This is a genomic window from Paraburkholderia xenovorans (assembly GCF_046030735.1).
Taxonomy (GTDB): Bacteria; Pseudomonadota; Gammaproteobacteria; order Burkholderiales; family Burkholderiaceae; genus Paraburkholderia; species Paraburkholderia xenovorans_A.
Genome location: NZ_JAQQBV010000007.1, coordinates 55,870 through 111,446, shown reverse-complemented (window position 1 = coordinate 111,446; position 55,577 = coordinate 55,870). Strand labels below are relative to the sequence as shown.

Annotated in this window: 54 protein-coding genes and 2 pseudogenes (1 of these 56 running past the window's edge); 32 read left to right on the top strand and 24 right to left on the bottom strand. The window is 62.4% G+C overall.

What is annotated here, in order from left to right:
• Positions 1-20 precede the first annotated feature (20 nt).
• Positions 21-893, top strand: coding sequence for a proteasome-type protease (locus PQQ51_RS09140; protein WP_408496446.1), 873 nt, complete (start codon positions 21-23; stop codon positions 891-893).
• 129 nt (positions 894-1,022) lie between these two features.
• Here the strand turns inward: PQQ51_RS09140 and PQQ51_RS09135 are convergent, their stop codons facing one another.
• Positions 1,023-2,210 carry a porin gene (locus PQQ51_RS09135; protein WP_408496445.1) on the bottom strand — a complete coding sequence of 396 codons (1,188 nt, stop codon included), beginning with the start codon at positions 2,208-2,210 and terminating at the stop codon, positions 1,023-1,025.
• Positions 2,211-2,692: 482 nt separating this feature from the next.
• Complete coding sequence (locus PQQ51_RS09130; protein WP_408496552.1) at positions 2,693-4,015, bottom strand: YihY/virulence factor BrkB family protein; 1,323 nt, start codon at positions 4,013-4,015, stop codon at positions 2,693-2,695.
• 212 nt (positions 4,016-4,227) lie between these two features.
• Between PQQ51_RS09130 and PQQ51_RS09125 the strand changes: the two genes are divergently transcribed.
• Entirely contained in the window at positions 4,228-4,767 is a 540-nt protein-coding gene (locus PQQ51_RS09125; protein WP_408496444.1) for a YbaK/EbsC family protein, read from the top strand.
• Between the two features lie 145 nt (positions 4,768-4,912).
• Positions 4,913-6,472, top strand: a complete 1,560-nt coding sequence (locus tag PQQ51_RS09120; protein WP_408496443.1) for a methyl-accepting chemotaxis protein — start codon at positions 4,913-4,915, stop codon at positions 6,470-6,472.
• Positions 6,473-6,577: 105 nt separating this feature from the next.
• On the opposite strand, the gene PQQ51_RS09115 is transcribed toward PQQ51_RS09120, so the two are convergent.
• The 3 genes from PQQ51_RS09115 to PQQ51_RS09105 form a co-directional block, all read right to left on the bottom strand.
• Positions 6,578-7,168, bottom strand: a complete 591-nt coding sequence (locus PQQ51_RS09115) for a BPSL1445 family SYLF domain-containing lipoprotein (protein WP_408496442.1) — start codon at positions 7,166-7,168, stop codon at positions 6,578-6,580.
• Positions 7,169-7,330: 162 nt separating this feature from the next.
• Positions 7,331-8,416: a transporter gene (locus PQQ51_RS09110; protein WP_408496441.1), complete on the bottom strand. Its 1,086-nt coding sequence runs from the start codon at positions 8,414-8,416 to the stop codon at positions 7,331-7,333.
• 134 nt (positions 8,417-8,550) lie between these two features.
• Positions 8,551-9,942: an FAD-binding oxidoreductase gene (locus tag PQQ51_RS09105; RefSeq protein ID WP_408496440.1), complete on the bottom strand. Its 1,392-nt coding sequence runs from the start codon at positions 9,940-9,942 to the stop codon at positions 8,551-8,553.
• A 387-nt stretch (positions 9,943-10,329) separates the two neighbouring features.
• Here PQQ51_RS09105 and PQQ51_RS09100 point away from each other — a divergent pair, with 387 nt between their 5' ends.
• Positions 10,330-11,322 carry a zinc-dependent alcohol dehydrogenase family protein gene (locus PQQ51_RS09100; RefSeq protein ID WP_408496439.1) on the top strand — a complete coding sequence of 331 codons (993 nt, stop codon included), beginning with the start codon at positions 10,330-10,332 and terminating at the stop codon, positions 11,320-11,322.
• Between the two features lie 56 nt (positions 11,323-11,378).
• Here the strand turns inward: PQQ51_RS09100 and PQQ51_RS09095 are convergent, their stop codons facing one another.
• Positions 11,379-12,140: a 3-oxoacyl-ACP reductase gene (locus tag PQQ51_RS09095; RefSeq protein ID WP_408496438.1), complete on the bottom strand. Its 762-nt coding sequence runs from the start codon at positions 12,138-12,140 to the stop codon at positions 11,379-11,381.
• A gap of 1,244 nt (positions 12,141-13,384) precedes the next feature.
• Here PQQ51_RS09095 and PQQ51_RS09090 point away from each other — a divergent pair.
• On the top strand, positions 13,385-14,995 hold the full coding sequence (locus PQQ51_RS09090) for a hypothetical protein (RefSeq protein ID WP_408496437.1): 1,611 nt from the start codon (positions 13,385-13,387) through the stop codon (positions 14,993-14,995).
• Between the two features lie 36 nt (positions 14,996-15,031).
• Here PQQ51_RS09090 and pdeM read toward each other — a convergent pair whose 3' ends face one another.
• Together pdeM and PQQ51_RS09080 are read right to left on the bottom strand one after the other, a co-directional pair.
• On the bottom strand, positions 15,032-15,694 hold the full coding sequence (gene pdeM / locus PQQ51_RS09085) for a ligase-associated DNA damage response endonuclease PdeM (RefSeq protein WP_408496436.1): 663 nt from the start codon (positions 15,692-15,694) through the stop codon (positions 15,032-15,034).
• Complete coding sequence (locus PQQ51_RS09080) at positions 15,691-18,333, bottom strand: ligase-associated DNA damage response DEXH box helicase (protein WP_408496435.1); 2,643 nt, start codon at positions 18,331-18,333, stop codon at positions 15,691-15,693. The genes pdeM and PQQ51_RS09080 overlap by 4 nt, the downstream gene beginning before the upstream one ends.
• Positions 18,334-18,529: 196 nt before the next feature.
• On the opposite strand from PQQ51_RS09080, the gene PQQ51_RS09075 reads away from it, so the two are divergent.
• Entirely contained in the window at positions 18,530-19,387 is an 858-nt protein-coding gene (locus PQQ51_RS09075; RefSeq protein WP_408496434.1) for a carbon-nitrogen hydrolase family protein, read from the top strand.
• Positions 19,388-19,512: 125 nt separating this feature from the next.
• Positions 19,513-19,863: an FKBP-type peptidyl-prolyl cis-trans isomerase gene (locus tag PQQ51_RS09070; RefSeq protein WP_408496551.1), complete on the top strand. Its 351-nt coding sequence runs from the start codon at positions 19,513-19,515 to the stop codon at positions 19,861-19,863.
• Positions 19,864-19,953: 90 nt separating this feature from the next.
• Here the strand turns inward: PQQ51_RS09070 and PQQ51_RS09065 are convergent, their stop codons facing one another.
• Positions 19,954-20,184 (bottom strand): hypothetical protein, encoded by a 231-nt coding sequence (locus PQQ51_RS09065; RefSeq protein WP_408496433.1) that lies wholly within the window; start codon positions 20,182-20,184, stop codon positions 19,954-19,956.
• Between the two features lie 136 nt (positions 20,185-20,320).
• Here PQQ51_RS09065 and PQQ51_RS09060 point away from each other — a divergent pair, with 136 nt between their 5' ends.
• The 5 genes from PQQ51_RS09060 to cls all read left to right on the top strand — a co-directional run bounded on the left by PQQ51_RS09060 (position 20,321) and on the right by cls (position 23,994).
• Positions 20,321-20,512 carry a hypothetical protein gene (locus tag PQQ51_RS09060; protein ID WP_408496432.1) on the top strand — a complete coding sequence of 64 codons (192 nt, stop codon included), beginning with the start codon at positions 20,321-20,323 and terminating at the stop codon, positions 20,510-20,512.
• A gap of 193 nt (positions 20,513-20,705) precedes the next feature.
• A complete protein-coding gene (locus PQQ51_RS09055; protein WP_408496431.1) occupies positions 20,706-21,044 on the top strand; it encodes a hypothetical protein in 339 nt (112 codons plus the stop codon).
• Between the two features lie 218 nt (positions 21,045-21,262).
• Complete coding sequence (locus tag PQQ51_RS09050; RefSeq protein WP_408496430.1) at positions 21,263-22,066, top strand: H-NS histone family protein; 804 nt, start codon at positions 21,263-21,265, stop codon at positions 22,064-22,066.
• A 22-nt stretch (positions 22,067-22,088) separates the two neighbouring features.
• On the top strand, positions 22,089-22,574 hold the full coding sequence (locus PQQ51_RS09045; protein WP_408496429.1) for a hypothetical protein: 486 nt from the start codon (positions 22,089-22,091) through the stop codon (positions 22,572-22,574).
• 157 nt (positions 22,575-22,731) lie between these two features.
• The gene (gene cls / locus PQQ51_RS09040; RefSeq protein WP_408496428.1) at positions 22,732-23,994 is read left to right on the top strand and encodes a cardiolipin synthase; all 1,263 of its coding nucleotides are present in this window, start codon (positions 22,732-22,734) and stop codon (positions 23,992-23,994) included.
• A gap of 33 nt (positions 23,995-24,027) precedes the next feature.
• Here the strand turns inward: cls and PQQ51_RS09035 are convergent, their stop codons facing one another.
• The 3 genes from PQQ51_RS09035 to PQQ51_RS09025 form a co-directional block, all read right to left on the bottom strand.
• A complete protein-coding gene (locus PQQ51_RS09035) occupies positions 24,028-24,522 on the bottom strand; it encodes a hypothetical protein (protein WP_408496550.1) in 495 nt (164 codons plus the stop codon).
• A 104-nt stretch (positions 24,523-24,626) separates the two neighbouring features.
• Positions 24,627-25,274: a response regulator gene (locus PQQ51_RS09030; protein ID WP_408496427.1), complete on the bottom strand. Its 648-nt coding sequence runs from the start codon at positions 25,272-25,274 to the stop codon at positions 24,627-24,629.
• A 3-nt stretch (positions 25,275-25,277) separates the two neighbouring features.
• On the bottom strand, positions 25,278-26,687 hold the full coding sequence (locus tag PQQ51_RS09025) for a cache domain-containing protein (RefSeq protein WP_408496426.1): 1,410 nt from the start codon (positions 26,685-26,687) through the stop codon (positions 25,278-25,280).
• A gap of 473 nt (positions 26,688-27,160) precedes the next feature.
• Here PQQ51_RS09025 and PQQ51_RS09020 point away from each other — a divergent pair, with 473 nt between their 5' ends.
• From PQQ51_RS09020 to PQQ51_RS09005, 4 genes and pseudogenes are all read left to right on the top strand, one after another.
• Positions 27,161-27,358 (top strand): DUF3311 domain-containing protein, encoded by a 198-nt coding sequence (locus PQQ51_RS09020; protein WP_006049469.1) that lies wholly within the window; start codon positions 27,161-27,163, stop codon positions 27,356-27,358.
• Positions 27,355-28,836 (top strand): monocarboxylate uptake permease MctP, encoded by a 1,482-nt coding sequence (gene mctP / locus PQQ51_RS09015; protein WP_408496425.1) that lies wholly within the window; start codon positions 27,355-27,357, stop codon positions 28,834-28,836. The genes PQQ51_RS09020 and mctP overlap by 4 nt, the downstream gene beginning before the upstream one ends.
• A 133-nt stretch (positions 28,837-28,969) precedes the next feature.
• Positions 28,970-29,188: a hypothetical protein gene (locus PQQ51_RS09010; protein ID WP_408496424.1), complete on the top strand. Its 219-nt coding sequence runs from the start codon at positions 28,970-28,972 to the stop codon at positions 29,186-29,188.
• A gap of 81 nt (positions 29,189-29,269) precedes the next feature.
• Positions 29,270-29,368, top strand: a pseudogene (locus tag PQQ51_RS09005) (exodeoxyribonuclease III); the annotation flags it as partial.
• Positions 29,369-29,452: 84 nt separating this feature from the next.
• On the opposite strand, the gene PQQ51_RS09000 reads toward PQQ51_RS09005, so the two are convergent.
• From PQQ51_RS09000 to motA, 4 genes are all read right to left on the bottom strand, one after another.
• Positions 29,453-29,728, bottom strand: a complete 276-nt coding sequence (locus PQQ51_RS09000; RefSeq protein ID WP_408496423.1) for a CsbD family protein — start codon at positions 29,726-29,728, stop codon at positions 29,453-29,455.
• 143 nt (positions 29,729-29,871) lie between these two features.
• Positions 29,872-30,555 (bottom strand): Pr6Pr family membrane protein, encoded by a 684-nt coding sequence (locus PQQ51_RS08995; protein ID WP_408496422.1) that lies wholly within the window; start codon positions 30,553-30,555, stop codon positions 29,872-29,874.
• 57 nt (positions 30,556-30,612) lie between these two features.
• Positions 30,613-31,620 (bottom strand): flagellar motor protein MotB, encoded by a 1,008-nt coding sequence (gene motB, locus PQQ51_RS08990; RefSeq protein WP_408496421.1) that lies wholly within the window; start codon positions 31,618-31,620, stop codon positions 30,613-30,615.
• 14 nt (positions 31,621-31,634) lie between these two features.
• Complete coding sequence (gene motA, locus PQQ51_RS08985; RefSeq protein ID WP_408496420.1) at positions 31,635-32,504, bottom strand: flagellar motor stator protein MotA; 870 nt, start codon at positions 32,502-32,504, stop codon at positions 31,635-31,637.
• A gap of 442 nt (positions 32,505-32,946) precedes the next feature.
• Here motA and PQQ51_RS08980 point away from each other — a divergent pair, with 442 nt between their 5' ends.
• From PQQ51_RS08980 to PQQ51_RS08940, 9 genes and pseudogenes are all read left to right on the top strand, one after another.
• Positions 32,947-33,960: a hypothetical protein gene (locus PQQ51_RS08980; protein WP_408496419.1), complete on the top strand. Its 1,014-nt coding sequence runs from the start codon at positions 32,947-32,949 to the stop codon at positions 33,958-33,960.
• Between the two features lie 20 nt (positions 33,961-33,980).
• Positions 33,981-35,393 (top strand): DUF2252 domain-containing protein, encoded by a 1,413-nt coding sequence (locus PQQ51_RS08975; protein ID WP_408496418.1) that lies wholly within the window; start codon positions 33,981-33,983, stop codon positions 35,391-35,393.
• A 122-nt stretch (positions 35,394-35,515) separates the two neighbouring features.
• A pseudogene (locus PQQ51_RS08970) lies at positions 35,516-35,782 on the top strand (3-oxoacyl-ACP reductase); the annotation flags it as partial.
• A 110-nt stretch (positions 35,783-35,892) separates the two neighbouring features.
• Positions 35,893-36,096: an oxidoreductase-like domain-containing protein gene (locus tag PQQ51_RS08965; protein ID WP_408496417.1), complete on the top strand. Its 204-nt coding sequence runs from the start codon at positions 35,893-35,895 to the stop codon at positions 36,094-36,096.
• Between the two features lie 45 nt (positions 36,097-36,141).
• Entirely contained in the window at positions 36,142-37,011 is an 870-nt protein-coding gene (locus PQQ51_RS08960) for an NAD-dependent protein deacetylase (RefSeq protein WP_408496416.1), read from the top strand.
• Between the two features lie 62 nt (positions 37,012-37,073).
• Positions 37,074-37,679: a pyridoxamine 5'-phosphate oxidase family protein gene (locus PQQ51_RS08955; RefSeq protein ID WP_408496415.1), complete on the top strand. Its 606-nt coding sequence runs from the start codon at positions 37,074-37,076 to the stop codon at positions 37,677-37,679.
• Positions 37,680-37,706: 27 nt separating this feature from the next.
• Positions 37,707-38,360 (top strand): DUF938 domain-containing protein, encoded by a 654-nt coding sequence (locus tag PQQ51_RS08950; RefSeq protein ID WP_408496414.1) that lies wholly within the window; start codon positions 37,707-37,709, stop codon positions 38,358-38,360.
• Positions 38,361-38,577: 217 nt separating this feature from the next.
• A complete protein-coding gene (gnd, locus tag PQQ51_RS08945) occupies positions 38,578-39,987 on the top strand; it encodes an NADP-dependent phosphogluconate dehydrogenase (protein ID WP_408496413.1) in 1,410 nt (469 codons plus the stop codon).
• Between the two features lie 262 nt (positions 39,988-40,249).
• Positions 40,250-40,567: a DUF4148 domain-containing protein gene (locus PQQ51_RS08940; RefSeq protein WP_408496412.1), complete on the top strand. Its 318-nt coding sequence runs from the start codon at positions 40,250-40,252 to the stop codon at positions 40,565-40,567.
• A 123-nt stretch (positions 40,568-40,690) separates the two neighbouring features.
• Here the strand turns inward: PQQ51_RS08940 and PQQ51_RS08935 are convergent, their stop codons facing one another.
• Positions 40,691-41,011 carry a hypothetical protein gene (locus PQQ51_RS08935; RefSeq protein WP_201075734.1) on the bottom strand — a complete coding sequence of 107 codons (321 nt, stop codon included), beginning with the start codon at positions 41,009-41,011 and terminating at the stop codon, positions 40,691-40,693.
• 288 nt (positions 41,012-41,299) lie between these two features.
• Between PQQ51_RS08935 and PQQ51_RS08930 the strand changes: the two genes are divergently transcribed.
• The 3 genes from PQQ51_RS08930 (at position 41,300) to ltaE (ending at position 43,753) form a co-directional block, all read left to right on the top strand.
• Positions 41,300-41,611 (top strand): cupin domain-containing protein, encoded by a 312-nt coding sequence (locus tag PQQ51_RS08930; RefSeq protein ID WP_408496411.1) that lies wholly within the window; start codon positions 41,300-41,302, stop codon positions 41,609-41,611.
• Positions 41,612-41,703: 92 nt separating this feature from the next.
• Complete coding sequence (locus PQQ51_RS08925; RefSeq protein ID WP_408496410.1) at positions 41,704-42,471, top strand: peptidoglycan DD-metalloendopeptidase family protein; 768 nt, start codon at positions 41,704-41,706, stop codon at positions 42,469-42,471.
• A 274-nt stretch (positions 42,472-42,745) separates the two neighbouring features.
• A complete protein-coding gene (gene ltaE / locus PQQ51_RS08920; protein WP_408496409.1) occupies positions 42,746-43,753 on the top strand; it encodes a low-specificity L-threonine aldolase in 1,008 nt (335 codons plus the stop codon).
• A 135-nt stretch (positions 43,754-43,888) separates the two neighbouring features.
• On the opposite strand, the gene PQQ51_RS08915 is transcribed toward ltaE, so the two are convergent.
• Positions 43,889-45,256 carry an MFS transporter gene (locus PQQ51_RS08915; protein ID WP_408496549.1) on the bottom strand — a complete coding sequence of 456 codons (1,368 nt, stop codon included), beginning with the start codon at positions 45,254-45,256 and terminating at the stop codon, positions 43,889-43,891.
• A gap of 734 nt (positions 45,257-45,990) precedes the next feature.
• Here PQQ51_RS08915 and PQQ51_RS08910 point away from each other — a divergent pair.
• Positions 45,991-48,444: a glycogen/starch/alpha-glucan phosphorylase gene (locus PQQ51_RS08910; RefSeq protein WP_408496408.1), complete on the top strand. Its 2,454-nt coding sequence runs from the start codon at positions 45,991-45,993 to the stop codon at positions 48,442-48,444.
• A gap of 82 nt (positions 48,445-48,526) precedes the next feature.
• Here the strand turns inward: PQQ51_RS08910 and PQQ51_RS08905 are convergent, their stop codons facing one another.
• From PQQ51_RS08905 to PQQ51_RS08895, 3 genes are all read right to left on the bottom strand, one after another.
• Positions 48,527-49,618 carry a hypothetical protein gene (locus PQQ51_RS08905; RefSeq protein ID WP_408496407.1) on the bottom strand — a complete coding sequence of 364 codons (1,092 nt, stop codon included), beginning with the start codon at positions 49,616-49,618 and terminating at the stop codon, positions 48,527-48,529.
• A gap of 234 nt (positions 49,619-49,852) precedes the next feature.
• A complete protein-coding gene (locus tag PQQ51_RS08900; protein ID WP_408496406.1) occupies positions 49,853-50,185 on the bottom strand; it encodes a hypothetical protein in 333 nt (110 codons plus the stop codon).
• A 145-nt stretch (positions 50,186-50,330) separates the two neighbouring features.
• Positions 50,331-50,723 (bottom strand): DUF6232 family protein, encoded by a 393-nt coding sequence (locus tag PQQ51_RS08895; RefSeq protein WP_408496405.1) that lies wholly within the window; start codon positions 50,721-50,723, stop codon positions 50,331-50,333.
• Between the two features lie 157 nt (positions 50,724-50,880).
• Between PQQ51_RS08895 and PQQ51_RS08890 the strand changes: the two genes are divergently transcribed.
• Together PQQ51_RS08890 and PQQ51_RS08885 are read left to right on the top strand one after the other, a co-directional pair.
• Positions 50,881-51,132 carry a toxin HicA gene (locus PQQ51_RS08890; protein WP_408496404.1) on the top strand — a complete coding sequence of 84 codons (252 nt, stop codon included), beginning with the start codon at positions 50,881-50,883 and terminating at the stop codon, positions 51,130-51,132.
• Complete coding sequence (locus PQQ51_RS08885; RefSeq protein ID WP_408496403.1) at positions 51,122-51,445, top strand: type II toxin-antitoxin system HicB family antitoxin; 324 nt, start codon at positions 51,122-51,124, stop codon at positions 51,443-51,445. The genes PQQ51_RS08890 and PQQ51_RS08885 overlap by 11 nt, the downstream gene beginning before the upstream one ends.
• Positions 51,446-51,529: 84 nt before the next feature.
• Here the strand turns inward: PQQ51_RS08885 and PQQ51_RS08880 are convergent, their stop codons facing one another.
• Entirely contained in the window at positions 51,530-52,708 is a 1,179-nt protein-coding gene (locus PQQ51_RS08880; RefSeq protein ID WP_408496402.1) for a porin, read from the bottom strand.
• Between the two features lie 291 nt (positions 52,709-52,999).
• Between PQQ51_RS08880 and PQQ51_RS08875 the strand changes: the two genes are divergently transcribed.
• Complete coding sequence (locus PQQ51_RS08875) at positions 53,000-53,806, top strand: MetQ/NlpA family ABC transporter substrate-binding protein (RefSeq protein ID WP_408496401.1); 807 nt, start codon at positions 53,000-53,002, stop codon at positions 53,804-53,806.
• Positions 53,807-53,907: 101 nt separating this feature from the next.
• Here PQQ51_RS08875 and PQQ51_RS08870 read toward each other — a convergent pair whose 3' ends face one another.
• Complete coding sequence (locus PQQ51_RS08870; protein ID WP_408496400.1) at positions 53,908-55,023, bottom strand: succinylglutamate desuccinylase/aspartoacylase family protein; 1,116 nt, start codon at positions 55,021-55,023, stop codon at positions 53,908-53,910.
• A 267-nt stretch (positions 55,024-55,290) separates the two neighbouring features.
• Positions 55,291-55,577, bottom strand: partial view of an ABC transporter substrate-binding protein gene (locus PQQ51_RS08865; RefSeq protein ID WP_408496399.1) — the end only. Its footprint extends 496 nt past the window's final position; the window shows 287 of its 783 coding nt (coding positions 497-783); the start codon falls outside the window, past its right edge; the stop codon is at positions 55,291-55,293.

Here is a 55,577-nt window from a genome sequence, read left to right as displayed (position 1 = left end):
TTTTTGCGGGTACTTTTCTTATGACCTACTGCGTCGCAATGTCCGTCGACGAGGGCCTCGTGTTTCTTTCGGACACGCGTACGAATGCGGGCGTCGATCACATCAGCACCGCGCGCAAGATGTCGGTGTTCGAGCAGCCGGGCGAGCGCATGCTCGTGCTGCTGGGCGCGGGCAATCTGTCGCTCACGCAAGCGGTACTGCACGAACTCTCCGAGCCGACCGATCCCGCGCTGCCCACGTTGTGGAGCGCGCCGACCATGGCCGACGCCGCGCGTGTGATCGGCCGTGCAGTGCGGTGCGTGCATCAGCGCGAGGCCGAGGCGTTGCAGGAATTCGGCGTCGACTTCAACTGCAGCTTCATTCTTGGCGGGCAGATCGCGGGCAACCGGCCGCGCCTGTTCATGATCTACGCTGCGGGCAATTTCATCGAAGCGTCGGCCGTGAATCCGTATTTTCAGATCGGCGAAGCCAAGTACGGCAAACCGATCATCGATCGCGTGCTGACGCCGTCCACGCCGCTCGACGAAGCCGCCAAATGCGCGCTGATCTCGATGGATTCGACGCTGCGCTCGAACCTGTCGGTCGGTTTGCCGCTCGATTTGCTGGTCTATGAGAAGGATTCGTTGCGCGTCACGCGCTTCGTTTCGATCGACCACGACAACGCGTACTTCGAGATGATTCACCGCACGTGGGGAGAGCGGCTGCGTCAGGTGTTCGGCGAGATTCCGGATCCGGACTGGCAGGATTCGCCCAACGTGCCGTTGTTGCAACGCGAACGGGCGCTGGTGCTGCATCGCGCGCCGGTGGGTTCCGATGGCGTCGAGCATGAACTCGATGCGAAGCCGGCGCAGACGCTGGCCCAGGCGGAGAGGGGCAAAGCGCAGCGGCGCTGAGGTATCCGCTCCCGCCACGCAAAGCCGCACACACACTCTCAAACCACGGGACGCAAAAAAACCAGCCACAGGCTTTCGCCCGTGGCTGGTTTTCAACTGCGCGTTGCTTCAGCAGTCCGTCAAGTTCGATTAGAACTTGTGGCGGATGCCCAGGCTGACCATCTCTTGCGAGCTGGAAGCCGAGTTGTAGCTGTACGAACCGATTGCTGCGCTTGCGTCGACCAGTGCGCCGTTCGAAGCGCGTTGGTTGCCGCTTGCGTGCTGATAGGCGCCGACCAGGTAGATGTCCGTGCGCTTCGACAGGTTGTAGTCGCCGCCCAGGGAAACCTGGTGATACGTTGCGCTCGAATCGCCGCTGGACTTCGTGTAGATGTAGCCCACACCGACCAGCATTGCCGGCGTTGCCTGGTAACCCAGGTATGCGCCGCCGAGGTTGTACTTCTCGGTCGAACCGAAGCCCGAGTTCGCGTCCGGCTTGTACTGTGCGTTGCTGTAGCGCAGGTTAGCCGTGAACGGGCCTGTTACGTATTGCACAGCGACCGAAGCGATGCCGATCGACTTGGCAGCGGCGTAAGCGCCGTTGACCTGGTTGTCGAACGTGCCGTCCGACGTGCTGCCGTTCCAGCCTGCTGTCGGCGGCGTGCCAGCCGTGCGGCTAGCCAGCGTGTTGCCGTTGTCGGCGCGGAAGTAGCCTGCAGCCACGCTGAACGGACCCGTTGCGTACGTTGCTGCGCCCGACCACGTTTGACCCGAACCCGTCTGGCCGGCTACGCCGCCCAGAGCATACATGCCTTCGAACTGGAAGCCGCCCCACACCGGCGAGGTGTACTTGATGGCGTTGTTCGTGCGCGAGGAGTTGTCGTTGTTGTCGACGTCGCCCGGCGTGGTGAAGGTCGAACCGAAGTAGTTGTCAGCCGTCAGCGGCTGCACCAGGTCGACCAGCGGGTCGTATTGACGACCCAGCGTGACCGTACCCCACTGATCGCCCGTCAGGCCGACGTAGGCTTGACGACCGAACATCTTGCCACCCTGACCCAGCTTGCCGCTGTTGACGTCAAAACCGTTTTCCAACTGGAAGATTGCCTTCAGGCCGCCGCCGAGGTCTTCCGTGCCCTTCAGGCCGAAACGATCACCTTGCAGATTGCCGCCGTACAGGGCAACCAGGTTCTTGTTCGCGCCGGCAGCGTTCTGAGTGTTATGAACGTACTGGATCGATTCGTCGATCAAACCGTAAAGGGTAACGCTGCTTTGAGCATGTGCCACGCCGGTGACGCCCAGAAGCGCCAGCGAGAGGGTAGACAGTGCGATTCGTTTCATCCATTTCTCCACGCAGATGATTAGTTTCGTTGTTGCGGAAAGGAGAATAGCTCAGTGCTCCAAGCGGTACGAACTGGAAAAAAAAGACTGTCTCCAAAAACTGACAAACGTTGCAAAGCCTTGTATTTAAAGCCTGTTCTTAATTATTTCTGTTTCAGCAATATTGATTCGTGTATTGGACATTATTGTTGTTTTGTTGATAGTTACGCTCCAACTGACCGCATTTTAGTCACTTGGATGAAGGCAATTTGTAATTTAGTCGTCTAGATGTCTGGCGGATGTATGGAGCGTCCATGGAAAAATGGAGCGCTGCCTCGCTTGACGGACGCCTCAGATGGAAATCACGGCTTGCGGACGCTCGGGATGTGTGTGCCGCCAAGCTCCGTGGCCGGTGCAGGCGTGCCACCGGCTGCCGTGATGATTTTCGCCGGGACGGGTTGCACCTCGCGACGATCTTTGTCGCTACCGGTTGCGCCTATTAATTATTCACGGCCACTGCCGCCGCCGTTGCGACGCGCGACGGTCACAGCCGCCAGCCCCGCGGCGGCGGCTACCAGCACCGATGTCCACGGATACCGCCGCACATAGCGGTCGGCTACCGCGGCTTGTCGGCCTGCCTCGACGAGCGTGACGGCGGCGACTCGCGTTGCCTGAGCTTCGGCGAGCACGACTGCACGGCCTATCTTGAGCGCCGCCGCCCGGGCGGATACGTTCTTCCGCGCCTCGCGTGGCGGCGGGAAGGCGGGAACAAAAGCCGGCGTGGCCGGTGCTGCGGCGCGCGATGCCGCCGCGGCCGCAACCGTTGCGCTCTCCGAAGCAGCATCACGCGCGGCCGCCTGCGCATCCGCGGCCACGGTCGACGCCGCCAGCACCGACGCGAGCTTCGCGCGGCTGCCGGGCGGCGAATTGTCCTGCATCCCCCATTCGCCGCGCGGGTCGTGCAGACGGCCGCGAGCCGCGGAGAACTCGGCGCCGAGCAGCAGCACCGCGGCCGAGAAGTACAGCCACATCAACAGCACCGCGAGCGAGCCGGCCGCGCCGAACGAGCTGGCCATCCCGGCGTGCGCAATATAAAGCGCGAACAGTTTCTTGCCTGCCGAGAACAGCACGGCCGCGACGATCCCGCCGACCAGCGCATCGCGCCAGCGCACCTTCGCGTCCGGCAGGAACTTCAGCAGACCGGCAAACGCGAACGCCAACACCAGCAAACCCACGACGATCTGCAACAGGTCGCCGATGATCACATACGGCGAGTTGCCCCAAAGCCATTTGCCGATGAACGTGATGGCGGTGTCCAGCACCAGCGAAACGATCAGCAGGAACGCGACGCCGAGCACGAGGCCGAACGAAATCAACCGCACGCGCACCAGCGCGATCACGCTCGACGAGCGCGGCCCGGTGTCCGGCCAGACGATATTGAGTGCGCTATTGAGCGACGAAAAGGTCGCCGACGCACCGATCGCGAGCGCCGCGAACGAGATGATGGCCGCGACGCCGCCGGCGCTGCCGCTGTGATGCGCGTTCTCGACGATCGTCTGCACGCCCGCCGCAGCCTGGTCGCCGAGCAGGCCGTGAATATGAGTGAACAGTTCGCCGCGCGCGGCTTCGGCGCCGAAAAACCAGCCGGCCACGGCGATCACCATCACGAGCGTCGGCGCGAGCGAGAACGCCGCGTAGAACGCAATGCTGGCGGCCATTGCCGCGCAGCGGTCTTCGGCGAACTGTTTGAAGGCGCCGATCGCCCAGTTGGCTTGTTGGCGGGCCACGTGTTGGAGGTTTTCGGCGGAAAGCGTGTCGATGTCCATGGTCATATCTCGAAGGATCCTGGCGACGGAGGCGGCGCTGCGCACCGTTGAGGGGGCACCGACGCAGGCTTCGCACCGGTTCCTTTCGCAAAGCTTGTGCCTGTCACTATAACAAGGCCGCTTGCATACGCCGGTGCGCGCGCTGCGCCGACGAAGCACGCTTCATGTGCCGTTAGAATGCCGCTCTGGACCCACACACTTTTCCTGTCGCCATGCACTCTCACGAATCTCTACAGCCGCTGGACGTGATTCCGGCAGACCAGTTGGACGCGCACTTGCCCGCGCATGTCGTCGCTCAACTGCCGCAGCAGAGTGTGACGGTTTTCGCGGTCAGCGACGACGCGTCCGACACCGCCGCATTCAGCGCGCGCTATGGCTTCGGTCTCGAAGACTGCGCGAATACGATCGTGGTGCGCTACAAGAAGGAAGGCGCCGAGCATTACGCGGCGCTGGTCTCACTCGGTTCGCTGCGCCTCGACATCAACGGCGCGGTGAAGGCGGCGCTCGGCGCGCAGCGGCTGTCCTTCGCCAAACGCGAGGCGGCGGTCGAACATAGCCAGATGGAATTCGGCGGTATCACCGCGTTCGGTTTGCCGGACGACTGGCGGATTCTGGTCGACGCCGCCGTGATGGAGCGCACGCAGATCGTGATGGGCGCCGGCGTGCGGGCGGCCAAGTTGCTGCTGGCGCCCGCGGTGCTGAACGCGTGGCCGCGTTGCGAAGTCGCCGCGTTGACGCTGCCGGCGGAGTAGGTCTGCCGTCTCGTGCGGCGCTCGTTCGCATGCACACCTGAAGTTTCTCCGTGTCTGGCCGTTAATCCAGAGATTGGCCCTGGCCGTCGCGATGCTCGCTCGCGCGGTGTGCCGACCAGACAGATAAAACATAAAGGACACGGAGATGGAACGCTTTCGCCTGAAGGTGCGGCTTTGGCTCGCGCTAGCAGTAATGTGCATGGGAATTCTGGCGATCGGCCTGTGGGGCGCGTTCAAAGCGCGCGACACGATGATCGCCGATCGTCAGGCTGAGCTGAAAAGCGTCGTCAGCGTCGCGTATAGCGTGCTGGATCGCTACAACGGCCTAGTCGCGGCGGGCACGATGTCGCTCGCCGACGCGCAGCGCACCGCCATGTCGGATCTGCGCGCGATGCGCTACGGCGGCGCGGGCGGTTATCTCGTGCTCGAGGACGCCCACGCGAAAGTGCTGATGCACGGTGTGCGTCGCGACCTCGAGGGCAAGGACATGAGCACCTTCAAGGACCCGCAGGGCCGCTTCGTCTTTAAAGACGGCTCGGACCTCGCGCAGCGCGACGGCGAAGGTTTCATCCATCTGCAATTCCTGAAGCCGGGTTCCAACGAGATGGCGCCGAAAATCAACTATGTGCGCCTCTACAAGCCGTGGGACTGGACCATCGTGACCGGCGTCTTCACCGACGACATCGACGCCGCGTTCTACTCGACCCTGATGCAGTACATCGGCGCGGCGTTGATTCTGAGCGTGCTGGTGTCGGTGGTGATCGGCGTGATCCTGCGCAGCATCTTGCGGCAACTCGGCGGCGAACCGGCGTACGCGGCGCAGATCGCCTCGCGTATCGCGGACGGCGATCTCGACGTCGTAGTGGAAACCCGCGCCGGCGACGAGACGAGCCTGCTCGCCGCGATGCGGCGCATGCAGCACCGTCTTGCGCAGGCGATTCTGCAGATTCGCAGCGGCGCGACGCTGATCTCGACGGTCTCTCACGAAATTGCCGCCGGCAACGCCGATCTGTCGCGGCGCACCGAGCAGCAGGCCACCGCGCTCGGCGAAACGGCATCGAGCATGGAGCAGATCACCGCGACCGTGAAGCAGAACGCCGACAACGCGAAGCAGGCGAGTCAACTGGCGCACAACGCGTCGGAGACGGCGGCGCGCGGCGGCGACGTGGTCGGTCAGGTGGTGGAGACGATGCGCGGGATTTCGCAGTCGTCGCATCGGATCGGCGACATCATCGGCGTGATCGAGGGCATTGCGTTCCAGACGAATATTCTCGCGTTGAATGCGGCCGTCGAAGCGGCGCGTGCCGGCGAGGAAGGGCGCGGCTTCGCGGTAGTGGCGGGCGAAGTTCGCACCCTCGCGCAGCGCAGCGCGGCGGCGGCCAAGGAGATCAAGGCGCTGATCGAGGAGTCGGCGGCGCAGATCGAAGGCGGCTCGCAATACGTGGGTCGCGCGGGCGACACGATGCAGGAAGTGGTGATCGCGGTGCGCCGCGTGACCGACATCATGGGCGAGATCAGCGCGGCGTCCGTCGAGCAGAGTTCGGGAATCGAGCAGGTGAACATCGCGGTCGCGAGCATGGATCAGACGACCCAGCAGAACGCCGCGCTGGTGGAAGAAGCGAGCGCCTCCGCCGATGTGTTGAAGGTGCAGACCGACCAGCTCGCCGCGGCGATCGCGGTGTTCACGTTGCCGGAAATGCGCTGAGCGGGAGGTGCGCTGGCGTCGTGGCTTCATTGAAAGCGAAAACGCCACGCAACCCGCGATAGGGTTGCATGGCGTTGAGCATGTCGGCCCGAATCGCCTGATTCGTCAGATCATCAGACGGGACACCTTGGTGCCTTCGAGCGATACGCCGGCCATCAAGCCGCCGTTGGTCAGCACAAATGCTTCGACGGGGCTGGTGGCGGTCGAGGTATCGACCGCGCCGTTCGCGCCGACCTTCAGCACGGCGACGGTGGCGTCCGCGCCTGCCGCCCAGCCCTGGCTGCTGGTGAATTTGTCGAGCGCTTCCTGCGTCATGAACAGGAACACGAGCGCTTTCGACTGCGCGCCGATCTGCAAACCGAACGAACCTGCGACCGTGCTGTAATAGCCCGCCGTGCGGCCGCCGACCCGCAGCGCGCCTTCGCCGTACTGGCCGCCGATCCAGAAGCCCGCCGAAATCACCGACGGGAACACCAGCACGCCGCGCGCTTTGCCCACCAGCTCTCGCGAGCCGCTGACGTTTGCATAGAGGCGCGACAGCGTGGAATCGACACCGGCGTTGATGGTGTCGCGCTTGCCTGCGTTCGCCGACGAGCCCGCGCTTGAAGACGGCGACGTGGTCGTGCAACCGGCGAGGCTGAGGCCAGCGGTGGCCAAAGCAGCGCTGCCGGTCATGATGAATTGTCGTCTGCGCATGATGGTTTCCCTTCTTTATCTGTGTGCGTTACTGGAAGTTGGTTTTTTTGCTATTCCGTCGTAGTCCGGCGCCGGGCTGAGAGATCTGCCGGCGTCCGACATGTGACGCACCTTCTAACCAGCAGTTCCCGTGCCTGCCCCTATATCGGCTGCGCGAATCCCTTACCGCCCGGCGCGCCGACGAAAGCCCCACCATCCGGCGAGCGCGGTGAAGCTGACCACCATCAGCACCATCACCCAGAAGCCGTGGCGATTTTCCGCGAGCGGAATGCCGCCGACGTTCATCCCGAACAGGCCCGCGATGATGTTGATCGGCAACGCGAGCACGGTGACGAGCGTCAGCGTGAAGAGCGTGCGGTTGCTTTGCTCGGTGAGGCGCGCGGCGATCTCTTCCTGCAGCAGCTTGATTCGTTCGGCGAGACCGGAGAGGTCGCCGAGCACCAATGAAAATTCTTCTGTCGAGTCGCGCAGACTTTGCACGTCGTGTGCCGAAAGCCATCGCGGCGGCCGCACTAACAGCCGGAAAATCGAGCCGGGTTCGGGCGCCAGCAGCCGTTGCAGACGGACCAGAACGCGGCGCATCGCGCCGAGATCGCGGCGGCTGTCGAAGTGGCGGCGCGACAGGAACTGGTCTTCGATACGGTCGACTTCGGTACTGCTTCTGCGCACGATCGTGACCAGCAGGTCGGCCTGGTCGCGCAACAGATGGATCAGCAGTTCGGCGGGTGTGTCGAAGATTTCGCCTTCACGTACCGACGCGCGCAGCCGGTCGACGGAACGCAACTGTTTCAGGCGCGCGGTGATCATGATGCGCTGATGGGTGTACACCCACAGCGTGGCGATATCGGATGGCGTCTGCTCGAAATCGAACATCACGTCGTTGACGACAGCGAGCAGCGCGCCATGCTGATGTTCGATGCGGGTCGAGTGCGAGCCTTCGCGCAGCGCTTCGAAAAAACTCTCGGGCAGGTCCAGATGCGCGCGCATCCATTTTTCGCTGGACACGTGCGCGAGATTGAAATGCAGCCAGAGAAATTCGCCGTTGTCCGCAGGCGAGCGTTGCGGCGGCGCAGCGTGGCTCGCGGCGCCGGTTTCCGTCTGCGCAGGCCAATGCGAATTGCCGGCGAGCCAGCGAGCGGCATTGTCCGTGTCGATCGGCACACCGGGTTGCCCCGCTGAGAAACGAAAGCCGCACACGAGGCCCGAGCGGTCGGCGCCATAAGTGACGGGCGCAACATTCAGAGTCATAAGCCGTTCAGGATGAGCGTTCCAAGCCGCGCATTCTGACACATCAATTACGGCCGGTGGCCGCCGTATAAGACCGCTCAAGGTCATGACGGCGGACACACGAACGTCATCGATTGCGTGTACGGCGCAGGCCCCTATTGCGCGGCGGGCCGGATGTTCTGGTTACAGCGGAACAGGTTGCCGGCATCGTAGCGGCTCTTCACCGCGACGAGGCGCGCATAGTTCGGACCATACGCGTCCGCCACCCGGCCACCTTCCTCTTCGGTCATGAAGTTGACGTACACGCTGCCGAGCGCGAACGGCGCGGCTGCGTCGAAGAACGCGCGAGCCCAGCCGATGCAACGCTCGTCGTCGGCGGGGTCGTCCCAGCGGCCATGTACGTTCATCGCGTACTGGGTGTCGCGACTCGAATAAGCGGTGGCCTCGACCGGTACGCGACTGGTTTGCGCGCCGATCTGTCCGAAGAAAATCTCGCACTGCGGCGACGGCAGCGTGTCGATGGCGTCGAGCAACGCGTCGATCAGGCCGTCCTGGATTTCGCCGATATTGTGCGATTTCCAGTAGTTGCGCGCACCGGGCGTGAGCAACGGATCGAAGGCCTGTTGCCACATCGCGTACGGCATCGGCCCGAGATGTTCGCCGACCGGCGTGCCGAAGTTGCGCACGGGCGCGCTCACGGCAGGGCCGTTGTCCACGGGGCCGCTGTAGCAGATCGCGAAGACGATCACCGGTGTGCCGTGGACCTCCGGCGGCAGGAACGGCAGCGGCGGCGCGAGTCTCGACACGACCCATACGCTCAGATCTTCGGGCATGTCCGGAGCCGCCGCGCGGTATTTGATCAGTGCGTCTTTTGCCTGCGCGAACGGCAGCACCACGAGGCCGCCGTAGATCAGCGGGCCGACCGGATGCAGCGCAAATTCGAACCGCGTGACGACGCCGAAGTTGCCGCCGCCGCCGCGAATTGCCCAGAACAGATCTTCGTGCGAGCCGGCGCTCGCGTGCAGCAACTCGCCGTCGGCGGTGACGACGTCCGCGGCAATCAGGTTGTCCACCGTCATTCCGTATTTGCGGCTCAGCCAGCCGAAGCCGCCGCCGAGCGTCAGTCCCGCCACGCCGGTCGTCGAGTTGATGCCGAGCGGCGTGGCGAGCCCGAACGCCTGCGCTTCGTGATCGAAATCGGCGAGCGTCGCCCCGGGTTCGACATACGCGCGCCGGCCGGTGGGATCGATGCGAACCGATTTCATCGACGACAGGTCGAGCACGAGGCCGTCGTCGCAGAGCGCGCTTCCGGCGATGTTATGGCCGCCGCCGCGCACCGCGAGCGGCACTCCGTGCTCGCGCGCGAACGCCACGCCACGGCGGACGTCGGCGACGCCCGCGCAACGCAGGATCATGGCCGGGCGGCGATCGATCATGCCATTCCAGATGCTGCGCGCCTCGTCGAAACCGGCAGTGTCCGGCAGCAGAAGCGGGCCCCGGCTGGCGGCTTTGAATTCGTCGATTGCGCTGTTCGACACGGTAACCATGGGACACCTCCAGACATCGTGAATGAGGAACGCTCGTCGAACGCTATTAAGCTAAGCAAACTAAATTAAAGCGTTGGGAGAGGCTCGATGTGCGTCCAGTAAACGGGCTTGTTTCTGTAAGTCAAACGAAGGTAAACCCGCGTTGCCCGGCGAAGCCGTGCGAAGGCGCGTGGGATAAGCGTGTGCGAAGCGTCGCGCGTTCACGATGCTTCGCGTGGGTCGCGATGGTGGAAATGCTTCGGGAAAAGTGCGCGCGCAGAAGTGTTGGGCGCGCGCGCGGGTGGTGGTTGCACCGCGACACTATGTGGCCGTTGTGCGGAAGTGTTGATTTACATGCAGTTTCGCACGGCAGATCATGTACGTACCACTTGTTCACAGGATTTCGTCATGTCGCTCTCCATGCAAGCTCTTGTCCTCTCGCAGTACAACGGTCCGCTCGAACTGACGGAATTGCCGCGGCCGCAGCCGAGGCGCGGCGAAGTGCTGGTGCGTATTGCCGCGAGCGGGCTGAATCCGCTCGACACGAAAATTCGCGCCGGCGCTGCTGCGCACGCGAAGCATCCATTGCCGCTGGTGTTGGGCATCGATATGGCCGGGACTGTCGAGGCGGTGGGCGAGGGCGTCGTCGCTTTCAAGGCCGGCGATCAGGTGTATGGGATGACGGGCGGCGTGGGCGGAATGCAAGGCTCGCTCGCGCAATTCGCGGCCGTGGATGCGGATCTGCTGGCGTTGAAGCCGCCGAGTCTGTCGATGCGCGACGCGGCTGTATTGCCGCTTGCATTTATCACGGCGTACTCGGGGATCGTCGACCGCGCGCATTTGCAGGCCGGTCAAACGGTGCTCGTGCATGGCGGCGCGGGCGGCGTCGGCTATCTCGCGGTGCAATTGGCGCTCGCGCTCGGCGCGCGGGTGTTCGCGACCGTTAGCGAACGCGATCGCACCGTGGTCGAAGCACTTGGGGCAACGCCGATCGATTACCGCACACAAGCGGTCGAGCAATATGTCGCCGCGATGACGCAAGGCAAGGGCTTCGATCTGGTCGTCGATACGGTGGGCGGGGCGACGCTGGATGCGTCGTTCGCGGCCGTTAAGCATTTCGGCCATGTGGTCAGCGCGCTTGGTTGGGGCACGCATGCGCTCGCGCCGTTGTCGTTTCGCGAAGCGACTTACTCGGGCGTGTTTACGTTGCACGCGCTGCTTTCCGGCGAAGGCCGTGCGCATCACGGCGAGATGCTGCGTGTCGCGGCGCAGCTTGCGGAGCAACACAAACTCGCGCCGCGCGTCGACGAACGCCGCTTCGATCTGGCTTCAACCGAAGCGGCTTATCAGGCACTGACCGATGGCACTGCGCGCGGCAAGATCGTCGTCGAGGTGGTGTGAGCCGACGCGGTTGAAGCGCGGTCGTCGTATTTTTTGGCGGCGCTTACTGGTCGTTGTCAGCCCTTGACGAGGCCGCCGTCGACGATCAGGTTCTGGCCGGTCACCGCGCGGGCCCACGGCGACAGGAAGAACAGCACGGCGTCGGCGAACTCTTCGGGTGTGGTGACGCGCCGCAACGGTGTGGAACTCGCGATCAGGTCGAACACGAACTCGGGGGTGGCCGCGCTCGCGTCGGTGACGCGCAGCAGACCGCCCGACACCATGTTCGCGGTGATGCCGTCGGGGCCGAGGTCGTGAGCCGCGGTGCGCGTCAAAGACAATAGCGCCGCCTTGGCCGCCGTGTAGTCGTGATAAGGCACTACCGGATTCTGGAACAGGTTGGTCCCCACGTTGACGATCCGGCCAAAGCCACGCGAACGCATGCCGGCGACCGCCGCCTGCATCGTATTGAGCGCGCCTTGCAGAGAACCGTCGAGTTGTTGCTGGAAGCGCGTCCAGTCGATTGTGTCGATCTTCGGGCGCGCGTCGCCGTCGAACTGGAAGTCGGCCAATGCATTGTTCACCACCGATACGATCGGCTGGCCGATTTGCGCCTGTGCTGTTTCGAATAGACGCGCGACGGCGGCCTTATCCGTCACGTCCGCCTGGAGAGGCAGAACGCGGTCGCCGAGTTCTTCTTTCAGCGCGTTGGCCAGAGAATCGCTCTTGCGGTAATTCACCACCACGCCCGCACCTTCGCGCACCAGCGCGCGCGTGATCGCCGCGCCGAGTCCGCGTGCGCCGCCCGTGACCAGCACCCATTGTTCAGATAAAAGCATCGTTCTTCCCGTCTTCGATGGAGGTTGTACTCCGCGCATTGTCGCCTGAATCGTCGCTGGAATGCGTTCGAGCGGGCCTGCTTCTCGCGATGACGGGAAGATGTTTTCGACGGGTGGCGTCGCGAAGCCAGTTTTAATGGGCGGAATGGGTTTGTCTGTGTGAGTCCGCTCATTGACGGCAATGTCATTGCGCGTGATGGGTTCGGATAAATACCTATGCCGCGAGATGGGACGGATTTAGGTTTTAAATAAAAATAATAGTTTGTACTGCGTATCTGATTCGCTGAATATCCTGTGCCGTGAAAAAAGCGGCAATTAACGATATTTGACAGTGTCTTTGAAGATAAATCGGAAAAACACGGCGCTCATACGGCATTGCGTGGGGTAGCGCACGGTCTGCCGATGACGCTGCGCATAACTTCCGCATGTACCAGACCCTGCTGTGCTCTTCTAAAAACTTTGTTCGCGCACAGCTCGTCGCTTCTTTCGCAACGCGTCAGATCGGACCGGGATTTATCCGCGAGAGAAATGCCGAACGGGTTTTGAGGTTTCGTTTTTATCTGCGAACGGAGATCGGCTCGATATATGGGATCTGCCTTCTGAATGTAGTTAGGAGAATGAAATGAAAAAGCAAAACGGGGACACGCGGACGTTGGGGACTCGCAAAGCGGTATTGGCGATTGCGGTGAGTCTTTATGCAGCAATGGCGGGCGCGGAAACGAATTCGACGATATCCGCCGCACCGGCGGGGAATTCCACGAGTTTCATGCTGGCGCAGGCGTTGCCGGTGGACTGTCCGTCGTTCGATACGCTCGGCTGCAAGCCGGAGGACGTGAGTGCGCCGGCTGCGGTCGGGTTCGGCGTGGCGACGGCCGCGGGGCTCGGGTCGGCGGCAGGGTTCGGTTCGCAGAGTGGCGACGGCGGTGGGACGTCGTCGACGGGCGCTGGTGCTGGTGCCAGTGGCGGGAGAGGTGGCGGCGGTGGATCGACGTCGGGTGTGGCGGGGGCGGGGGGGAGTAGTGGTGGTGGTAAGGGTGGGGCGGGGAGTGGTGGGAGTGGAAATGGTGGGTCGGGGAGTGGTGGGACCGGCAGTGGTGGGTCGGGGAGTGGTGGGACGGGTAGTGGTGGGACAGGCGGTGGTGGGACGGGTAGTGGTGGGACGGGTAGTGGTGGGACGGGCAGTGGCGGGACGGGCAGTGGTGGGACGGGTAGTGGTGGGTCGGGCAGTGGCGGGACAGGCGGTGGTGGGACAGGTAGTGGTGGTGCCGGCGATGGCGGGACTGGCGGTGGTGGAACCGGCAGCGGTGGGACCGGCGGTGGCGGAACTGGCTCGGGTGGGACGGGCGGGGACGGCGGCAGTGGAGGTGGAGACGGCGGCCATGGTGGTGGTCACGGCGACGGCGGTCATGGCGATGGCGGTCATGGCGATGGAGGTCATGGCGACGGCGGTCATGGCGACGGCGGTCATGGCGATGGAGGTCATGGCGACGGCGGTCATGGCGACGGCGGTCATGGCGATGGAGGTCATGGCGACGGCGGTCATGGCGACGGTGGTCATGGCGATGGAGGTCATGGCGACGGCGGTCATGGCGATGGAGGTCATGGCGACGGTGGCCACGGCGATGGTGGTCATGGCGACGGAGGTCACGGCGACGGCGGTCACGGTGGCGGTGGTCACAGCGACGGAGGTCACGGCGACGGCGGTCATGGCGACGGTGGTCATGGCGATGGAGGTCATGGCGACGGTGGCCACGGCGATGGTGGTCATGGCGACGGAGGTCACGGCGACGGAGGTCACGGCGACGGAGGTCACGGCGACGGCGGTCATGGCGACGGCGGTCATGGCGACGGTGGCCATGGCGATGGAGGTCATGGCGACGGTGGCCACGGCGATGGCGGTCATGGTGACGGTGGTCATGGCGACGGAGGTCACGGCGACGGAGGTCACGGCGACGGCGGTCACGGCGACGGCGGTCATGGCGATAGTGGCCATGGCGATGGCGGTCATGGTGACGGTGGTCATGGCGGTGGCGGCCATGGCGACGGCGGTCATGGCGATGGTGGCCATGGCGATGGCGGTCATGGTGACGGTGGTCATGGCGGTGGCGGCCATGGCGACGGCGGTCACGGTGGCGGTGGTCATGGCGATGGAGGCCATGGCGACGGCGGTCACGGCGATGGCGGCCAAGGCAACGGTGGTCAGGGCGGCGGAGGCCATGGCAACGGCGGCCAAGGTGGTGGCGGCCAGGGCAACGGTGGTCAGGGCGGCGGAGGCCATGGCAACGGTGGTCAAGGCGGCGGAGGCCAAGGCAACGGTGGTCAAGGCGGTGGAGGCCATGGCAACGGTGGTCAGGGCGGCGGCGGCCAGGGCAACGGAGGCCAAGGCGGCGGAGGCCAGGGCAACGGTGGTCAAGGCGGCGGGGGCCAGGGCAACGGAGGCCACGGTGGCGGCGGCCAGGGCAACGGAGGCCACGGTGGCGGCGGTCATGGCAACGGAGGCCAAGGTGGTGGCGGCCAGGGCAACGGAGGCCAAGGTGGCGGCGGTCATGGCAGCGGAAGCCAAGGTGGTGGCGGTCAGGGCAACGGTGGTCAAGGCGGCGGAGGTCAGGGCAACGGAGGCCAAGGTGGCGGCGGTTATGGCAACGGAGGCCAAGGCAACGGCGGCTTCGGTGGCGGCCATGGCGGCGGCTACGGCGGCGGCTACGGCGGCGGCGGTGGCCACGGCGGCGGCAACCACTGACCTCGTCCATCTCCTGAAGCGCCTGACGGTCGTCAAAACGACCGTCAGGCGCACACGCAAAGCAAAAAAACAAACCGGCGAATGGACAACTCAACGTCCGCTCGCCGGCAAATAAATCGCTCAACGCTCGAGAACAAAACTCAGAACCACCTCAACCAGCGACTTCGATCACGCGCTCCTGCGCGACCAGAAAAACCTTCTCCCCGGCGACCTTGCCATCCTCGCGCGCCCCACCCGTAAAACTCCCGAACGCCGGCAACACACCACACGCCGCGCCAAACCGGAAACACGGCACGCGCACCGAATCGTTACGCGTCGAAATCCGATACACCGGATGAACATGTCCCGCGAGCACATACGCGCCGTCGATTTCCTGCGGGTAATGACACAGCGCCCACGGCCCGACAAACCACGGCTCACGCACAACCTCGACACCCAGCGAAACGGGCAACGCCCCCGCCTGCCGATCGTGATTACCCTCGACAAGCACGGCACGCAGTCCCGCATGCCGCGCGCGCCAGATCTGCAACGCGTTGAGCGTCTCGCTCGAATGCGCCTCGCGCGCGTGCAGCAGATCGCCGAGGAACACCAGCATCGTCGGCTCGAATGCGGCGATCAGAATATCGAGGCGCATCAGATTGTCGGCGGTCGAACCGACCGGCACCGGAATGCCGCGCGCGCGAAATACCGCGTCCTTGCCGAAATGCGCGTCGGCGACAAACAGACAACGCAGCGCCGGATCGAACATCGCACGCAAGTTCGACAACACGACGGAATGCCCGGCGATTCCAGTCGTCAACAAAGCTGGCTTCATGTGCGTGCCGCCTTTTCGAGTTCGGCGAGCATCCTCTCGATACGATCCGCGAGTTTCTCCGTGCTCACTTTCTCGCGCAATCTGCCGACGATCAACGGAAACGCAAACGGCGTCGGCTTCTTCGGCCGCGTGACGATCACGCGGCTCGCGTTCATCCGTTCGAGTGCGATACGAATGCGGTGCGCGTCGAGTTCCTGCAGCAGCACTTCGGCATCGGCCTGATCGAGCAACAGATTGCCGCTATCGTGATTGCGAAAGATTTCATAGAAGAGACCGCTCGACGCCTGTAGTTGCCGCGCGCTTTTCTGCTGTCCGGGATGGCCCTGAAACACGAGACCGGACACGCGCGCGATCTCGCGAAAACGCCGCATCGAAAGTTCTGACGAATTGAGACTAGCGAGAATGTCGTGATCGAGTTCTTCGGGCGATAGCAATCCGCTTTCCAGTTGCGCGGCCCAATCGAATGGTTGCGCGGACAACAGCTCGAAGCCGTAGTCGTTCATCGAAATGGAGAAAGTGCCGGGTTGCTCGCGCGCCACGCGCCACGCAAGCAATGCACCCAGGCCGATATGCGCGGTGCGCCCCGCGAACGGATAACAAAAGAAGTGATGCCCTTCGCGCGATTTCACGAGTTCCACTACCAGCACACCGGGTTCAGGCAACGCCGACCATTTCTGCTGCAATTCCAGCAGAGGCCGCACCGCGCGCATTTCGGGTTCGTCGTAAATGCCGTGGGCGGCGCGCGCGAGCATCGTCAGCGTTGCGTCGGCCAGTTCAGAAGAAAGCGGCATACGGCTGCCCGCCCATTGCGGCATCGCGCCGCGTGACGAGGTAGCGCGTCGCACCCAGGCGGTCATGTCCTGCACGCGGATCAATTCGAGCGCGCGTCCGCCGAAGGTGAAGATATCGCCCGGTTTCAGCCGCGAAATGAACGATTCCTCGATCGCGCCGATTCGTCCGCCCGACAGATACGCGACATGCAAAGTCCCGTTCGCGACGATCGTGCCGATGTTGTTGCGATGCCGGCGCACCAGATCCTCGCGCGGCACGCGATACAGCCCATCGCTTTCGCGCACCACGCGATGGTAGTCGGGGTAAGCACGCAAAGCCGTGCCGCCGCCCTCTACAAAACCGAGCGCCCACGTGAATTCTTCGTGAGTCAGCAATCGGTACGCATAGGTGCTGCGAATTTCATCGTATAGCGCTTCAGCGTCGAAGCCGCCGCCGATCGCCACCGTGACCAGATGCTGAACCAGCACGTCGAACGGTTTCTCCGGCGTGTCGCGTCCTTCTATCTGACGCTTCTCGACCGCCTCACGGGCGGCCGCGGCTTCGACGAGTTCGAGCGCATGCGTCGGCACGATCGTCACGCGGGAAGGACGTCCTGGCGCATGACCCGAACGTCCCGCACGTTGCATCAAACGCGCGACACCTTTAGGCGAGCCGATCTGAAACACGCGCTCCACGGGCAGAAAATCGACACCGAGGTCGAGACTCGATGTACACACCACCACTTTCAGCAAGCCGCTTTTCAGACCGCGTTCGACCCACTCCCGCACTTCCTGATCGAGCGAGCCATGGTGCAATGCGATCAGACCGGCCCATTCTGGCCGCGCCTCGAGCAGAGCCTGATACCAGACCTCGCATTGCAAACGCGTGTTGGTGAAAACAAGCGAGGTGCGGGCTTCGCCGATCGCATCCGCAACAGCGCCGACCTGGCGCATTCCGACATGACCGCCCCACGGAAACCGTTCGATGGTTTCGGGGATCACCGTGTCGACAATCAGCGCTTTCGGCAGTGCTCCGTGCACGCTGACGCGCGGCGTTTTCACCGGCGCAAGCAGGACTTGCGCGGCGAAGGGCAGATTGCCGAGTGTCGCCGACAAGCCCCACACCTGCAATCGAGGCTGCCAATGCGCGAGGCGTGCAATGGCGAGTTGTGTCTGCGTGCCACGCTTATTGCCGAGCAACTCATGCCATTCGTCGACGACCACCAGACGCGCATGCGCGAGAACTTCGCGCGCATCGGGACGCGTCAGGATCAGCGTGAGACTCTCGGGTGTCGTGACCAGCGCGGACGGCATGCGGCGGTTCTGCCGTGCGCGCTCGGCCGACGACGTATCGCCGGTACGCAAGCCGACGCTCCACGGCATCGCAAGTTCGGCGGCCGAGCTTTGCAGCGCGCGGGCGGTGTCGGCGGCGAGCGCGCGCATCGGCGTGATCCACAGCACAGTGAGCGGCGCGGGTTGCTTGGGCGGTGCGTTTTTACGGGCTGAAGCCGAAGTCGCGAAAGCGGCGAGGGCGCCGAACCACACGGCCCAGGTTTTGCCGGCGCCGGTGGTCGCGTGCAGCAGGCCGCTTGCACCGCGAGCGATTTCGCGCCACACGTCGCGCTGGAAATCGAACGGCTGCCAGCGCCGCGCTTCGAACCACGCGTCGAGTTTGTCCGCGAACGGAAGGCGCGCGGCGGCTTCGTCGATGGAAAACGGGAGCGGTTCGAACGCCGGTTCGCGCGCGGCCAAGCGTTCTTCCTGCGCACGGCTGCGTGGAATCCGGCGCGGCCTCGGTGCGCGTCTGCGCGCGGAAGATGCGTCTTGCGCCGCGCTGGCGGGGTCGTCGGAATCGGCCGGCTCGGTCATCGGGGGCGTCTCTTTGGCATCGGTTCGTTCCGTCGTTGGAAAGCGCGCGACAATGGTTTACGTCGTTCTTTTTGCAGTAGCACGCGCAATGCCGGGTCGGTTCAGTCTGTTTACAATGCCGAGGCTTGCTGCGCCGGGAATGGTGATCGGGCGTCGGCCGGCATACCGTCATGCTTTATTCTTCAAGGGCTCGCGATTGAACACCGAACCGGCGTCGTTACCGCAAACATCGCTGCGAATCGCAGCGGCTCAGGCGCAGCCGGTTTCCGGCAATGTACCGGCAAACATTGCCAAAACTGTCGAATTGACCGCTCGCGCCGCGGACCGTGGCGCAAAACTGGTGGTATTCCCCGAGAAATTCCTGAGCGGCTATGAGCCCGATCTGATCGCCGGCGATCCGGCTCGCTATGCATTCGACGAACACGACGCGCGGCTCGAGCCGATCCGTGAAATCTGCCGGCAACGCGACATCGCGGTGATCGTCGGCGCGGCGACGCGTAGCGGGCAGGGCCTGCATATTTCTTCACTGATCTTCAGCCGGACCGGCGAGATGTTCACGCCGTATCACAAGCAATATCTTTACAGCAGCGAAACACGTATTTATCGGCCGGGCACGCAGGGTTGCATGGTGCAGATCGACGGATGGCGCCTCGCGCTCGGCGTCTGCTACGACTCTGGTTTTCCCGAGCATGCGCGGCATGCGGCGGTGAACGGCGCGCATGCGTATCTGGTGAGTGCGCTCTTTAGCGTGAAGACCGGCTATCACCAGTCGCGCATCTGGTTTCCCGCGCGTGCTTTCGACAATACGCTCTATGTACTGCTGTCGAATCACGTCGGTACGACGGGTGGCTGGGCAACCTGCGGCGCGAGCGCGGTGTGGGGGCCATACGGCGACGTGGTGGCGCAAGCGAGCTGCGATCACGAAGAAGTCATTACCGCGTTGCTCGATCCCGAGACATTGGCCGATGTCCGCGAGCGCGAAACGGTACTCGCGGATTTCAACGCGCGCGGCGACGAAGTTGCGTCGGACTATGTGGTACACCGATTGGGTTGATGTAACAGACGGTCGAACGAACCGTCATATTCCATCCGCTACAATGGGGCGCACCACTCACTTGGAGACTTGCTTTGAAATCTATCGTTGCTCTGGTCGCTGCGGCTGTTCTTTCTTCGACGGCAATGGCTGCCGCGCCGGCTACCGAAAAGCTGCCTTCGGGCGTAGTCGTTCAGCATCTGAAAGACGGTACGGGCGCGAAGCCGACTGCCGACAATGTCGTTAAAGTCAACTATCGCGGCACGCTCGCGGACGGCACCGAATTCGACAGTTCCGCCAAGCACGGCGGCCCGGCAACCTTTCCGCTGAACCGCGTGATTCCGTGCTGGACGCAAGGCGTGCAGACAATGAAAGTCGGCGGTAAAGCCAAGCTGACCTGCCCGGCGGCGACGGCTTACGGCGAGCGCGGCGTTGGCGTGATTCCGCCGAATAGCGACCTGACGTTCGAAGTCGAACTCGTCGATATCGTCAAATGAAGTAATGCCTCGCGCATTAAAGACAAACCCCGCTGCGGATATCGCAGCGGGGTTTTTTTCTGGGCGCCTGCTTATTGTGGCCGGGCCGGTTTATTCGGTGGACGCAAAAAGCATCGACACGTAGACGATCGTGGACACCACGATAATGCCGATACCGACGAATACCTTGGTGCGATTGAACTCCAGACCGCCATTGATGACGACGCCGATCCCCGCCACCGACGACAAAGTCCCGATCGTGGCCAGCAACACGTGCACTTTGCTGCGGATCAGCTTGCGCCTTTCCGGGTCAATGTTTTTCCTCAGGCTGCCAGGTGCCATTGAAGTATCCTTTATAAGAGTGCGCTCTTGTTAGAGGCGGGTTCCAACAGACAGTATGAACAGAGTTCAATTGAAGTCGATGAAATAATGCTTCCGTTTTGCATTGCGAATGATTTGACAACTGTAGGAAGCATATATGAGTCAAGAAGCCGCGCAAGCCATCAGGCAGAAAATTCGGCCATTGTTTGTCGTAGCGCTAATTGACCGTGCCGCGCAAAGCGTCTGGGCCGCCGCGATGGACTTGCCGAACTCGCTGCCTAATATGATAGGCGGCGGCATCGGCTTCACGACTGACTACGCCGTGGCAACGACCGCATCGGCGGCGTGACCGGTTTCCAGTGGGGTCCGGCTATTCGGCTGGCGGTCAGGTTCACCCTGATAGGGAGGCGCAAGGGACGCGTGTGCGTAATAAAAAGTACTGCCGCCCTTTGAATCTGCAAATGCTTGCCTATAGTAGAAGCGGCTCTTGCGCATTGGCAGGATAGCCGGCTTCTCTCGATACTGGCGACGGGGAAACGGATATGACGTCTACGAACGCTGCAATCTATCGGACCCAGGCGTCCACACCGGAGTCGTTACGTACGCTTGCCGCTTATCTGGAAGAGGCGCTGGATCAGGGCGAAAGTGTCGTATTGATGCGTATCGGTACTCTGGTGCGCGGTGTCTATATCGGCAATCCGTCCGCAGCTTTCGAGGATCTGACCGAGCGTGGCGCCGTGGCCGCTTTTCTGGCCGACGAGATGCTGGTGCTCACGCACCTGGGACTCAACCGGATTACCGCCGACGACCAGCAATACCGTTTCATGCGCAGCGTGCGGTATATCGCCGATCGCCAGGTCGTGGTTTTCACTCCCAGGTAAGACACGGAAATGAGCGCCCGGAATGCGCGACGGAAATGAGCACCCGGCCGCCAATTAGAAAGGCAATCCAGCGGTAGAGCATTGGATATGAAAGCTTCGTACTCCGGTGAATGCACAATCGGTAACACATATTCGTTCATATAAAGCAACGCAGGATCTGCCTTTCTGCCGACATTCGTGGCATAGTTCGATCGCATACCACATTAAGGAGGATCACAATGCCCACTCTAGAACAAATCCAGGCAAAGCTTAAAAAGCTTCAGGCGCAGGCCGACGTTATTATTGCCAGAAAGGCGCAAGTCGCGGTCGACCAGATTCGCGACCTGATGCTCAAGCACGGCTTGACTACCGCAGATATCGAAGCGAAGGCAAAAGCGCGCCGCGCGGCGCAAGGTTTGAATGGCCATGCTGCGAGTGGTAAGACAAAAGCTCTCTCGGCGGGCGGCGCCAAAGTGGCGAAGTACCGCGATGCCAAAACCGGCGCGACATGGACTGGCCACGGGCGTGCACCGGGCTGGATCGCCGCGGTAAAAGACCGTACGCAGTTTCTGGTCGACGGCGCGAGCGAAGTAAAGTCCGTAACCAAAGCGGAACTCAAGTCCGCGAAAGCCGGCAAGAAAGGCCAGCCCAAAGGCGCACAACCGCCGAAGTATCGCGACCCGAAGAGCGGCGCGACATGGAGTGGCCGGGGTCCGGCGCCGGCATGGCTCGCTTCGGTCAAAGACCGCACCAAATTCCTGATCGACGGCGCGGCCGCCGCTGCGAGCAGCGTTGCGCCGAAGGCGGCTTCTAAAGCCTCGGCCAAATCGGCCAAAGCGAAAGTAGCGGTCAAGAAAGTCGCTGCGAAAAAATCGGCTGCGTCTAAAACGGCCGCGAAGAAAGCGGTTGTGGCAACCCGAAAGACCGCGGCAAAGAAAGCTGCGGTAAAGAAAGTGGCCACCCGTAAAACGGCGCCTAAAGCGAAAGCCGCTGTGACGAACGCCGCCGCCTCGCAATCGTCGGCCGCCGAAACCGCCGCGTAAGCGCAACGGAGTCGTGAAGTAGATGACTAGCACGCTAGCAGCATCCCAGCAGGAGGACCACGTCGTCCTGCTGGACTCCGTGCCTTTTCCTGCATCGGACGCGGCAGAGCCTTTTATTGTCGCCAGCGCCGGGCGGGTGATTCTGTCGTATCCGATATCGGAAGCCAATTTCGAAACCTTCGGCCCGTTCGATTCCGACGACGATCCGTTCTGCGCCGTACTGTTTCCGGACACGGTGTTCTATCGGCTCGGGCCACCCGGCCGCGCCGATCTCGAGATTCATCCGTTGGCATTACAAGGTCTGGCCGCGGACTCGGTTCATGAAGTGATGAACTCGTCGCTCGCCGGCGAACTGGCATCGGTCACCAGGTCTGAACCGGCACGGCGCCATTTCATCATTACGTTTCAGGACGCTACGTTCGAATGCGTGGCGTCGGATTACACGGTAGTCGGCGTGTACGGCGCCGGCGAGATTGCCAGCCGTGAGGCGTTTTCGCTGGTCCGGTAGTGCGGCTCTATATATAGGCCTTAGCAAAACGTGATCCTGACGACAGGCACGCGCAATGCGTGCCGTCCGATGCTAAAACCCTGGGCCAAGGTTCCCGGCTCCATCACATCGCGGAACGCCGAGGCGGCGCTTTCGCCGATTAGCATCGAGGCCGCGTATGCTGACGATTCCAATTACCGCGTTTATCACGCTCATCATCGTGCTGGCGATCGCCAATCTGTCGAGCGGCGAGAAGAAGATCGAGCACAAGATCGAACGGCTCTACGCGAGTGACGATCCTCAATTCCTGCGATCAATGGGGCTTTTACTCGGGCCGCCCGTCATTTCCGGCAATCGTTTCGACATGTTGCTCAATGGCGATCGTATTTTCCCGTCAATGCTGGAAGGCATCCGTTCGGCACGCAAAACCATCACGTTTGAAACCTTCATTTACTGGTCGGGTGAAATCGGTGAGCAGATTGCACAAGCGCTGGCCGATAAAGCGCGTGAAGGCATTGCCGTGCATGTACTACTCGATTGGGTCGGCTCGTCGAAAATGGACAAGCGCTACCTGAACCTGTTGCGCGAAGCCGGGGCCGAGGTGATTCAATATCACAAGCCACACTGGACCGGACTCGGCCGCATGAACGACCGAACCCATCGCAAGCTCTTGGTGATCGACGGGAGGATCGGCTTTACCGGCGGAGTCGGCATTGCACCGGAATGGACCGGCCACGCGGAAAACGAAAAGCATTGGCGCGACACGCATTTCCGCGTCGCGGGTCCGGTGGTGGGACACATGCAGGCCGTATTCATGGACAACTGGGTGAAGGCGACCGGTAACGTGCTGCACGGGGTGGATTACTTTCCGGATGTCGAGCCGGTCGGCGACGGCCTCGCGCATATGTTCAGCAGTTCGCCGTCGGGCGGCAGCGACGACATGCAGTTGATGTACCTGATGGCGATCACCGCGGCTACGCACAGCATTCATCTCGCGAGTGCTTACTTCGTACCGGACAAACTGACGATCAATGCGATTGTGGAGGCCGCGAGGCGCGGTGTGAAAGTCCAGATCATTACGCCCGGCAAACGGATCGATACCCACACCGTGCGCGAAGCATCGCGGGCGTGCTGGGGCGATTTGCTGAAGGCCGGGGTGGAGATGTACGAATATCAGCCGACCATGTTCCACTGCAAATTGCTGGTAGTGGACGAGTACCTCGTGTCGGTGGGTTCCACCAATTTCGATAGCCGCTCGTTCAAACTCAATGACGAAGCGAATCTGAACATCTACGATCGCGACTTCGCGAAACAGCAGACCGCAACCTTCGCGGACGACATCAAAAAGTCACAGAAAATCACACTCGAAGCATGGATGCACCGGCCGCTTTCCGAGAGACTGATCGAGAAAGTCGTGCCGCTGCTGGATACGCAACTGTGAAACAGCAATGAGCCTGTGCCGATTCGCGCGGCTTCAATTGCCAGGATCGCTGACCGGCTTGTCCGGGTCCGCGAGCGTTGTGTAGGGTAACGAACTCGCGTGCGGATTCGTCGTCGTATCGTCGATTACCCGGTCGACGTCCGCGGTTTTCGCCAGTTCGGAGAGGAACGTTGCCTTGTCGAAACCGGGTGCAACACAACCTTGTACATAGATAAAGCGACGTTGCAGCATCAGCCATAGCGACGTTTGCTCGCGCCAGTGCGTCGCGTAATTGATATTGGTGAGACGACGCTGCACCGCTTCGGCGATTTCGGTGTCGTACAGGTATGCATTCGAAAGACGGCAACGGCCTTCCACCCAACAGCTATTGCCGCGTTCGATCCGGTAATGGCTGTCGTCGAGCCATTCCTGATTGGTTTCGAGCGGACCGAGCGGAGCGGGGCATCCGCTGATTGCACTGGATATCTGAAAGAAAGGATCGTGGCCGCGATTGATGCGAAGTTCTTCCGCCTGTACAGGCGTTTGCATGGTCGCAATGAGAGTCAGCACGCACGTAAGCCGCGAAAGAATCCTGTGATTCATCCTCATCGTCTCCGGTTCGTTCTGGCGAGATTATGCAGCGATATCTCCTATCACTGACGCTTGCGACGATTCTCGACAGCAAACTTGATCAACTCGGCTTGACCTTCGATATCGAGCTTGCGCTTGAGATTCAGCCGATGCGTCTCCACCGTGCGCACCGACAAATCGTTGCGTTGCGCGATCTGCTTGCTCGATAGTCCTTCGGCGAGCGCGTCGAGAATGTCGCGTTCGCGCGGCGTCAGCCGTTCGACCGGTGCTTGCGTTGCTGAAGCCTGGATCAGCCGCGCGCCCAATCCTGCACTGAAGAACGTCTTGCCTTCGAGTACCGCGCCGATGGCCTGGATGATCTCGGTGGCCGGTGAATCTTTGAGTACGTAGCCGCTCGCGCCCGCACGCACGGCTTGAGTCACGTATTCGAGGTTGTCGTGCATCGACAGCATCAGCACGCGAATCGCGGGGAAGCGTTCATGAAACATGCCGGCGAGCGCAATGCCGTTCATCCCGTTCATGCCGACATCCATCAGCACCAGATGCGGTTCGCGACTTTCCGCAAGCGCGAGCGCTTCATGCGCGTTGCCCGCTTCGCCTACGATTTCGATGTTGCGCACCGCTTCGAGCCGCGCGCGCAAGCCGTCGCGTACGAGCGGATGATCGTCGATCAGAATCAGGCGGGCAGTGGCGTGGGACAAATCGTTCATTTTTCAGGTTTCCTGCAAGGCAGGCGTTTGAGTCGCGAGTGCGCCGAGCGGCACGCGTGCGGTCACGATCGTATGGCCGGCCTGCGAACTGAGCGACAGCCTGGCGCCGAGTGCTTCCAGCCGCTCGCGCATGTTGCGCAGACCCACCCCCGCGCGCGGATTGACGAACGCGTGCGCCACGTCGAAACCGCGGCCGTTGTCGGAGATGGTCAGCGTGACTGCTTCGTTCGATACTTCCAGTGAGAGCGCCGCATTCGATGCTTGCGCGTGCCGCACGATGTTCGTCAGTGCTTCCTGAGCGATCCGGAACAGGACCGTGTTGACCGCATCCGGCAGTTGCGCCGCGTTCGTGTGAGTAATCTGCGTGAAGCCGATCACGATGCCCGATTCTTCGCTCAGTTCGCGCGTCAGTTGTTCGAGCGCCGCGGCTACGCCGAGATCGTCGAGCATCGACGGGCGCAACGCATGCGAAATGCGCCGAACCTCACGCAAGGTGTCGCCGAGACGCGTGAGGCTGGTGGACAGCGCCGTCTCGGCGGCGGGTACGCGTACGTCGCTGCGCTCAAAGCGCGCAAGCGCGGATTCGAGCAACAGCTTCACGGAGACCATCATCTGGCTGATGCCGTCGTGCAATTCGCGCGACAGTCGCGCGCGTTCGTTTTCCTGCGACTCGACCACCTGCTGCGCGAGCCGTTTCAGTTTCGCGTCGGCACTGCGGTATTCGGTGACGTTAAGCACCAGCGCGCACAGCGCGATCACTGCGAGGCCGGCCAGCGCGATCGCGTCGATCCACTGCATCGTGCGATCGATGTTGGCCGCCGCGCCCTGGTCGATGTGCGCGAGTGTCGTGTCGATATCGTCGAGATAGATGCCTGTACCGATCATCCAGCCCCAGCGTTCGAGCGGCACGACGTAGCCGAGTTTCGACGCCACCTTACCCGTCGACGGCCGGTGCCACAGGTAACGTACATAACCGCCGCCGTGCGATGCGGCAGCCAGCAGTTGCTGAATGGTCGGTGCACCCTGCGAATCGCGCAGCGACCACAGATCGCGGCCTACCAGATCCGGCTCGCGCGGATGCATCAGCGTGCGGCCATGCATGTCGTAGACGAAGAAATAGCCGTCCCGTCCGAAATCCATTTTCTCCAGAATCGCCAGCGCGCGGGTGCGCAATAGCGCGTCGTCGCGGGCGTTCTCGCCGGTCTCGTTGTAGAGCGGCGCGATCGCCGTCGTGGCGAGTTCGACGTAATGCTTGAGCTCGATCTCCTTGCTCGCCAGGTAAGCGGCCTGGGTGGTTGCGTGCTGCGTTTCGGCAAGCGATGTGGCTTCCGCGCGCACGCCGATTTCGATGCTGGCAATGGCGGCCAGAAAGGGCACGATCGCAAGCAGAATGATCTTGGCTTTGAGTTTCATCGATGAAAAGACAGCCGACGGGCTACGTGGTATTACGTAGCCGGCTTACGTAGTTGCGCGCTTGTAACGGCGCACACGAAGGCGAATACTACATCCCCACGGCGTACCGCGCCTTCGGGCTGCCGCGCAATCGCGTACAACCCGGGCGGCCCGGCATTTTTATAAACAGGCAGGAGACGCATGATCCCTCACTAAACGTGCTTTCACGTGCATCCGCGTGCTGTCGCAGGCATCACGGGACACGCGTCGCGCGGTCACGAACGGCTCAAGCAGCTTTCAAACATGCATCGTTTATTGCCCATTTGTATGAATGTTCGAACACCGCCGCCGAACGGATGCAGTGCGCCGGTTCGATCTCGTGCAAGGCAAAAAGCAGATTCCGGTTTCTCCGGCTAATATCACCTGGCCGTTTTTCATCGCGCGTGGCCACGAGCCATCGCGCGCGGTTTCAATAATAGACTTAGGAGAAGTTCGTGGAGACCTCCCCATCCGCCGGCCGTTCATGGCTATGGCTCATTCTGCTGCTCCCGTACATCGCGTTGTTGTGGCTGCCGTTTTATAACGACACGCGTCCGTCGTTCGCGGGCTTTCCGTTCTTTTACTGGTATCAGTTCTTGTGGGTGCCGTTGACCTCGCTACTGATTTACGTCGTGTACCGAGGTGTCAAATGAACGAACTGAATCCTGTGAACCCGGTCGCGATGACCGTCTTTATCGCCTTCTTCGTGCTCGTGACCGTGATCGGCTTTTTCGCCGCGCGCTGGAAGCGGGGCGACATGACGCAATTGCACGAGTGGGGTCTCGGCGGCCGGCAATTCGGCACCGTCATTTCGTGGTTCCTCGTAGGCGGCGACTTCTATACCGCCTATACCGTGATCGCCGTGCCCGCCCTGGTGTATTCGGTAGGTGCGTATGGTTTCTTCGCGCTGCCGTACACGATCATCGTTTACCCGTTCGTGTTCGCGGTCATGCCGAAGCTGTGGAAAGTCGCGCATGCGAAAAACCACATTACCGCGGCGGATTACGTGCAGGGTGAGTACGGCGGCAAGTGGTTCCCGGCAGCGGTCGCGATCACCGGCATTGTCGCGACCATGCCGTACATCGCGCTGCAGCTCGTGGGCATGCAGGTCGTGATCAAAGGGCTGGGCGTGAGCGGCGAAATGCCGTTGATCGTCGCCTTCGTGATTCTCGCGCTGTACACGTACGCCAGCGGCCTGCGGGCGCCGGCGATGATCGCGTTCGTCAAGGACATCATGATCTACATCGTCGTGATCGCGGCCGTGTGGCTGATTCCGGCGAAGCTCGGCGGCTACGCGCACGTGTTCGACGCGGCCGATACGTATTTCAAGGCCAAGGGCGGCGCAACCGGAATCATTCTGAAGCCGACGCAGTTCACCGCGTATGCATCGCTCGCGCTCGGTTCGGCGCTGGCCGCGTTCATGTATCCGCATACGATGACGGCGGTGTTGTCGTCTTCGTCGGCGAATACGGTGCGCAAGAACGCGATTTTCCTGCCGGCGTACACGCTGCTGCTGGGTCTGATCGCGCTGCTCGGTTACATGGCGATCGCGGCCGGCGTGCATGTGAAGTCGGCTTCCGACATGGTGCCGGCGCTGTTCAACACGTTGTTCCCGTCGTGGTTCGTCGGTTTTGCGGCGGCAGCGATCGCGATCAGCGCGCTGGTACCCGCTGCGATCATGTCGATCGGCGCGGCCAATCTGTTCACGCGTAATTTGTGGCGCCCGCTCGTTTCGCCGAATATCACGCCGGCGGCCGAGGCATCGACGGCGAAGATCGTTTCGCTGGTCGTGAAGTTCGGCGCGCTGCTGTTCATCGTGTTCCTGCCGACGCAGTACGCGATCGACCTGCAACTGCTCGGCGGCGTGTGGATTCTGCAGATTTTCCCGGCCATCGTGTTCTCGCTGTACACGCGTCGTCTGAATACGCCGGGTTTGTTCCTCGGCTGGCTGGTGGGGATCGTGATCGGCACGGGGCTGGCTATTTCGCAAGGATTGAAGCCGGTGTTCGCGTTGCATCTCGGCGATGCGGTTTATCCGCTGTATATCGGCTTGATCGCGCTGGCGGCGAATATCGTCGTGAGCTTTGTCGTGTCGGTTCTGTCGCCACGCCGGGTTGTAGCGGCTGCTTAAAGGTGAATTGAAGTTGTTGTTCCGAAGGCCGGCATTGCGAGATCAGGTACTCGCGGCGCCGGCCTTTTTCTATTTGCGCGGAACGTCTTTTGCTTGACTGGTCAAATCGTGAAGTGCGTTCACAGGAGACGTCATGCAATTCGATTACCGCCACTTCCATATCGACTGCCGCGCGCGCCATGCCGACGAAGGCGTGTACTACGCCCGCGCCAGAATCACTCGCGTGCCGCAAGCAAGCGAACGTTTCCAGTCGCACGAATCGGGCGACATCGACTCGTTTTCGAACGAAGCGGACGCGATTTCATGCGCGCGTTCGTGGGCAATGGCGTGGTGCGACGCGGCGGCGAAATAAGCACTTTTTCAAACACGTGATGATGGGAGCCCATGCCGTGGCCAAGCTTCGAATCGCAACGTTCAATATCAACGGTATCCGGTCGATCGGTGGGTACGCGGCGAGCCGCGCGCGAACGATCATGCGCCGACATGGGTAGAACTGGAGATGAGGGCAAAAACCCGCAAGAAACCGCAGTAACTACAGCAATAACTACGGCTTGGACAAAGAACTAATCGGTCGCCTGCGCGGCTAACCCGCAGGCGACTCCGCAATCTTCAGCGATTACCGACGATAGTCACGATCCGCCGCGCCGTGCGACCACAACGCGCCGGCCACAAAACCGGCTAGCGCAACGACGGCAATCGTAGTGAACGGGCTTTCCACCGCGGTCTCCCGCACGAGGCTGGTCGTGCTGGCGCAAAGCTGTTGAGCCTTGCCGCTGAGTTCTCTCGCTTTGCCGGCGAGTTGCGTGCTCGTATCGCCGAGCACGTCGCCGACCGCGCCTTGTACCTTACCCGCGACTTCGTTGACCGCGCCTTCCGCTGCATTGGTGTCCATACGATGCTCCCATTGTCATAGTTACGTGTGAGCCTATTGCGATTGCAACGCCGTCACACGAGAAGTCCGCGCAGGCCGCCCCGATGCATGGCGACCTACACCCACCAGACGGGCGCGCAAGAAGCGCGCCCGGGAACGGGCCATCAGCGTCTGCGCCGGTGATTGATCCCCACGAATACAGCCATCAGCATCAGAAACCCGCCGAACAGCAGCGCGGAATTGACGACGACGTGTCTGACTCCAAGCATGTCGACGTTAATGAACGGATACGGATAAAAATCCGAGAGACTGCCGCGCCAGAACGTGATGACGAGATACCCAACTGGATAGACCAGCCACAGGAGGCAATGCCGCAGCGTCAAATGAAAGCGCGGCACGAACAGGACCCAGTACAACGCGGCGAGCATCGGCAATACGCTATGTAGCGACTCGTTGAGCAGGAGCCGGTATGCGGTCAACGTCCATAGCCCGCGCAACAGCAGGTTATAGGCGATTCCGACAAACACCATATAGACCACGACCGCGGTGACGACCGTAGGCAAGCGGAAAAATCGCACGATGGCGGATCTGCGCCCGCGCAACGCGACGCACGTAAAACAGATAGCGCAGGCGAGAGCAGTGAGATTGGTGAGGTAGCTGCTCATCCGCGCGAGTCCGTCCATCACGCCGAACCCGCGAGCGAGCATGCGCAGGATCGTCAGATCGGTTTGCGCGATCACGGCGATCCACGCGATGACGGCGATGATCGCCGCCAGTGCGACGGACGAAACGCCAGGCGTATGCAACGGAAGCTCGGGTTCCCGTTGCGCAGGAGGAATGGGGCGCATGCCGATGATTCTAACCACACCTCACGCGCATTGCAGTGGTGGGGCGCACGGAAAATCTTACGGGGTGCTACGCGTCGCGGCGGTGGTCGCATTCGACGTCACCGGCTGCAAGCGCCCTACCACATCGGGAATGGCCGAACTCGCCGGGGTGGATTCGTCGATCGCGGTGCGGCCGCCGTCATGGAAGAACGCCAATTCCGCTGCCTTGTTCAGCACCAGGATACTGATGCGCCGGTTGGTCGGTTCGTCGGCGACGTTGCTGTTCAACGGCAGCACGTCGGCGAGCCCGCGCACCTGCAGTACTTTCTCACCGTGCATGCCGCCCGACACCAGCGCGCGGCGCGCCGCGTTGGCCCGTTCGGACGACAACTCCCAGTTCGAATAGCCTTCCGGGCCCGTGGTGTACGGCACCGCATCGGTATGGCCGGCAATCGAAATGCGGTTTTCCACGTCGTTGAGCGCCGCGCCGATCTGCGTCAGGATCGTCACCGCGTACGGCTGCAGTTTTGAACTGCCGGAGGGGAACATCGGCCGGTTCTGCGAATCGACGATCTCGATGCGCAGCCCTTCGTTCGTGATCGACACGCGGATCTGGTCCTTGAACGCCTTCAGTGCCGGACTTTGTTCGATCAGCGTGGTGAGCTTCGCTTTCAATTGCTCCAGCCGGGCCGCATCCGAAGGCGCCACAGCCGGTGCGACGGTGGCGGGCGGCGTCGGCTCGGCCTGACTTTTCCTGCCGTCGCCGGGGCGCGTATCGGCGATGTCGCGGCCGCCGCCTTGCACCACGCTCGGACGCGCGGCGGCCGTGCCCTCGTTGCCGCCGAGCAGACTCGACAGCGGCGTGTTGAAGTAATCCTCGATGCCCTGCTTATCGTACTTCGACGTGGACCCCAGCAACCACATCAACAGGAAGAACGCCATCATGGCCGTGACGAAGTCGGCGTACGCGATTTTCCATGCGCCGCCGTGATGCGCGCCATGTTCGTCGCCCTTTTTCGAGCGGCGCACGATCACCGGCGCAGGCGTCTCGATCTGCTGCGACGCGCGCGATCTTCTTTCGCTCATCATGCTGCTCCGCGTCAGGCCGACTTCGGCATCTTGGTGGCGCGCACGGCGTCGTCGAGTTCCTGGAAGCTCGGGCGGTCGGCGGTGAACAAAACCTTGCGGCCGAACTCGACAGCGATCGGCGGCGCGTAGCCCGACAGCGAAGCGAGCAGCACCGCCTTCACGCACTGATACGGCTTGGCTTCGGCGCGACCCTTCGCGTTCAGCAGATCGGCAACCGGGCCGATGAAGCCGTACGCGAGCAGAATGCCGAGGAACGTACCGACCAGCGCACCGGCGATCATTTCGCCGAGCACCGCGGGTGGCGCGCCGACCGAGCCCATCGTATGCACGACACCCATCACCGCGGCGACGATGCCGAAGGCGGGCAAGCCATCGGCCATTTTCTGGATCGCGTTGGCCGCGACCGACGCTTCCGCATGATGCGTGGCCAGTTCTTCGTCCATCAGGTCCTGCACTTCGAGCACGTTCACGTTGCCGCCGGACATCATGCGCAGATAGTCGACGATGAAGTCGAGCAGATGGTGATCTTTGAGAACGTGCGAATACTTCTGGAACAGCACGCTTTCTTCAGGTGCGGCAACGTCGGCTTCGAGCGACATCATGCCTTCCTTGCGCGCCTTCTGAAGCAGTTCGTACAACAGTGCAATCAGTTCGAGATACTTCTCTTTGGTGTAACCCCCGCTTTTGAAGCACGAAGGAATAGCCTTGATGGTTTTCTTCAGCGTGGAGGTCGGATTGCTGACGACGAACGCGCCGATTGCCGCACCGAAAATACACAGCAGTTCGAACGGTTGTACGAGCGCGGGCAGATGGCCACCCACACCGACAAAACTACCGATCACCGAGGCGATCACCACTACCCAGCCGATTGCGACAAACATACTTTCTCCGTTGACTCCGCGTGCTGCACGATTGAATAGAACAGGCCCTTAATCAAGGGACTTTCGTGTGCTTCACAAAGGTTTTGCATGTATGGGTAAACGGCGGAATTCGCGGTACCTGTAGTGCATGTTCCGGTAAAAAATAAAATAAATGCACCGGCCAGTTAATCGATTTAAATGAGTTCGGTAAATTTTGCGAGTAATGCGTTTTATTCGTTGCAACGGCAACCCGCCGCATTGGACTATCGATACGTACAACTACCAGGTGAAACACGTGATATATCGATCGCGCATAGAAAAATCAGGGATGCGCCATTTTTACCGAACGGTCTGCTAGCATGACGGGGCTCCTTTGACGACACCCGTTATCGACACCTTATCGACACCTTTAACGGCACCTGAAGTCGGTCTCGGCCGGTAACCCTTTTAGGAAGCGAACGGCATGCGGATTCTGGGCTCTGGTTTGAATCGCAGCTTGGTGCTGAAGGCGGTGCCCTGTGCCGCCGCTCTTTGTTTTCTGTTTGCTTCAGAGGCCGCTCACGCGCAGGAGTTTTCGCTGTTCGGCGGCGCCTCGCGCGCGGGCAGCACCAATACCTATACGTGGGCCTTCAATTATCAGGAAGGCCTGGGGCCATACTTCGCGGCGAGCTTCAGTTGGCTCAACGAAGGACACATTCCCGATCATCATCGCGACGGCCAACTGGTCCAGGTGTGGGGGCGCATTCCGGTCGGAAGCCCGCAGTTCGTTCTGCAGGCGGGCGTCGGCCCTTACCGCTACTTCGACACGACCACCGCCGGCCAGGGCGGCAGCTATTCCGACACTCACGGCTGGGGCGTCGTTTATAGCGTGCGTGCCGCTTACTACGCGTCGAGCCGGTGGATCACGCAATTGCAGTTAAATCGTGTGCACGTGCAGCGTGGGCCGGATGCGACCAGCGTGATGTTCGGCGTCGGCTATCAGCTCGACGCGCCGGGCACGCCGGGTCCGCGCGACTGGGCAAGCGGCAGCGCGCACAAGGTCACCAACAACGAAGTCGCGCTGTATCTCGGCAAAACCATCGTCAACTCCACCAGTTCGCCGAGCGCGCTGGGCGGCGCCATCGAGTACCGGCGCGGTCTCGCGAAATATCTCGACGTGACGCTCGGCTATCTGCACGAGGGCAGCAGCAAGGTCGCGCGCCGCGACGGGCTCACGAGCCAGCTATGGGCCACGCGCGCGTTCCTGAACGACAAGGTCACGCTGGGCCTCGGCCTCGGCGCCTACTATGCGATCAACGAAAACGAGAACAGCGCGTCGCCGGGTCCGGGTGCCGGAAAATTCTCCGGCCTCGTCACGATCGCGGGTTCATATCGGCTGACGGATCGCTGGGCCGCGAGGCTCGAATGGAATCGTGTCGTGACCCGCTACGATCGCGATTCGGATGTGATCTTCGCCGGCCTCGGCTACCGTTTCTGAAGACAACCACCGGAGAGACCATGAAAGCCACCACCATCGCCGAACGGGAGGCCCGTGGCCGCGCCGCCCGGGAGCATTCGAAGCGTTCGAGCCATCGCGCGGTAGGTGAGCTGCAGCGCGATCCGATTGCACTGCTCAGGCAAAGCAGCGAGGATCGCGTCGAAAACCTCGTGCCCCTTCGCTATGGACGCATGGCGGCGTCTCCGTTCACGTTCTTTCGCGGCACGGCGATCATTCAGGCACACGATCTCAGTCAGGTTCGCGATACGGGCCTCACGATGCCGATCTGCGGCGACGGCCACCTGATGAACTTCGGCGGATTCGCCACGCCCGAGCGGCAGCTCGTATTCGACCTGAACGATTTCGACGAAGTGTCGGTCGGGCCGTTCGAATGGGATCTGAAGCGTCTCACCGCGAGTCTCGTGGTCGCGGCGCGGCATATGCGCCTGAGCCGCGGCACGGCCGAGCATCTGGTGATGACCGCGGTGACGGAATACCGCGATCGGATGACGCAGTACGCGCAATGCGGAGCGCTCGAACTCTGGTACGACCGCATTACTTTCGACCGGATGGCCGAGACCGCGCTCACGCCTGAGCGTCGTCGCACGGTGCGTCGCGGAATGGAAAAGGCCGCGAGCCGCACGCACGAAAACCTGCTGGAAAAAATGGCGGAGCACGACGGCGACCATTGGAAGATCCGCGATGCGCCGCCGGCGCTGTTCCATGTGCTGGGGGCGAACACGCTGTTCACGCCGGAAGAAACCGAGGTCTATCGAAGCGGCAATTGGCGCAAGATGCTCGAACGCATGTGGGGCGAGTATCTGAAGACGATGTCGCACGACCGGCGCGAACTGCTCGGTCACTTCACCGTGCAGGACATCGTCTTCAAGGTGGTGGGCGTGGGCAGCGTCGGCACGCGTTGCCTTGTGTTGCTGAGCGTCGACCACATGGGTAAGCCGCTGTTCCTGCAACTGAAGGAGGCGCGGCCTTCGGTGATCGGCCAGTTCTACAAGTCAGCCGCCATCAAGCACGAGGGCGAACGTGTAGTGCAAGGGCAGCGCATGTTGCAGGCCGCGAGCGACATCTTTCTCGGCTGGGCGACGGGGCCGCTCGGGCGGCATTTCTATTTCCGCCAACTACGCGACATGAAGCTGTCGGCGAATATCGAACTGTTCGACACGGATCTGCTGGAAGGGTATGCGAAGTTGTGCGGCTGGATCATGGCGCGCGCGCATGCGAAGGCGAGCGGCCAGGCGATCGAAGTGAGCGCGTATATCGGCCGTGGCGATCAGTTCGCGGAGGCGCTCACCGCTTACGCGTCGAGCTACGCGGATCAGGTCGAGCACGATTACGACTTGTTCCTCAAGGCGTGCCGCAGCGGCGATCTGCAAGCGCGCACCGACGAAGACATGGCCGCGGATTTCCGCGTGTAGCGGCAGCACGCCCGCGGCGCGGCACGAATTGTGATGCGCGATCCGTTTGTTGTATGGTGCGAAGGCCCAGGCGGCGCCCACGAGGAGAGCACTGTGACAGCAACGGGAATCAAGAAAGTCGCGCTGGCCTCACCAAGGCCGTGTCGCTCGACGGCCGCCAGTACGACATCGTCTGCGGTCAGATCGACATCGGCAACGCCGCAACGGAAATGGCCGAGCGGATGGCGCGCGGCGTGCCGCAGGCAAACGGCGAGATCGCAGTCGAACCGTTGATGGACGTCCGGCATGTCGCAGACGCGGTGCTGCATATGGCGGACCTGCCGTTGTCGGCGAACGTGCAGTTCATGACGATCATGGCGAGCAAGATGCCGTTCGTCGGCCGGGGCTGATTGGCGCCGCTCGTGCGGCGCTCGCGCTTGAAATGCGTCCGCGCGGGCACGCGCCCGGTCGGAGATCAACTTATACTGGGCGCTTCCCGTTTTGATGGAAGCCTTTCGCCGTGCCCCGAGCCACACCCGAGGACGACCCGCCGCCGGTGCCGCCGCTGCAGCCCGATCTCGACGATTGTTGTCATAGCGGCTGCAATCCGTGTGTTTTCGATCGCTACGACGACGCTCTCGAGCGCTACAAGCTGGCGCTCGCCGAGTGGCAGACACGGCAGAGCAAGCCGCCGCGTACGCCGCACAAGCGTCCGCGGGCCTGAAGCCGGTGCTTCATCGCAACGCCGCAGCCTACCCAACGTCCCGTCATGACCGACTCTCAACCCGCGCACGTCGAACCCTTCACCGACACGCACACGCTGGACGATCTGCACGCTTTCGTGCAGCGTTATCCGCGTCTGTTCGTGCTGACCGGCGCGGGCATCAGCACGGACTCCGGCATCCCCGGCTATCGCGACGACAACGGCGAATGGAAGCGCTCGCCGCCGATCACGCTGCAGGAATTTCTCGGCACTGTCGCAATGCGCCAGCGTTATTGGGCGCGCAGCATGGTCGGCTGGCCGGTGGTCGCCGACGCGCAGCCGAACGCCGCGCACGTCGCGCTTGCGCGGCTCGAAGCGGCAGGGCATGTGCCGACGCTGGTCACGCAGAATGTCGACGGCTTGCATCAGCGGGCGGGCAGCCGCGAGGTCATCGAACTGCACGGCGGTATCGACGGCGTCACGTGTCTCGATTGCGGGATGCAGCACACGCGCGCGTCGATCCAGCGCACGCTCGAAGCCGACAATCCCGCGTTGCTGAACGTCACCGCCGAAACCGCCGCCGACGGCGACGCGCATCTCGAATGGCACGATCTCGCGTCGTTCCGGATTCCGGCGTGTTCGAACTGCGGCGGTTTGCTGAAGCCCGCAGTGGTGTTTTTCGGCGAAAGCGTGCCGCGCGAGCGCGTCGAAGCCGCGTCGCACGCGCTCGAGGCGGCCGACGCGGTGCTGGTGGTCGGCTCTTCGCTGATGGTCTATTCGGGCTACCGGTTCTGCGTGTGGGCGCAGAAGCAGGGCAAGCCGATCGTCGCGATCAATCTCGGCCGCACGCGTGCCGATCCGTTGTTGTCGCTGAAGATCGCGGCGCCGTGCGCTGACACGCTCACCGCGCTGACCGGTTTGCTGGCGCTGGATTGACCGAAGCAGGACCCAGGCCGCACCCAGGCAGAAAACTTCAATCTTCAGGAAAAGGAACGCCGATGCTGACGACGCTCGACCAGCTCGAAGCCATCTACGGCCAGCCGCATGAACGCGCGGTGCGCAAGGAAATTCCGTACGTCAACGAAGACTATCGCGCGTTGATCGAAGCATCGCCGTTCGTCGTGCTCGCGACCGCGGGACCGGAAGGGCTCGACTGTTCGCCGCGCGGCGACGCGCCGGGTTTCGTGCGCGTGCTCGACGAACATACGCTCGCGCTGCCCGATCGCGTCGGCAACAATCGCATCGACAGTTTGCGTAACATCATCGCCGGGCCGCAGCTCGCGCTGCTGTTCATCATTCCCGGTGTTGGCGAAAGTTTGCGCGTGAACGGCCGGGGCCGGATTTCCAGTCAGCCTGAATTGCTGGACAGTTTCGCCGTCGACGGTAAACTGCCGCGCACCGTGCTGCTGGTGGACGTCGACGCGGTGTATTTTCATTGTTCGAAGGCGCTCGTGCGCTCGAAATTGTGGGATCCCGCGCGGCACGTCGAACGTTCGAGCCTGCCGAGTGCGGGCGAGATTCACCGGCGCATCAACGGCGCGAGTTTCGACGCCACGACTTACGACCGCGAATTCGCCGAGCGCATACGCACGACTCTTTACTAAGGCCCATGGCCGATCCTGAAGCTGACCATGACTGAATTCCATCCCGCGTTGCGGCAACGCTCGCCTTCCGCCGAACGCAATCGCGAGCCGATTCTCGCTGTGTTGCGCGAGGTGCTGCCGGCGCAGGGCCGCGTGCTGGAAATCGCGAGCGGCACCGGCCAGCACGCGGTGTGCTTCGCGGGCGCGATGCCCGGACTCGACTGGCAGCCGAGCGATCTCGACGAGGACGCGCGGGCGTCGATCGCGGGCTGGATCGCGCACGAAGGGCTCACGAACGTGCGCGCGCCGCTCGAGCTCGACGTGCATCAGGCCGATTGGGGCGTGGGTGGAATGGAAAAGCTCGCGGAAAAGCTCGACGCGGTGATCTGTATCAACATGATTCACATCTCGCCGTGGACCGCGACGCAAGCGCTGTTTGCCGGCGCGGGCCGCCGTCTGGCCGACGGCGGTGTACTGTATCTGTACGGCCCGTACAAGCGCGGCGGCGTTCACACCGCGCCGAGCAACGACGCGTTCGATCAACAGTTGCAAAGCCGTAACCCCACATGGGGCGTGCGCGACCTTGAAGCCGTGATAGCGTTGGGCGCATCGGTGGGACTGGTATGCGACGAGCCGCTTGCAATGCCGGCCAACAATTTCAGTCTGGTGTTCAGGAAACGCGAACGTGTGGAGCGTGTCTGACACAACGTTCGGCTGCAAGCAGGATGCAGGGAGTCGGAAGGCAAGCGTCAGCGAGCTCGGAAATGGCGATCCGGGCGAGCGTAGCAGTTAAGCGCGCCGCCCGTTGCCGGCCAACGAGCGGCAAGCCGGCATTTCTTTTATTCTTTCACCCTCGACGTCCCGCCGATGTTGCTTCCGGCGCGGCGTCTCGACATTTTTTGGACTCTGGAGAATTCACATGGGCAAACAGGCAATCGGCGTGGTGGGGCTAGCGGTCATGGGCCGCAATCTGGCGCTCAACATCGAGAGCCGCGGCCACGCGGTGTCGGTGTACAACCGTAGCCGCGAGAAAACCGACGAACTCATCGCCGAATATCCGGACAAGAAGCTGGTGCCAGCCTTCACGCTGGAAGAGTTCGTGGAGTCGCTGGAAAAACCGCGCCGCATCCTGCTGATGGTCAAGGCAGGTGAAGGCACCGACGCGACGATCAACCAGCTCAAACCGCTGCTGGATAAAGGCGACATCCTGATCGACGGCGGTAACACCCATTTCACCGACACGATCCGCCGCAATCAGGATCTCGCGAAGTCCGGCCTGCATTTCATCGGCACGGGCGTGTCGGGCGGCGAAGAGGGCGCGCTGAAAGGCCCGTCGATCATGCCGGGCGGCCAGCGCGACGCTTACGATCTGGTTGCGCCGATCCTCACCGAAATCGCCGCGAAGGCGCCGGACGGCGAGCCGTGCGTCGCGTACATGGGTCCGGACGGCGCGGGCCATTTCGTGAAGATGGTGCACAACGGGATCGAATACGGCGACATGCAACTGATCGCCGAGAGCTACGCGGTGCTCAAGCAGGTGGTGGGTCTGTCGAACGAAGAGTTGGGCAAGGTCTACACCGAGTGGAACCAGGGCGAACTCGACAGCTACCTGATCGAAATCACGTCGAAGATTTTCAGCAAGAAAGACGACGAAACCGGCAAGGATCTGGTCGACGTGATTCTCGATCGCGCCGCGCAGAAGGGCACCGGCAAGTGGACCAGCCAGAACGCGCTCGACCTCGGCGCGCCGCTGCCGCTGATCACGGAAGCCGTGTTCGCGCGTGTGCTGTCTTCGCTGAAGACCCAGCGCGTGGCCGCGAGCAAGGTGCTGGAAGGGCCGGCCGCCAAGCCGCTGGGCGTCGAGCGCGATGCGTTCATCGAATCGGTGCGCCGCGCGCTGTATTTCAGCAAGGTGATTTCGTACGCACAGGGCTTCGCGCAACTGCGCGCGGCGTCGGAAGAATACAAGTGGGATCTGGACTACGGCACCATTGCGAAGATTTTCCGCGCCGGCTGTATCATCCGCGCCCGCTTCCTGCAAAAGATCACGGACGCCTACACGAAAGACAAAGCGATCGCCAATCTGCTGCTCGACCCGTATTTCCGCGACATCGCGAAGAATTACCAGTCGGCTCTGCGCGAAGTCGTGATCGCCGCGATCAATGCGGGCGTGCCGGTGCCGGCATTCGCGTCGGCCGTGGCCTATTTCGACGCCTATCGCTCGGAACGCCTGCCGGCGAACCTCGTGCAGGCACAGCGCGACTTCTTCGGTGCGCATACGTTCGAACGCATCGACAAGCCGGGCAGCTTCCACGCGAACTGGAACTGAGCGTTTGAACGACGATCCGGCGCCCCTTGCGGTAAAGGTGCGCCGGGTTGTCTGCCGATTGAAATGCGTTTGCGCAATTATTGCTGAAAGCAAACGGTCAGGCGGGGTTCCAGCTAGGTAGAGCGTTGATTGTTGCCTAAATTGGAATAGAGTTTCGTCGTTTTAGGGGTTTCCCCTAGATGTCCTCACTCCTAAACTTCTGCTTAACCGCTGCGGGACAACCAGCCCAAAGCGATCAAAACAAGTTCTGGAGGTTTACATCATGAAGACGCTTATCTCTGCAGTTGTCGTCGCCGCCGCTCTGGCCGCTCCTGTTGCATCGTTCGCTCAATCGAACCAGCCGGTGACGCGCGCTGAAGTCCGCGCTCAACTGGTGCAGCTCGAACAGGCCGGCTACAACCCGCTCGGCGACCACACCGACTACCCGGCTAACCTGCAAGCCGCTCAGGCACGTGTCGACGCGCAAAACGGCACCGCCCAGGCTGTGAACAGCGGCTACGGCGCACCGATGGCCGGTACGTCGCAAAGTGGCCGTTCGGTCAGCAGCACCGATCGTAACTCGGTCTACTTCGGCAATTAATTCGCTGGATTGCTGCAAGCGCCGCCTGTTGAGGGCGGTGCAGAATTGGAAACGCCGCCTGTTGAAAAGGGCGGCGTTTTGTCGTTTACGGCGGGTGTTTCGGGGAACGTGGGCTCATGTGGACTAATGCAACGAGCGGTGCCGTCGGCCGATTTCATCGAATAGCGCGCGGCTCGGTTCGAGCGCGAGCAGCCAGGATTCGTCGTAGCCGCTGAGATTGTCGAGCGCCTCGCGTAGCCGCTCGATCGCCACCGCCGGAATCTCGACGCTCGCTTCGACGCCGCTCGACAGGCCGGCGATGCTGGCCAGTTGCACGAGCGCATCGGCGGCTTCGGCGACGTCGGCTGCAAAAACCAGATGCGTGTTCAGCAACTCGACCAGACCCGGCGACGCCGCGATGTCGTCGACGTTGAGTTGCACGGCCAGAAAGGTGGCTTTGTTCATCCCCAACTCCTTGTTGATTCAGGCGGTTGGCGCACGGCGCGCGGCGGCAGGTTGACTGAGTATAGGCGAGCCCGGATGGGATTCAATGATCATATGAAAGGCCGCGCGCTGGCTTCTGGCGCGAGCTTGCGTGATCCGGGGTCCTATAATGGGGGCGAGTCGAAACACTGCCGCGCGCGGACCGGGCTGCCTTCGATGCCTCGTGGGTGGCGTGGGGTGGCGTTGAGTGGCACCGGATCACTGCGTGATGCGCGGACCGCGTCCTGAATTCCCATCCGGCTGATGCCTATGAAGATCATTCGCAGCAAAAGTTTCACCGCGACGCGTCCTTGGGGCGCGCTCGATATTGCCAACATGGGCGGCATCACGACACGCCTGCACTGGACCGATCGACCGTACACATGGCACGTGAACGACGGCGAGGAAGTGTTCGCGGTGCTCGACGGCCGCGTCGAGATGAAGTATCGCGAGGCCGGTCAGGAGCAGTCGGCGATTCTGGAAACGGGCGACGTGTTCTACGCGTCGGTCGGCACCGAGCATGTTGCGCATCCGATCGGCGTCGCGCGCATTCTGGTGGTCGAGGCGCAGGGCAGTGTCTGACAGCGCCAAAGTTCGCATCGATGCCGGCGCGGCACGGCAAATGCTTGGGGCTTGAATTGAATCGATCAAATCAAAATGTCGAGGAAAATCACATGACGAGACAATGGCAATTGACGGGGACACGGCTCGTGATCGCGGCCACGGTTGGCGTGATGGTCGGCGGTTGCACGTCGATGCCGTGGGATAGCACGCCGTTCTACAACAGCGCGCCGACGCGGCCGACCACGTTGAGCACGGTCCCGGTGCCGGCAGGCTATTACCGCGCCAATCCGGGCGACACGGTGGGGGGCATTGCGTCGGCCTACGGTCACAGGCCGCAGGACATTGCGGCGTGGAACGGTCTCGCGGCGAATGCCGCGGTCACGCCGGGGCAAGTGTTGCGCGTTGCCCCGCCGATGGCTTCCGGCAGCGTGGTGACGCCGCCCGTCGCGGTGGGCAGCACGCCTGGCGCGCCGGCTACCTCCGGTGCTCCGGCGGCCGGCCCGCAGCAGGGCGTGCTGCTGTGGCCGTTGCGTGGACCGGTGCTGAAGGCTTTTGCGCCAGGCAAATCGAACGGGATCGTGATCGGCGGGCATGCTGGCGACCCGGTCAAGGCGGCCGCCACCGGACGCGTGGTCTACGCAGGTTCCGGCATCGAGGCGTATGGTCCGCTGATCATCATCAAGCATGACGATTCGCTGATCACGGCTTACGGTCAGAACAGCACGTTGCTCGTGAAAGAAGGCGATGCGGTCGCGCAAGGGCAGACCATCGGCGAAGTGGGCGTGGACAGCCGCGGCGTGGCGTCGATCCAGTTCGAGGTGCGCCAGAACGGCCAGCCGGTGGATCCTCTTGCATGGCTGCCGAAGTCTGGCGGCTGAGGCACGGCTGTTTGGGCTGGCGGCTGATGCAAAGTTGAACGAGGCGGGGCGCAGTGATGCGCCCCGTTTTGTATGTTGACGGTGGTTCGGTTTGTCCCGTCCGTTTTTGAAGCGTTGTTCTCAGTCCCGCTTTAATTGAATACACTGTGTGGCTTCGCCGCCGCCATCGTGTCCGCGCGTGCGCTTCATCCCACCCTTTGAAGCAACGCGCTGACCGACTGCCGCGGGCTGTCCTTACTCACACATTGCCAAGCGTAGGCTGAAGGGTTTTCAAATGATCGATTTGCGCAGCGACACCGTAACTCGTCCGACTCCGGCAATGCTCGCGGCGATGTCGGCCGCCGAAGTCGGCGACGACGTCTGGGGCGACGACCCGACCGTGCTTCGTTTGCAAGCCACCGTCGCCGAGCGCACGGGCAAGGAAGCCGGACTGTTCTTCCCGAGCGGCACGCAGAGCAACCTCGCCGCGCTCATGGCGCATTGCGCGCGCGGCGACGAATACATCGTCGGCCAACTGGCGCACACCTACAAATACGAAGGCGGCGGTGCGGCGGTGCTCGGCAGCATCCAGCCGCAGCCGCTGGAGAACGCCGCGGACGGCTCGATCCCGCTCGAAAAGATCGCTGCCGCGATCAAGCCGATCGACGATCACTTCGCGCGCACGAAGCTGCTGGCGCTCGAAAACACGATCGGCGGGAAGGTGCTGCCGACGGCTTACGTCGACGAAGCCGTGCAACTGGCCCGCAAGCATGGCCTGTCCGCTCACCTCGACGGCGCGCGCGTCTATAACGCGGCGGTTGCGTCGGAGCAGCCGGTGTCGGTGCTGTGCGCACCGTTCGATTCGGTGTCGATCTGTTTTTCGAAGGGGCTGGGCGCACCGGTCGGCTCAGTGCTGGTCGGCAGCAAGCCGTTGATCGACGTGGCGCACCGCTGGCGCAAGGTGCTGGGCGGCGGGATGCGTCAGGCGGGCGTGCTGGCCGCCGCGTGTCTGTACGCGCTGGATCACAACGTCGAGCGTCTCGCCGACGATCACGCGCACGCGGCGCATCTCGCGGCTGGACTGGAGTCCATTGCGCACGTGAAGGTGCAATCGGTCGCCACCAACATGGTGTTCGCGCAGTTTCCGCAGCAGCATTGCGCGCCGCTCGAGGCATGGCTCAAGGAGCGCGGCATCCTCACGCAGATGCTGTACGCGTCGCGCTTCGTCACGCATAAGGATGTGTCGCGCGCGGATATCGATACGTTTATCGCGGCTGTGAAGGGGTATTTCGCCGCGCATTGAGCAATGTGCGGCGACGCTTGTGCGTGCCGATAACGTCACTCACGCCACTTAAGCCAACGCCGCACTCATGAAAAAAGCGGGCGCACCGTACAAACGGTGCGCCCGCTTTGCTTATTTCAACGGCTATTCCAGCGTCTATTTCGCCGAGGTTTTCTCGTGAATGCCCGCGCGATGCGACGGCGCGAACAGCCGCAGTCCGCTTGCAAGACTTGCGGCGCCCGCGAAAAACGCGCCGGTGGCGAGCGCGAGCGTCGGCCCGTGCCGGCCGGCGATCCCGAAGCAAAGCGCGACGAGCGCCGCGCCGGTGGTCTGCCCCAACAGCCGCGCAGTGGCGACGATGCCGCTCGCGCCGCCGCTGCGCTCGGGTGGCGCGCTCGCCATCAATGCCTTCAGATTCGGCGACTGGAAGAAGCCGAAGCCCGCACCGCAAATCGCCATCCGGATACCGATGTCGAGCACATGCGGATGCGCGGGCAACAACGCCAGCGCGGCCATCCCCGCCGACAACACCGCCAGCCCGATCGCGCCGAGCAGCCCCGGCGGATAGCGGTCCGACAGGCCGCCCGCGAGCGGCGCGGCCAACGCCACGACCACGGGCCATGGCGTCATCAGAAAGCCGGTCTCGACCTGGCTGCGATGCAGCACGTCCTCGAAATAGAACGGCAACGACACGAAGGCAAGGCCTTGCGCAGCGAATGAACACACGGCCGTCACCGCCGAGAGCGCGAAAACCGGCCGCTTGAACAGGTCGACGGGCAGCATCGGCGCCGGGTGTCCCGCTTCGCGGCGGATCAGCAGCAGCCCGAACACCAGCGCGATGGCCGCCGCGCTCAGCACCAGTTGGGCGGAAGCGCGCTGCGCAGCCTCGCCGAGCGCGAAGATCAGCGCCGCGAAAGTGATCACGTTGAGCAGCGCCGCGACCGGATCGAAGTTGTGCTTGCCGCGTTCCGTATGCGGCAACGCGGGCCACGCGAAGCTGAGCGCCAGCACGCCGAGCGGCACGTTGACGGCGAACAGCCACGGCCAGTTCGCCACCGAGAGAATCAGCGACGCCACCGTCGGCCCGACCGCGAACGATACGCCGACGATCAGCGCATTCGTGCCGAGCCCGCGTCCGAGTCGATTCGGCGGATACAAATAGCGGATCAGTGCGGTGTTGACGCTCATGATCGCGCTGGCGCCGAGGCCCTGTAGCACGCGTGCGCCGGCGAGTTCCGGCAGTGTCGACGAAAGCGAGCACGCGAGCGAGGCCAGCGTAAACAGTGCGATCCCGCCGATATAGATGCGCCGATGCCCGACGATGTCGCCGAGTGCCGCGAGCGGCAGCAGCGTGGCGACCATCGCGAGCTGATACGCGTTGATGATCCACACCGAAGCCGCCGGCGCGGCGTGCAGATCCGTAGCGATCGCGGGGAGTGCGGTGTTGGCAATCGCGGTGTCGAGGGTCGCGAGCGCGACGGCGAGCATCAGCGCGATGAGCGCGCGTCGGTTTGCGGCGGACATGGGGCCGTCGGCGGGGATGGCCGCGGCGGCGGCGCTGGGTTTGTCGGACAAGGCGTGGCTCGTCGGGTTATGCGTGCTTCGGCGCCGCCCTGAAGACAGGGGCGGGGTACTAGCGGCAGGCGTGAGTGGAATGAAGCGCGTCGACCCTCGACAGGCATTAAAGAGGGCCAGCGCGATGAATGTAGCGATTGTTACAGAGACGTAGAAAACGTGCAGGCAAGCGAACGGGTACGTAGCGCCGGTCCGCTTTGTAACGCAACTAACGGTCAAGTCCAACGCCAGACTTCGAATCCGTTCGGCCGCCGCGTAGAGCAAGCGTCACCGACAAACCGCCCGGCAGACGAGGCCGCCGCGATTTCACCACAGATCGAAGCTTTCGCAATCATTTCACCCCCGTCACACGATAAAAATAATCGCGCTTCATTCTGTATCCGGGCCGCGCGATCGCCTGCAATTCTTCGGCAGTTTCAAGACGTGCAATGCACGTGCTCAGTGCCGCCAACGTACCGCTCGCACGCCGCCAGCCCGTCTTTTGCACCGTGCGCGTGCGCAACAGGCGTACGGCGCCGTACATCGGCGGGCATGGCATGTGCGTGAAGACCGCTCGCGCCCGGCGATGTCCGTGGGCCGTAAAATGTCCTACTCTGTTTGTTAACCCGCCTGACCGGCACGCGCCTCCCGTCCGTCATCTGTGCGGTTCGCGTATGCCGCGTCGCTTTTTCCCGGAGGCTTCGATGACAGCCGTCGATCTGGAATTCGACCAGCTCAACAGTACCGTCGACGCGCTACGGCGCTCAATTTCCAATCGCATGATGTATGGCGTCGGCAAGGACGCCGTCACCGCGCATCCGCATGACTGGCTGCACGCCGCGGCGCTCGCCGTACGCGACCGCCTCGTCGCGCGCTGGATGAAAACCACGCGCCTGCAATACGAACAGGACGTCAAACGCGTCTATTACCTGTCGATGGAATTCCTGATCGGCCGCACGTTCACGAACGCGTTGCTCGCGCTCGGCATTCACGATCAGATGAAAGAGGCGCTCGCGAGTCTCGGCGTCGACATGGACATGCTGGTCAATATCGAGCCGGACGCCGCGCTCGGCAACGGCGGCCTCGGGCGGCTCGCGGCCTGTTTCCTCGATTCGATGGCGACGCTCGGCATTCCGGGATTCGGCTACGGCATCCGTTACGAATATGGCATGTTCCGTCAGCAGATCGTCAACGGCGAGCAGGTCGAAGCGCCGGATTACTGGCTGCGCGCCGGCAATCCGTGGGAATTTCCGCGGCCCGAAGTCACGTACATCATTCACTTCGGCGGCCGCACGGTGCAGCGCGGCGAGCACGTCGAGTGGATCGATACCCAACATGTGAACGCGACCGCGTACGACACCGTCATTCCGGGTTACGCGACGGACGCGACCAACACACTGCGCCTCTGGTCCGCGCGCGCCACCGAAGAACTCGATCTCGGCGCGTTCAATCGCGGCGATTACCGCAATGCGGTGGACACCAAGAACATGTCGGAGAACGTGTCGCGCCTGCTGTATCCGGACGACTCGACGCCGGCCGGCCGCGAATTGCGTTTGCGGCAGGAATACTTTTTCGTCTCCGCGACGATGCAGGATCTGATTCGCCGTTATCAGCGTACGCACAGCGCCTTCGGGCGTTTCTCCGAAAAAGTGGCGGTGCATCTGAACGATACGCACCCGGTGCTGGCGATTCCTGAACTGATGCGTTTGCTGGTGGACGTGCATCATTTGCCGTGGGACAAGGCATGGCATCACGTCACGAAGATTTTCTCGTACACGAACCACACGTTAATGCCCGAAGCGCTCGAAACGTGGGATGTCGAGATGCTCGCGCGTTTGCTGCCGCGGCATCTGGAGATCATCTTCGAGATCAACGCGGGCTTTCTGAAGCACGTCAGCGAGCAATCCGGACACGACGGCGAAATGATCCGGCGCATCTCGCTCGTCGACGAATACGGGCAGCGGCGCGTGCGGATGGCGTATCTGGCGATCGTCGCGAGTCACAAGGTCAACGGCGTGTCGAAGCTGCATTCGCAACTGATGACGCGCGATATTTTCGCCGACTTCGCGCGCATCTATCCGGACCGCTTCACCAACGTGACGAACGGCATCACGCCGCGGCGCTGGCTCGCGCAGGCGAGTCCGTCGCTGTCTTCGCTGATCGATCAGCGGATTGGCCGGCATTGGCGCAGCGATCTGTTCGAACTCGAGCAACTGCGCGACCTACGTACCGACAGCGATTTCATCGATGCTTTCCGCGAAGCGAAGCGGCAGAACAAGTTGCGCCTCGTGCAGCGTCTCGCGCATCACACGAAGCTGCACTTCGATCCGGACGCGCTGTTCGATCTGCAGGTCAAGCGTATTCACGAATACAAACGGCAGTTGCTGAACGTGCTGCACGTAATCGTGCGCTACAACCAGATTCGCGAGAACCCGGAACGCGACTGGGTGCCGCGCGTGGTGATGTTCGCCGGCAAAGCCGCGTCTGCGTACCGGATGGCGAAGACGATCATCAAACTGATCGGCGACGTCAGCGAAAAGGTCAATCACGATCCGCTGATCGGCGACCGTCTCAAGGTGGTGTTCGTGCCGAATTACGGCGTGAGCGTGGCCGAGCTGATCATTCCGGCCGCCGATCTATCGGAGCAGATTTCGATGGCCGGCACCGAAGCGTCGGGCACCGGCAACATGAAGCTCGCGCTCAACGGCGCGTTGACGATCGGCACGATGGACGGGGCGAACATCGAGATTTGCGATGCGGTGGGACGCGACAACATTTTCATCTTCGGTCACACCGCCGATGAAGTGGATGCGTTGCGCGCTTCCGGCTACCGGCCGCGTCAACTGTACGAAGAGAATGCGGAACTGCGGATGGCGCTCGACCAGATTCGCACCGGCTTCTTCTCACCGGACGATCCGTTGCGCTTCTCGGATATTTTCCACACGCTGGTGGACTGGGGCGATCACTACATGGTGCTCGCGGATTTCGCGGCTTTCGCAAAAGCGCAGGACGAAGTGGATGCGCGCTTCGTCGACAAACGCGCGTGGGCGGAAAGTGCAATTGAAAACGTCGCGGGTATGGGACAGTTTTCGTCGGATCGCACGATCGGCGAATATGCGCGCGAGATCTGGCATGTGAACCCGCTGACTATCGACTGATGGCGGCGCGTTTGGGTTGCTGAAGAAGGCCGTGCGGGCTCTTGAGCCGCACGGCCTTTTTATTAATCGATTGGGTTGCCGCTCAGGGCGCGAACTGTTCGCTCTGTTTTGCGGCGAAGAGACCCAACTGGGCACGCTGGAAATCGAACAGCACGTCGATGTTCTGCATGCCCATCAAGCCGATCACGATACGGTTCGCATCCGGCTTCGCTTTTACGATCGTCACCTGTGCATTTTCGTAGCGATGCACCCACGAGCCGACGCCGATCGCGGTTTCGTAGTTGCCCTGGTTGAGCACGCTGCCTTCGTCGTTGTCGGCGGTCCAGTTGGGCGCCTTGTCCATTTCGATGCGAATCATCCCGCTGCTGCCGGTGGCGAACACGAGCGGCGCGCAGAACGTCATCTTGTTGCCGACGTTCACGCACCCGCGCGGCCATTGCGCGGCGCCGTCCGGCGCTGCCGTGAGCGGCACCATCGTGTAGTTCTTCGTGAGCGCACCCGACGGGCTCAGCAGCAGATACGGCTTGTCGACATTCGCGTGAACCAGATAACGCTCGCCTATATGCCCGGGCAAAGCGCGCAACGGTTGCGTGCAGCAGGTGTCGTTCGGCGGCGCGGCACCGATGCCGAAAATGCCGGAAAACGCCCAGCCGAATTCGCCGGTATAGCCGTCCATTCCCACGCAGCGGCGCGCGTTCGGCAGGCAACGCACGGTGTCTACCGCTTGCACGATGATCGGTTCCGGTTGGGTCCCGGCGACGCTGAACGGCAGCTTCGCGCTCGCGCCCAGAATCTCGGCGCCGTTCGCCAGCGCGAACGACGGTGCTGCGCCGCCGCTGGCGTAATTCGAACCCGGCAGTACCGACTTCAATACCCGAATGCCTTGCGTGCCGGTGTCCATCGCGAGATAGACCGCGCGGCCGTCGAGTTGTACCGGCAGACCGACGCGCGCATGGCCCTCGTCAACGCGTTCCACGTGCAGCGGAATCAGCATGCCGTCATGGCCGCCGTTGATCAGCGACGCGGCGGCAGCCGGTGGTGCCGGCGTGGGAAAGGTAACGGAGCAGCCGTTTAGCAGGACCGAGGCTACGGTGACGGCAAATGACGCCGCGGCGAAGTGACGCAGATGCAGACGCAGATGCCGGCATGCGGCATCGAAAGGCAACAGGAACATAGATCACGCTTTGCAAAGGAGCGTGTTCCAGGCGTCGGCACCGCGGCGTGGATCAAGGCCAGCACGAGCAATGCGAGCAGGAAGGCCGGCACGCTTGCCGGCGCCAGCGGAAGGAACACGCGATAACAGGAGCGGCGACTCTACAGGGCCGCGCCTGGGCATTTGCAAAGATTTGTCAAGATTTGCCGGATCGCCGTGTTTTCGGCGCATGACCCGTGCAAACGATGACCTACATCAATATTCGCGCGGCTGACGGATCACGGTGGCCTGAGCGCGGCCGAGCGTGGCGTTGTCGAGTGCGACGGTCAGCAGGCCGATTACGTCGTCGAGCGTGCGCGAGGTCACTTCGACGCGAAAGGTCACACGTTCGTTGAGTTTGTCGACGGTCACGATATAGAGGCGCAGATCGTCGCCGAGGGTGGCGTGCAGCGCGCGCCGTCCGGCTGCCGACGACACGCCGGGCACGGTGACGTCGATGATGACGAGCGGAACGACGAGGTGGGTCGAGCTGGCAGGGCGCGATGCGCGCTGGCGGGACGGGGAAGACGTGACTGCGGACGTGAGCATCGTGATTGCGCCGACCCGGTGTGGCGGCGCATGTTGTTGACACCTGCTCACTCTAACGACGCACGCGTCAACGACGCGCAAAAGCTGTCGACGTGCGAATCAAAATTGTGTTAACGCGACGTGATCTGCCGACGTGATCGGCGCTTCAAACCTTGGGCGCGGTGGCGGCTGCTGTTTTCGCTTCATGCACGGCGGCGGCGACGCGTTCGACGAACTCGCGATCGACGCTCATCAGCGCTTCGCGCTCGCCGCTCGCGGTTTGCACCATCAGCCGATGGGTGACGTCCTGGGTCGCCCAGGTGAGCCAGCCGACCACGACGAGCATCGTGCCGCACACGATACCGACCGGTGAACGGAATATCCCGCCGACAATCGCGCCAATCAGACCGAGTGCTGAAATGGCACGCGGCAGGATTTTGTTTTTCGGCACGGTGACGACCTGAACGTCGACGATATCGCGCAGCGGAAAAACCTGGCCGGCGGAGGACAGTGCGTTACGCGTGACCGACACGCCGCGATCATTGAAAGGAGTTTCCATCGAGTCGAATGCAAGCGGTAGCAAAGGGCGCAGCGTACCAGATGCGACGGTGGGGCTGGAAGTGGTGGGGTGACGCGGCGATTTCCGTTAGCGGCGGTCAACGTTCCGCAGGGGACTGGGGCTTGAACGATGGTGTCATTAATGGCACCATTGAAGTATGACAAAAAAGATTCTTGAACAGATGCGCCGGGAGCCGACCAACGTTCGTTTCGCGGCGTTGCTCAAGGTCTGCGTGGAATATTTCGGCGAGCCACGGCGATCCGGCTCCAGCCACGCGGTGTTCAAAACGCCGTGGCCAGGCGATCCTCGCGTCAATATTCAAAACGATAACGGCAAAGCCAAGGCGTATCAGATACGTCAGGTGCTGAATGCCATAGATAAGCTCACGGAGAGCCAACATGCCAGTTGATCACTACACCTATCGCGTAACCTGGTCGCCGGAAGACGGCGAACACGTCGGCCTGTGCGCGGAGTTTCCATCCCTGTCGTGGCTCGCGCGTACGCCGGACGCCGCGTTGAAGGGCATTCGCGCCACAGTCGCCGATGCGATTGCCGATATGCGAGAAAGCGGTGAGACCGTGCCCGAACCGCTGGCCGAGAAGCGTTATAGCGGCGAGTTCAGAGTTCGTATCCCGCCGCAGCAGCATCGCGCGCTGGCAATGCAGGCGGCCGAGCAGGGCGTCAGTTTGAACCGGTTGGTGAGCATGAAGCTCGCGGCCTGAGCCGTCCCAAAAGAAAAACGCCCCGCAGGGCGTTTTTCCACAACCACGTGACAAGGAGCTCGCACTCCCCGCCCGCAAAGTCGCTTAGAACTTGTGACGGATACCGACGCGGAACGCCAGCTGATTGTCCGCACCCGTGCCCGACGTGCTGAAGTAGCTCGTGCTCGAACCGATCTGCGCTTGCAGATCTTGCGTGCCGTTGTGGCCGGCGGCGATCTGGTAAATACCCAGTGCGTACACGTCCGTACGCTTGCTCAGCGCGTAGTCGACGCTCAGGTCGGCCTGATTCCAGTGGCCGGTATTGGCGTTGCTCAGGTGCATGTACGTGTAGCCTGCGCCGACCGTCAGTGCCGGCGTGAACGCGTACTTCGCGCCTGCTTCGTACGCAGCGAACGTCGTTGCCGCGCCCGAAACCGCTTCGAGGCGCGTGTTCGTGTACAACGCCCACAGCGTCGCCGCGCCGATTGCATAACGGCCACCCAGGCCGACCGTGCGCAGATCGCGGATCTGGCCCGCGCCGAGCGTCGGGAACGTCACGTTAGCCAGCGACGTCGAGAAAGCCGGCGCTGCCTGACCCGGGTAACGGATGTCCGTGTACGCTGCGCCCACGCCGAACGGGCCGTTTGCGTAGTTCAGGCCGAAGCTGTATGCACGCGACGAGCCTGCGACCGGCGCGGTGGTCGTGCCCGAGCCCGGCACGCCAGCGAAGCCGCCAGCCTGGTTCGAGAAGCCGTACATGCCGCCGAACGTCAGACCCGCGAAGTTCGCGCTGCTGAACTTGACCGAGTTGTTGATACGGCTCGACGTCAGTTGGTCCACGTCGTTGATGTGGTAAGCGTAGTTACCCGCAACCGTTTGGCCGCCGGTCGAGTAGTTTCCGCCCAGATAATCCGTCGAGAACGAATACTGGCGGCCGAACGTCAGCGAGCCGACGTTGTTCTGCGACAGACCGACATACGCCTGACGGCCGAACAGCGCGCCGCCCTGGCCAAGCGCGCCGGTGCCGCTGTTGAAGCCGTTCTCCAACACGAACAGAGCCTTCAGGCCGCCACCGAGATCTTCGGTGCCGCGCAGGCCCCAACGGCTGCCTTGAGCAACGCCGTCGTCATACTTGAAGAGGTTGTCGTGACCGGTTGCGGTCTTCGAGTTGTTCACGTAGCTGATACCGGCGTCGATAATGCCGTACAGCGAAACGCTGCTTTGCGCATGGGCTGCGCTGGCGACGACGGCGAGGGTAGCGGCGGCAATTACTTTCTTGTTCAAGACATTCTCCGATTAAAAATTAAGCGATCGCGGCGCCGATCTCTTTGGCCGGTCGTGCGATGGCCGAAATTTAAGGGAATGCAGAGTAAGGTATGTGACAGTTTCAGAATCTTCGGTGTCTGTCGTGTTTGTGCGACAACCGCTAGCTTTGCTATTCCAGATCAAGCAAAGCGGCATAAATAAGCTTTTCCGTTTTGATGCGTATAAGCGTGTGAAAAACGATTGGTTTTCGGGCGCTGCAACAGCGTGCGACGATGCGGGCCTATCAATTCAATGAACGATGGGGACAGCATGCAACGTCGCACAATCATCAGGAATCTGCTCGCCGTGGCCGCCATTTCGCTGACGGCAACGTTGGCTCACGCGGCCGACAACGAGCTCAAGGTCGGCACGATGAGCGGACCGGATGCGCAGATCTGGACCGTCGTGACCAGGGTCGCGGCGCGCGAGGGCCTGAATCTCAAGGTGATCGAATTCAACGACTACGTGCAGCCGAACGCCGCGCTCGACGCCGGCGATCTCGATGCGAACGGTTTCCAGCATCAGCCGTTTCTCGACAGCCAGATCAAGCAGCGCGGCTACAAGATCGTCAACGTGGGACTGACCTACGTGTCGCCGATGGGCTTCTATTCGAAGAAACTGAAATCGCTCAAGGACTTGCCGGAAGGCGCGCGGGTCGGCATTCAGAACGATCCGTCGAACGGCAATCGCGCGCTGCTGCTGTTGCAGAAGTACGGCGTGATCAAGTTGAAGCCGGGTGCCGGCACGAACGGGGTCAACGCGACGCCGCTCGACGTCGCGGAGAATCCGAAGAAGATCAAGCTGGTGGAACTCGATGCCGCGCAATTGCCGCGCGCGCTCGACGATCTCGACGCCGCGTCGATCAATACCGATTACGCGGTGAAGGCCGGTCTGCAGCCGACCAAAGACGCCATCGCAATCGAAGACCTGAAGGGTCCGTACGCGAATCTGATCGCGGTGCGCGTGCAGGATCGCGACAAGCCGTGGGTCAAGAAACTGGTTGCCGCGTATGAGTCGGACGAAGTGCGCAAGTACATCGACACGCAATTCAAAGGCGCGATCATTCCGGCTTTCTGAGGTTTTTCCGCGTGGCGTGGCTGGCGGAATTGAACTGCCATCGCCGCATCGTGCATAAGCAAAATGCCCGCTGAATGAGCGGGCATTTTGCGTTCTGCGAATCAATTGCTGAGCAGCGAACCGCTTCTGAACGCCTTCGCGCCGGCAATGCGCGCGAACTCCAGACCGGCTGTTGCAAAGCGCGTCAGATGGCGCGCATACAGCACACCGGCGACGCTGCTCTTCAACGTGACGACGCGATCGGTCAACGGATCGACGATGTCGGCAATCGCCTGGCCGACATCGACCCACGTGCCGACTTCCGTGCGATACACCAGCACGCCGCTGATCGGTGCGACGATCGGCTCCGCACCGGCAAGCGGCGTGGCGGCGAATTCCAGCGCCGGCAGCGGGGCGGGCGTGCCGTCGATCACGCCACGCGAAGTCAGATACTCGATGATCGCCTGCGCGTCGCGTTCTGCGTAGTCGTACGACACTTCGCGCTGGCCGCGCAATTCGATCGTGACCGAGATCGAGCCGTTCGGAATCGGGAAACGGTCGCCGTATCGGCCGCGCAGATCCGACCAGCAGAAGCTGTGAATTTCGTCGAACGGATTGCCGACCGAATTCAGCGCGAGCAGGGAAGCCTTCGCGTCGAGGTAGCACGCGAGCGGTTCGACCTCCGGCCACAGGTCGGGGTTCGTGTAGAGGTGCATTGCGGCTTCCCAGTCGCAGTGCAGATCGAGCACGACGTCGGCGTCGTATGACAGTTTTTGCAGCGCCAGACGTTGCGATTCGAGTTCGGTGTGCGGCTCCAGCGCGTCGAGCGCCTCGCGCATCGCGGTGCGAATCGCCGTGCGGTTGGCGTCGAGGTTGTCGGTCAGGCGCGCTTCGATGACGGGCTCGACGAGCGCCGCCAGTTCATAGAAATTGCGGTTGAAGTTCTGCGCGGTGTTGGTTTCGAAACGGCCGGTCAGATGGCCGAGAAAGTGCTGATTCAGGCCGATCGGATTGGCCACCGGCACGATCACCACTTCGCCTCGCACCTTGCCGGCGCTTTCCAGCGCGGCGAGCTTGCGGCGCAGCGCCCACGACACCAGCATGCCGGGCAACTCGTCGGCATGCAGCGAGGACTGGATGTAAATCTTCTGCCCGCCGCCGGGACCGTAGTGGAAACTCGTCAGATTACGGACGGTGCCGAGCGTCGGGGCAATCAGCGGATGGGTTTGGGTTTGCATGGTTTTCAAATCCGCGGGCAAGTGTGGCGCGCCGCGCTATGTCGTTGATTACAGTGGAAAAGAAGGCCTGGTTTCAGCCGGCGGCGGGGCCGCTGGCGGTGTCTCGATCGCACGATCTTAGCCGATATGCCGCGCCACGGGGTTTCGCGAGGCGCCGGGACCCGCCGAAAAAGCCGCGCCATAAACGCAAACGGGCTCCGCGTGAAGCGGAGCCCGTTTGCAGCCTGGCAGCCGGCCTGCCGTCAGGCGCGCCGGCGAGCTTGCGGCTTAGCTGCCGTACACGTCGAAGTCGAAGTACTTCTTCTCGAGCTTCTTGTACGTACCGTCCTTGATGATGTCGGCGATAGCCTTGTCGACCTTGGCCTTCAGATCGGTGTCTTCCTTGCGCATGCCGATGCCTGCGCCGTTGCCGAGGATCTTCGGATCGTCGAGGTCCTTGCCCACGAAGTCGAAGCCTGCGCCGCGCGGGGTCTTCAGGAAGCCGATTTCAGCTTGCACCGCATCTTGCAGCGCCGCGTCCAGACGGCCCGACAGCAAGTCGGCATAAACCTGGT

Bases quoted from the DNA above. Each gene is read 5' to 3' on its own strand.
- PQQ51_RS09105 (WP_408496440.1), bottom strand. From the start codon at position 9,942: ATGGTTACCGTGTCGAACAGCGCAATCGACGAATTCAAAGCCGCCAGC.
- mctP (WP_408496425.1), top strand. From the start codon at position 27,355: ATGAACGAACTGAATCCTGTGAACCCGGTCGCGATGACCGTCTTTATC.
- PQQ51_RS09100 (WP_408496439.1), top strand. From the start codon at position 10,330: ATGTCGCTCTCCATGCAAGCTCTTGTCCTCTCGCAGTACAACGGTCCG.
- PQQ51_RS09120 (WP_408496443.1), top strand. From the start codon at position 4,913: ATGGAACGCTTTCGCCTGAAGGTGCGGCTTTGGCTCGCGCTAGCAGTA.
- PQQ51_RS09095 (WP_408496438.1), bottom strand. From the start codon at position 12,140: ATGCTTTTATCTGAACAATGGGTGCTGGTCACGGGCGGCGCACGCGGA.
- ltaE (WP_408496409.1), top strand. From the start codon at position 42,746: ATGATCGATTTGCGCAGCGACACCGTAACTCGTCCGACTCCGGCAATG.
- PQQ51_RS09045 (WP_408496429.1), top strand. From the start codon at position 22,089: ATGACTAGCACGCTAGCAGCATCCCAGCAGGAGGACCACGTCGTCCTG.
- motB (WP_408496421.1), bottom strand. From the start codon at position 31,620: ATGAGCGAAAGAAGATCGCGCGCGTCGCAGCAGATCGAGACGCCTGCG.
- PQQ51_RS08900 (WP_408496406.1), bottom strand. From the start codon at position 50,185: ATGCTCACGTCCGCAGTCACGTCTTCCCCGTCCCGCCAGCGCGCATCG.
- PQQ51_RS09115 (WP_408496442.1), bottom strand. From the start codon at position 7,168: ATGCGCAGACGACAATTCATCATGACCGGCAGCGCTGCTTTGGCCACC.
- PQQ51_RS09080 (WP_408496435.1), bottom strand. From the start codon at position 18,333: ATGACCGAGCCGGCCGATTCCGACGACCCCGCCAGCGCGGCGCAAGAC.
- PQQ51_RS08955 (WP_408496415.1), top strand. From the start codon at position 37,074: ATGCTGACGACGCTCGACCAGCTCGAAGCCATCTACGGCCAGCCGCAT.
- pdeM (WP_408496436.1), bottom strand. From the start codon at position 15,694: ATGAAGCCAGCTTTGTTGACGACTGGAATCGCCGGGCATTCCGTCGTG.
- PQQ51_RS09130 (WP_408496552.1), bottom strand. From the start codon at position 4,015: ATGGACATCGACACGCTTTCCGCCGAAAACCTCCAACACGTGGCCCGC.
- PQQ51_RS09135 (WP_408496445.1), bottom strand. From the start codon at position 2,210: ATGAAACGAATCGCACTGTCTACCCTCTCGCTGGCGCTTCTGGGCGTC.
- PQQ51_RS08895 (WP_408496405.1), bottom strand. From the start codon at position 50,723: ATGGAAACTCCTTTCAATGATCGCGGCGTGTCGGTCACGCGTAACGCA.
- PQQ51_RS09140 (WP_408496446.1), top strand. From the start codon at position 21: ATGACCTACTGCGTCGCAATGTCCGTCGACGAGGGCCTCGTGTTTCTT.
- PQQ51_RS08980 (WP_408496419.1), top strand. From the start codon at position 32,947: ATGCGGATTCTGGGCTCTGGTTTGAATCGCAGCTTGGTGCTGAAGGCG.
- PQQ51_RS09065 (WP_408496433.1), bottom strand. From the start codon at position 20,184: ATGGCACCTGGCAGCCTGAGGAAAAACATTGACCCGGAAAGGCGCAAG.
- PQQ51_RS08890 (WP_408496404.1), top strand. From the start codon at position 50,881: ATGACAAAAAAGATTCTTGAACAGATGCGCCGGGAGCCGACCAACGTT.
- gnd (WP_408496413.1), top strand. From the start codon at position 38,578: ATGGGCAAACAGGCAATCGGCGTGGTGGGGCTAGCGGTCATGGGCCGC.
- PQQ51_RS08935 (WP_201075734.1), bottom strand. From the start codon at position 41,011: ATGAACAAAGCCACCTTTCTGGCCGTGCAACTCAACGTCGACGACATC.
- motA (WP_408496420.1), bottom strand. From the start codon at position 32,504: ATGTTTGTCGCAATCGGCTGGGTAGTGGTGATCGCCTCGGTGATCGGT.
- PQQ51_RS08995 (WP_408496422.1), bottom strand. From the start codon at position 30,555: ATGCGCCCCATTCCTCCTGCGCAACGGGAACCCGAGCTTCCGTTGCAT.
- PQQ51_RS08910 (WP_408496408.1), top strand. From the start codon at position 45,991: ATGACAGCCGTCGATCTGGAATTCGACCAGCTCAACAGTACCGTCGAC.
- PQQ51_RS08885 (WP_408496403.1), top strand. From the start codon at position 51,122: ATGCCAGTTGATCACTACACCTATCGCGTAACCTGGTCGCCGGAAGAC.
- PQQ51_RS08950 (WP_408496414.1), top strand. From the start codon at position 37,707: ATGACTGAATTCCATCCCGCGTTGCGGCAACGCTCGCCTTCCGCCGAA.
- PQQ51_RS09025 (WP_408496426.1), bottom strand. From the start codon at position 26,687: ATGAAACTCAAAGCCAAGATCATTCTGCTTGCGATCGTGCCCTTTCTG.
- PQQ51_RS08870 (WP_408496400.1), bottom strand. From the start codon at position 55,023: ATGCAAACCCAAACCCATCCGCTGATTGCCCCGACGCTCGGCACCGTC.
- PQQ51_RS09110 (WP_408496441.1), bottom strand. From the start codon at position 8,416: ATGACTCTGAATGTTGCGCCCGTCACTTATGGCGCCGACCGCTCGGGC.
- PQQ51_RS09050 (WP_408496430.1), top strand. From the start codon at position 21,263: ATGCCCACTCTAGAACAAATCCAGGCAAAGCTTAAAAAGCTTCAGGCG.
- PQQ51_RS08975 (WP_408496418.1), top strand. From the start codon at position 33,981: ATGAAAGCCACCACCATCGCCGAACGGGAGGCCCGTGGCCGCGCCGCC.
- PQQ51_RS09030 (WP_408496427.1), bottom strand. From the start codon at position 25,274: ATGAACGATTTGTCCCACGCCACTGCCCGCCTGATTCTGATCGACGAT.
- PQQ51_RS08905 (WP_408496407.1), bottom strand. From the start codon at position 49,618: ATGTTCCTGTTGCCTTTCGATGCCGCATGCCGGCATCTGCGTCTGCAT.
- PQQ51_RS09035 (WP_408496550.1), bottom strand. From the start codon at position 24,522: ATGCAAACGCCTGTACAGGCGGAAGAACTTCGCATCAATCGCGGCCAC.
- PQQ51_RS08960 (WP_408496416.1), top strand. From the start codon at position 36,142: ATGACCGACTCTCAACCCGCGCACGTCGAACCCTTCACCGACACGCAC.
- PQQ51_RS08925 (WP_408496410.1), top strand. From the start codon at position 41,704: ATGACGAGACAATGGCAATTGACGGGGACACGGCTCGTGATCGCGGCC.
- PQQ51_RS09010 (WP_408496424.1), top strand. From the start codon at position 28,970: ATGCAATTCGATTACCGCCACTTCCATATCGACTGCCGCGCGCGCCAT.
- PQQ51_RS08915 (WP_408496549.1), bottom strand. From the start codon at position 45,256: ATGTCCGCCGCAAACCGACGCGCGCTCATCGCGCTGATGCTCGCCGTC.
- PQQ51_RS09070 (WP_408496551.1), top strand. From the start codon at position 19,513: ATGGCTGCCGCGCCGGCTACCGAAAAGCTGCCTTCGGGCGTAGTCGTT.
- PQQ51_RS09055 (WP_408496431.1), top strand. From the start codon at position 20,706: ATGACGTCTACGAACGCTGCAATCTATCGGACCCAGGCGTCCACACCG.
- PQQ51_RS08940 (WP_408496412.1), top strand. From the start codon at position 40,250: ATGAAGACGCTTATCTCTGCAGTTGTCGTCGCCGCCGCTCTGGCCGCT.
- PQQ51_RS08875 (WP_408496401.1), top strand. From the start codon at position 53,000: ATGCAACGTCGCACAATCATCAGGAATCTGCTCGCCGTGGCCGCCATT.
- PQQ51_RS09060 (WP_408496432.1), top strand. From the start codon at position 20,321: ATGAGTCAAGAAGCCGCGCAAGCCATCAGGCAGAAAATTCGGCCATTG.
- PQQ51_RS08930 (WP_408496411.1), top strand. From the start codon at position 41,300: ATGAAGATCATTCGCAGCAAAAGTTTCACCGCGACGCGTCCTTGGGGC.
- PQQ51_RS09125 (WP_408496444.1), top strand. From the start codon at position 4,228: ATGCACTCTCACGAATCTCTACAGCCGCTGGACGTGATTCCGGCAGAC.
- PQQ51_RS09000 (WP_408496423.1), bottom strand. From the start codon at position 29,728: ATGGACACCAATGCAGCGGAAGGCGCGGTCAACGAAGTCGCGGGTAAG.
- cls (WP_408496428.1), top strand. From the start codon at position 22,732: ATGCTGACGATTCCAATTACCGCGTTTATCACGCTCATCATCGTGCTG.